59 protein-coding genes (2 of these 59 cut by a window edge) are annotated in these 57,671 nt (G+C 59.6%); 19 read left to right on the forward strand and 40 right to left on the reverse strand.

From position 1 onward, the window contains the following. The 3 genes in view from LRR79_RS13770 to LRR79_RS13780 are tightly spaced (at most 27 nt apart) and all read left to right on the forward strand, a layout consistent with a single transcriptional unit that may run on beyond the window. On the forward strand, nt 1-592 hold the 3' portion of the coding sequence (locus tag LRR79_RS13770; RefSeq protein ID WP_231757760.1) for a PA0069 family radical SAM protein. 497 nt of this gene lie to the left of the window's left edge; only the last 592 of its 1,089 coding nucleotides appear in the window; its start codon lies off the left edge, out of view; its stop codon occupies nt 590-592. A 27-nt stretch (nt 593-619) separates the two neighbouring features. Further along, a complete protein-coding gene (locus LRR79_RS13775; protein ID WP_231757761.1) occupies nt 620-919 on the forward strand; it encodes a GIY-YIG nuclease family protein in 300 nt (99 codons plus the stop codon). A gap of 24 nt (nt 920-943) precedes the next feature. After that, nucleotides 944-1,717, forward strand: coding sequence for a TSUP family transporter (locus LRR79_RS13780; RefSeq protein WP_231757762.1), 774 nt, complete (start codon nt 944-946; stop codon nt 1,715-1,717). 4 nt (nt 1,718-1,721) lie between these two features. Here LRR79_RS13780 and LRR79_RS13785 read toward each other — a convergent pair whose 3' ends face one another. Beyond that, complete coding sequence (locus LRR79_RS13785; RefSeq protein WP_231757763.1) at nt 1,722-2,417, reverse strand: SDR family oxidoreductase; 696 nt, start codon at nt 2,415-2,417, stop codon at nt 1,722-1,724. 55 nt (nt 2,418-2,472) lie between these two features. Here LRR79_RS13785 and LRR79_RS13790 point away from each other — a divergent pair, with 55 nt between their 5' ends. From LRR79_RS13790 to LRR79_RS13810, 5 genes are all read left to right on the forward strand, one after another. Continuing rightward, nucleotides 2,473-2,793: a DUF3301 domain-containing protein gene (locus tag LRR79_RS13790; RefSeq protein WP_231757764.1), complete on the forward strand. Its 321-nt coding sequence runs from the start codon at nt 2,473-2,475 to the stop codon at nt 2,791-2,793. Between the two features lie 14 nt (nt 2,794-2,807). Next, the gene (locus LRR79_RS13795; RefSeq protein ID WP_231757765.1) at nt 2,808-3,029 is read left to right on the forward strand and encodes a DUF1653 domain-containing protein; all 222 of its coding nucleotides are present in this window, start codon (nt 2,808-2,810) and stop codon (nt 3,027-3,029) included. A 40-nt stretch (nt 3,030-3,069) separates the two neighbouring features. Continuing rightward, entirely contained in the window at nt 3,070-4,149 is a 1,080-nt protein-coding gene (locus LRR79_RS13800; protein ID WP_231757766.1) for a saccharopine dehydrogenase family protein, read from the forward strand. Between the two features lie 140 nt (nt 4,150-4,289). Continuing rightward, the gene (locus LRR79_RS13805) at nt 4,290-4,817 is read left to right on the forward strand and encodes a phosphatase PAP2 family protein (RefSeq protein ID WP_231757767.1); all 528 of its coding nucleotides are present in this window, start codon (nt 4,290-4,292) and stop codon (nt 4,815-4,817) included. Between the two features lie 64 nt (nt 4,818-4,881). Beyond that, complete coding sequence (locus LRR79_RS13810; protein ID WP_231757768.1) at nt 4,882-5,997, forward strand: MJ1255/VC2487 family glycosyltransferase; 1,116 nt, start codon at nt 4,882-4,884, stop codon at nt 5,995-5,997. 55 nt (nt 5,998-6,052) lie between these two features. Here the strand turns inward: LRR79_RS13810 and LRR79_RS13815 are convergent, their stop codons facing one another. From LRR79_RS13815 to LRR79_RS13875, 13 genes are all read right to left on the reverse strand, one after another. Then, nucleotides 6,053-6,895 carry a polysaccharide deacetylase family protein gene (locus LRR79_RS13815; protein ID WP_231757769.1) on the reverse strand — a complete coding sequence of 281 codons (843 nt, stop codon included), beginning with the start codon at nt 6,893-6,895 and terminating at the stop codon, nt 6,053-6,055. 32 nt (nt 6,896-6,927) lie between these two features. Continuing rightward, nucleotides 6,928-8,355 carry an ATP-binding protein gene (locus LRR79_RS13820; protein WP_231757770.1) on the reverse strand — a complete coding sequence of 476 codons (1,428 nt, stop codon included), beginning with the start codon at nt 8,353-8,355 and terminating at the stop codon, nt 6,928-6,930. Further along, nucleotides 8,355-9,029: a response regulator transcription factor gene (locus LRR79_RS13825; protein WP_231757771.1), complete on the reverse strand. Its 675-nt coding sequence runs from the start codon at nt 9,027-9,029 to the stop codon at nt 8,355-8,357. The genes LRR79_RS13820 and LRR79_RS13825 overlap by 1 nt, the downstream gene beginning before the upstream one ends. 66 nt (nt 9,030-9,095) lie before the next feature. Further along, entirely contained in the window at nt 9,096-9,428 is a 333-nt protein-coding gene (locus LRR79_RS13830) for a PepSY domain-containing protein (RefSeq protein ID WP_231757772.1), read from the reverse strand. A 49-nt stretch (nt 9,429-9,477) separates the two neighbouring features. Further along, nucleotides 9,478-10,092: a glycine zipper 2TM domain-containing protein gene (locus tag LRR79_RS13835; protein WP_231757773.1), complete on the reverse strand. Its 615-nt coding sequence runs from the start codon at nt 10,090-10,092 to the stop codon at nt 9,478-9,480. Between the two features lie 161 nt (nt 10,093-10,253). Beyond that, nucleotides 10,254-10,775, reverse strand: a complete 522-nt coding sequence (locus tag LRR79_RS13840) for a DUF3106 domain-containing protein (protein ID WP_231757774.1) — start codon at nt 10,773-10,775, stop codon at nt 10,254-10,256. Continuing rightward, the gene (locus LRR79_RS13845) at nt 10,768-11,049 is read right to left on the reverse strand and encodes a hypothetical protein (protein WP_231757775.1); all 282 of its coding nucleotides are present in this window, start codon (nt 11,047-11,049) and stop codon (nt 10,768-10,770) included. Before LRR79_RS13845 ends, LRR79_RS13840 begins: the two co-directional genes overlap by 8 nt. Beyond that, nucleotides 11,033-11,431, reverse strand: coding sequence for a hypothetical protein (locus LRR79_RS13850; protein WP_231757776.1), 399 nt, complete (start codon nt 11,429-11,431; stop codon nt 11,033-11,035). The genes LRR79_RS13845 and LRR79_RS13850 overlap by 17 nt, the downstream gene beginning before the upstream one ends. Then, nucleotides 11,428-11,955, reverse strand: a complete 528-nt coding sequence (locus LRR79_RS13855; protein ID WP_231757777.1) for an RNA polymerase sigma factor — start codon at nt 11,953-11,955, stop codon at nt 11,428-11,430. Before LRR79_RS13855 ends, LRR79_RS13850 begins: the two co-directional genes overlap by 4 nt. 107 nt (nt 11,956-12,062) lie before the next feature. Further along, nucleotides 12,063-12,506 carry a hypothetical protein gene (locus LRR79_RS13860; RefSeq protein WP_231757778.1) on the reverse strand — a complete coding sequence of 148 codons (444 nt, stop codon included), beginning with the start codon at nt 12,504-12,506 and terminating at the stop codon, nt 12,063-12,065. Between the two features lie 108 nt (nt 12,507-12,614). Further along, a complete protein-coding gene (locus LRR79_RS13865; protein WP_231757779.1) occupies nt 12,615-13,994 on the reverse strand; it encodes an L-cystine transporter in 1,380 nt (459 codons plus the stop codon). A 96-nt stretch (nt 13,995-14,090) separates the two neighbouring features. Further along, nucleotides 14,091-14,582, reverse strand: a complete 492-nt coding sequence (locus LRR79_RS13870; RefSeq protein ID WP_231757780.1) for a TlpA family protein disulfide reductase — start codon at nt 14,580-14,582, stop codon at nt 14,091-14,093. Continuing rightward, the gene (locus LRR79_RS13875) at nt 14,539-15,933 is read right to left on the reverse strand and encodes a YihY family inner membrane protein (protein WP_231757781.1); all 1,395 of its coding nucleotides are present in this window, start codon (nt 15,931-15,933) and stop codon (nt 14,539-14,541) included. The genes LRR79_RS13870 and LRR79_RS13875 overlap by 44 nt, the downstream gene beginning before the upstream one ends. A 195-nt stretch (nt 15,934-16,128) precedes the next feature. On the opposite strand from LRR79_RS13875, the gene arsC reads away from it, so the two are divergent. The 7 genes from arsC (at nt 16,129) to LRR79_RS13910 (ending at nt 23,792) form a co-directional block, all read left to right on the forward strand. Then, nucleotides 16,129-16,473: an arsenate reductase (glutaredoxin) gene (gene arsC / locus LRR79_RS13880; protein ID WP_231757782.1), complete on the forward strand. Its 345-nt coding sequence runs from the start codon at nt 16,129-16,131 to the stop codon at nt 16,471-16,473. A 17-nt stretch (nt 16,474-16,490) separates the two neighbouring features. Next, the gene (gene wrbA / locus LRR79_RS13885) at nt 16,491-17,087 is read left to right on the forward strand and encodes an NAD(P)H:quinone oxidoreductase (RefSeq protein ID WP_231760035.1); all 597 of its coding nucleotides are present in this window, start codon (nt 16,491-16,493) and stop codon (nt 17,085-17,087) included. Further along, on the forward strand, nt 17,080-17,490 hold the full coding sequence (locus tag LRR79_RS13890; protein ID WP_231757783.1) for a DUF2069 domain-containing protein: 411 nt from the start codon (nt 17,080-17,082) through the stop codon (nt 17,488-17,490). Before wrbA ends, LRR79_RS13890 begins: the two co-directional genes overlap by 8 nt. Nucleotides 17,491-17,721: 231 nt before the next feature. Continuing rightward, a complete protein-coding gene (gene sppA / locus LRR79_RS13895) occupies nt 17,722-19,590 on the forward strand; it encodes a signal peptide peptidase SppA (protein ID WP_231757784.1) in 1,869 nt (622 codons plus the stop codon). A gap of 312 nt (nt 19,591-19,902) precedes the next feature. Further along, a complete protein-coding gene (locus tag LRR79_RS13900; RefSeq protein ID WP_231757785.1) occupies nt 19,903-20,751 on the forward strand; it encodes an HAD-IIB family hydrolase in 849 nt (282 codons plus the stop codon). 15 nt (nt 20,752-20,766) lie between these two features. Next, on the forward strand, nt 20,767-21,990 hold the full coding sequence (locus LRR79_RS13905; RefSeq protein WP_231757786.1) for a glycosyltransferase family protein: 1,224 nt from the start codon (nt 20,767-20,769) through the stop codon (nt 21,988-21,990). Between the two features lie 29 nt (nt 21,991-22,019). Next, nucleotides 22,020-23,792 (forward strand): alpha-amylase family glycosyl hydrolase, encoded by a 1,773-nt coding sequence (locus LRR79_RS13910; protein WP_407665210.1) that lies wholly within the window; start codon nt 22,020-22,022, stop codon nt 23,790-23,792. A gap of 45 nt (nt 23,793-23,837) precedes the next feature. Here LRR79_RS13910 and LRR79_RS13915 read toward each other — a convergent pair whose 3' ends face one another. From LRR79_RS13915 to leuC, 21 genes are all read right to left on the reverse strand, one after another. Further along, a complete protein-coding gene (locus LRR79_RS13915) occupies nt 23,838-24,824 on the reverse strand; it encodes an HPP family protein (protein ID WP_231757788.1) in 987 nt (328 codons plus the stop codon). A gap of 51 nt (nt 24,825-24,875) precedes the next feature. Continuing rightward, on the reverse strand, nt 24,876-26,120 hold the full coding sequence (locus tag LRR79_RS13920; RefSeq protein ID WP_231757789.1) for an MFS transporter: 1,245 nt from the start codon (nt 26,118-26,120) through the stop codon (nt 24,876-24,878). A gap of 138 nt (nt 26,121-26,258) precedes the next feature. Then, nucleotides 26,259-28,310, reverse strand: coding sequence for a transglutaminase TgpA family protein (locus tag LRR79_RS13925; RefSeq protein ID WP_231757790.1), 2,052 nt, complete (start codon nt 28,308-28,310; stop codon nt 26,259-26,261). Then, entirely contained in the window at nt 28,307-29,317 is a 1,011-nt protein-coding gene (locus tag LRR79_RS13930) for a DUF58 domain-containing protein (RefSeq protein WP_231757791.1), read from the reverse strand. Before LRR79_RS13930 ends, LRR79_RS13925 begins: the two co-directional genes overlap by 4 nt. Nucleotides 29,318-29,339: 22 nt before the next feature. Then, nucleotides 29,340-30,251 carry an AAA family ATPase gene (locus LRR79_RS13935; protein WP_231757792.1) on the reverse strand — a complete coding sequence of 304 codons (912 nt, stop codon included), beginning with the start codon at nt 30,249-30,251 and terminating at the stop codon, nt 29,340-29,342. A gap of 98 nt (nt 30,252-30,349) precedes the next feature. After that, entirely contained in the window at nt 30,350-31,534 is a 1,185-nt protein-coding gene (locus LRR79_RS13940) for an O-succinylhomoserine sulfhydrylase (protein WP_231757793.1), read from the reverse strand. A gap of 476 nt (nt 31,535-32,010) precedes the next feature. Further along, nucleotides 32,011-33,495 carry an amidophosphoribosyltransferase gene (gene purF / locus LRR79_RS13945; RefSeq protein ID WP_231757794.1) on the reverse strand — a complete coding sequence of 495 codons (1,485 nt, stop codon included), beginning with the start codon at nt 33,493-33,495 and terminating at the stop codon, nt 32,011-32,013. 68 nt (nt 33,496-33,563) lie between these two features. After that, nucleotides 33,564-34,061 (reverse strand): CvpA family protein, encoded by a 498-nt coding sequence (locus LRR79_RS13950; protein WP_231757795.1) that lies wholly within the window; start codon nt 34,059-34,061, stop codon nt 33,564-33,566. Nucleotides 34,062-34,204: 143 nt separating this feature from the next. After that, the gene (locus LRR79_RS13955) at nt 34,205-34,834 is read right to left on the reverse strand and encodes an SPOR domain-containing protein (protein ID WP_231757796.1); all 630 of its coding nucleotides are present in this window, start codon (nt 34,832-34,834) and stop codon (nt 34,205-34,207) included. Between the two features lie 102 nt (nt 34,835-34,936). Further along, nucleotides 34,937-36,199 (reverse strand): bifunctional tetrahydrofolate synthase/dihydrofolate synthase, encoded by a 1,263-nt coding sequence (gene folC, locus LRR79_RS13960; RefSeq protein WP_231757797.1) that lies wholly within the window; start codon nt 36,197-36,199, stop codon nt 34,937-34,939. 262 nt (nt 36,200-36,461) lie between these two features. Next, nucleotides 36,462-37,316: an acetyl-CoA carboxylase, carboxyltransferase subunit beta gene (gene accD / locus LRR79_RS13965; protein ID WP_231757798.1), complete on the reverse strand. Its 855-nt coding sequence runs from the start codon at nt 37,314-37,316 to the stop codon at nt 36,462-36,464. A 261-nt stretch (nt 37,317-37,577) separates the two neighbouring features. Then, complete coding sequence (gene trpA / locus LRR79_RS13970; protein ID WP_231757799.1) at nt 37,578-38,390, reverse strand: tryptophan synthase subunit alpha; 813 nt, start codon at nt 38,388-38,390, stop codon at nt 37,578-37,580. 11 nt (nt 38,391-38,401) lie between these two features. Then, a complete protein-coding gene (trpB, locus tag LRR79_RS13975) occupies nt 38,402-39,622 on the reverse strand; it encodes a tryptophan synthase subunit beta (RefSeq protein ID WP_231757800.1) in 1,221 nt (406 codons plus the stop codon). Between the two features lie 3 nt (nt 39,623-39,625). Continuing rightward, nucleotides 39,626-40,279, reverse strand: coding sequence for a phosphoribosylanthranilate isomerase (locus LRR79_RS13980; RefSeq protein ID WP_231757801.1), 654 nt, complete (start codon nt 40,277-40,279; stop codon nt 39,626-39,628). Between the two features lie 174 nt (nt 40,280-40,453). Next, on the reverse strand, nt 40,454-41,341 hold the full coding sequence (gene truA / locus LRR79_RS13985) for a tRNA pseudouridine(38-40) synthase TruA (protein ID WP_231757802.1): 888 nt from the start codon (nt 41,339-41,341) through the stop codon (nt 40,454-40,456). A gap of 153 nt (nt 41,342-41,494) precedes the next feature. Beyond that, nucleotides 41,495-44,668: a FimV/HubP family polar landmark protein gene (locus LRR79_RS13990; protein ID WP_231757803.1), complete on the reverse strand. Its 3,174-nt coding sequence runs from the start codon at nt 44,666-44,668 to the stop codon at nt 41,495-41,497. Nucleotides 44,669-44,997: 329 nt separating this feature from the next. Continuing rightward, nucleotides 44,998-46,002 (reverse strand): Asd/ArgC dimerization domain-containing protein, encoded by a 1,005-nt coding sequence (locus tag LRR79_RS13995; RefSeq protein ID WP_231757804.1) that lies wholly within the window; start codon nt 46,000-46,002, stop codon nt 44,998-45,000. Between the two features lie 315 nt (nt 46,003-46,317). Next, the gene (gene asd / locus LRR79_RS14000; protein WP_231757805.1) at nt 46,318-47,433 is read right to left on the reverse strand and encodes an aspartate-semialdehyde dehydrogenase; all 1,116 of its coding nucleotides are present in this window, start codon (nt 47,431-47,433) and stop codon (nt 46,318-46,320) included. A 92-nt stretch (nt 47,434-47,525) separates the two neighbouring features. Further along, nucleotides 47,526-48,599 (reverse strand): 3-isopropylmalate dehydrogenase, encoded by a 1,074-nt coding sequence (gene leuB, locus LRR79_RS14005; protein ID WP_231757806.1) that lies wholly within the window; start codon nt 48,597-48,599, stop codon nt 47,526-47,528. A 24-nt stretch (nt 48,600-48,623) separates the two neighbouring features. Next, nucleotides 48,624-49,271 (reverse strand): 3-isopropylmalate dehydratase small subunit, encoded by a 648-nt coding sequence (gene leuD, locus LRR79_RS14010; RefSeq protein ID WP_231757807.1) that lies wholly within the window; start codon nt 49,269-49,271, stop codon nt 48,624-48,626. Beyond that, on the reverse strand, nt 49,271-50,734 hold the full coding sequence (leuC, locus tag LRR79_RS14015; RefSeq protein WP_231757808.1) for a 3-isopropylmalate dehydratase large subunit: 1,464 nt from the start codon (nt 50,732-50,734) through the stop codon (nt 49,271-49,273). The genes leuD and leuC overlap by 1 nt, the downstream gene beginning before the upstream one ends. A gap of 125 nt (nt 50,735-50,859) precedes the next feature. Here leuC and LRR79_RS14020 point away from each other — a divergent pair, with 125 nt between their 5' ends. Both LRR79_RS14020 and LRR79_RS14025 read left to right on the forward strand, forming a co-directional pair. Beyond that, nucleotides 50,860-51,738: a LysR family transcriptional regulator gene (locus tag LRR79_RS14020; RefSeq protein ID WP_231757809.1), complete on the forward strand. Its 879-nt coding sequence runs from the start codon at nt 50,860-50,862 to the stop codon at nt 51,736-51,738. 146 nt (nt 51,739-51,884) lie between these two features. Then, nucleotides 51,885-52,667: a TIGR04219 family outer membrane beta-barrel protein gene (locus tag LRR79_RS14025; protein ID WP_231757810.1), complete on the forward strand. Its 783-nt coding sequence runs from the start codon at nt 51,885-51,887 to the stop codon at nt 52,665-52,667. Nucleotides 52,668-52,754: 87 nt separating this feature from the next. Here LRR79_RS14025 and aroC read toward each other — a convergent pair whose 3' ends face one another. Continuing rightward, nucleotides 52,755-53,855: a chorismate synthase gene (aroC, locus tag LRR79_RS14030; protein ID WP_231757811.1), complete on the reverse strand. Its 1,101-nt coding sequence runs from the start codon at nt 53,853-53,855 to the stop codon at nt 52,755-52,757. Nucleotides 53,856-53,934: 79 nt separating this feature from the next. Beyond that, nucleotides 53,935-54,861 carry a 50S ribosomal protein L3 N(5)-glutamine methyltransferase gene (prmB, locus tag LRR79_RS14035; protein ID WP_231757812.1) on the reverse strand — a complete coding sequence of 309 codons (927 nt, stop codon included), beginning with the start codon at nt 54,859-54,861 and terminating at the stop codon, nt 53,935-53,937. A gap of 169 nt (nt 54,862-55,030) precedes the next feature. Between prmB and folE the strand changes: the two genes are divergently transcribed. Both folE and LRR79_RS14045 read left to right on the forward strand, forming a co-directional pair. Further along, nucleotides 55,031-55,570, forward strand: coding sequence for a GTP cyclohydrolase I FolE (folE, locus tag LRR79_RS14040; RefSeq protein WP_231757813.1), 540 nt, complete (start codon nt 55,031-55,033; stop codon nt 55,568-55,570). Between the two features lie 65 nt (nt 55,571-55,635). Then, nucleotides 55,636-55,992 (forward strand): 5-carboxymethyl-2-hydroxymuconate Delta-isomerase, encoded by a 357-nt coding sequence (locus LRR79_RS14045; protein WP_231757814.1) that lies wholly within the window; start codon nt 55,636-55,638, stop codon nt 55,990-55,992. Nucleotides 55,993-55,996: 4 nt separating this feature from the next. Here LRR79_RS14045 and LRR79_RS14050 read toward each other — a convergent pair whose 3' ends face one another. The 3 genes from LRR79_RS14050 to LRR79_RS14060 form a co-directional block, all read right to left on the reverse strand. After that, nucleotides 55,997-56,839 (reverse strand): alpha/beta fold hydrolase, encoded by an 843-nt coding sequence (locus tag LRR79_RS14050; protein WP_231757815.1) that lies wholly within the window; start codon nt 56,837-56,839, stop codon nt 55,997-55,999. A 172-nt stretch (nt 56,840-57,011) separates the two neighbouring features. Continuing rightward, on the reverse strand, nt 57,012-57,470 hold the full coding sequence (gene sixA, locus LRR79_RS14055; protein WP_231757816.1) for a phosphohistidine phosphatase SixA: 459 nt from the start codon (nt 57,468-57,470) through the stop codon (nt 57,012-57,014). A gap of 32 nt (nt 57,471-57,502) precedes the next feature. Next, nucleotides 57,503-57,671, reverse strand: the final stretch of a protein-coding gene (locus LRR79_RS14060; RefSeq protein ID WP_231757817.1) for a DUF4389 domain-containing protein. The gene runs 449 nt beyond the window's last position; the window shows 169 of its 618 coding nt (coding positions 450-618); its start codon lies off the right edge, out of view; the stop codon is at nt 57,503-57,505.

A 57,671-nucleotide genomic window follows, 5' to 3' on the forward strand; every position in this document is an offset into this window, starting at 1 on the left:
CACCATCGTCACCAAGAGCCAGCTGATCCTGCGCGACCTGCCGATCCTTGCCGAATTGGCCCAGGATAATCTGGCCCATGTGGGCATCAGCGTGACCACACTGGACAATGCACTGAAGCGCAAGCTGGAGCCACGCACCGCCGGCCCGGGGGCACGCCTGCGCACCATTGAAGCGCTGGCCCATGCCGGCATTCCCACCGCAGTGATGGCCGCGCCGATGATTCCCGCCCTCAACGATTCGGAACTGGAACAGATACTCACCCGCGCCCATTCGGCAGGCGCCATCCACGCCGCCTATATTCTGCTGCGGCTGCCCTACGAGGTGGCGCCACTGTTCCGCCAGTGGCTGGCGGAGCACTATCCACAACGGGCCGAGCATGTCATGAGCCTGGTGCAGCAGAGCCGCGGCGGCAAAGACAATCAGACAGCGTTCGGCCAGCGCCAGCGCGGTACCGGCGTATTTGCCCAGTTACTGCAGCAGCGATTTCGGATAACCTGTCGCAAACTGGGCCTGAACGCACGCAAGCTGGACCTGGATTGCAGTGAGTTCACCCTGCCACCCCAGTCCGGTGAGCAGCAGAGCCTGTTTTGAACGACTTTCTCTTACGGCGGTAGTGTTTTGTCCGACTGGTTTATTTACCTGATTCGCACCAGTAAAGGCACGCTGTATACCGGTATCACCCGGGACGTAGAGCGGCGCTTTCAGGAGCACAGCAGTGGTGGCCCCAAAGCCGCCAAGGCGCTGCGCGGACGCGGCCCCCTGACCCTGGAATTCCAGCAGGGTGTCGACAGCCATTCCGAGGCGCTCAAACTGGAATTGCAGGTGAAAAAGTGGAGCAAAGCGCGCAAGGAAGCGTTGATCGCCGGTGCACTCAGCCTGCCGGAGAAAATATTGAACCCGGCTTCCGAAACCCCCTAATCCGACTTACCCAAGAAGTACCCGATGGAAATCACTCTCACGCTGCTGTTGATCCTGTTTGCCGTGGCCATGCTGGCGGGCTGGGTGGATACCCTCGCCGGTGGCGGCGGCCTGCTGACGGTACCTGCGCTTCTGCTTGCGGGCGTACCGCCGGTGGCCGCTCTGGCCACCAACAAGAGCCAGGCCATTCTGGGAACCTTTACCGCGACCGCCACCCTGTATTCCAAGGGGCACTTACGCGAGCGCTCATTGATCTTCCCCATCATTACCGCCGGGATTGGCGCGGGCGTGGGTGCCTGGCTGATTCAGCGGGTGGACACCAGCTGGCTCAACTGGGTAATCCCCCTGTTGCTGCTGAGCGTCGCGCTGTACGTGTGGTTCACTCCCAACATGGGCAATAGCGAGCGCGAAGGGAAAATGCGTGAAAAGCAGTGGGCGCTGACCTGCGTCCCCGCCGTGGGTGTGTACGACGGGGCCTTTGGTCCGGGAACCGGCACCTTCTTCGCCGCCTCCGGGGTCGCATTTCGCGGGCAGACCCTGCTCACCGCCACTATCCGCGCAAAGCTGTTCAACCTCACCACCAACGTGGTTTCCCTCGCGCTGTTTGCCGCCGGTGGCAAGGTGATCTGGACCATTGGCGGTGCCATGATGGTCGGGCAGATGCTGGGCGCCTTTATCGGCAGTCACACCATGCTCGCCGGCGGTACCCGCCTGATTCGCCCCCTGGTGATCACCATGTGCATATTGATGTCGCTGGGGCAGATCGCCCAGCATCTGGATCTGATTCCGCTGCCCTAGTGGTTTACCAGGGAATTTCCGCACCATCGTAGCTGTAGAAATACCCACTCTGGTCCGGGATCGCATTCAGCAATAAGCGTTTGAGCCCGCGCACACTTTCATCCGTCGAAATCAGGGCGTTGGGACCACCCATCTCCGTTTGCACCCAGCCGGGATGGAACGCAAGTACCGTGATACCCCGCTCAGCCAGGTCAATGGACAGGCTCTTCACCACTTGATTTACCGCGGTCTTGGAAGAGCGGTACAGGTAGCCGCCGCCGGATCCGTTGTCATCAATACTGCCGACCTTACTGCTCAGTACACCGACCACCTTGTGCTTACCAGCAGCGAGGTTGGGGGCAAAGGCCTCCACCAGCTTGTAGGGGGCAATGGTGTTGACCTCCAGTACCGTGCGCCACTCTTCGACGTCCACATTGCCAAAGGTGACCCCCTTGGGGCCGTAGTAACCGGCATTGCTCACCAGCACATCCAGAGCGCGGTCCTGCAGCGCACTGGCCAGCGCGGCCATCTGCGTATAATCGGTAACATCCAGGCCATGAATCTCGATATGGTCGTTCCCCTCCGCCAGTTCACTCAGCTCCCAGGCAGCGGAGGGATTCCGGCAGGTGGCGATAACCGTCCAGCCATCTGCGGCAAATTGACGGGTCATTTCCAGTCCAATGCCGCGGTTGCAGCCGGTGATGAGAATCGTGCCAGACATGTTTCCTCCTGTGGTGGTATTCTTGCGCGGTTTGATGATAGCAACTGCAACGCTTATGTATTACTCGCTCGGCGACCTCTTCTGGATTTCTCTCCTGGCACTGCCCGCCTGGTATTTCTGGGCCGGTATGGCGGCCAAGGATCGGGTGCGGCGCATCGTGAAAGACCACTGCGCGAAAACCGGTGTGCAGTTGCTGGACGATACGGTGATGCTGAACCGCACCCGCCTGAAGCGCGACCGGCGCGGTCATGTGCGACTACAGCGGCAATACGAATTTGAATTCACCTCTACCGGTGAACGCCGCTACAGTGGCATTGCCGTGCTGCACGGACAGCGTATTACCCAGATTCAGCTCTCTCCTTTTCATTTGGACTAAACCACGTGAGTTCTATGCAAGCCCCACAAAAAGGTATCTACCGACATTACAAAGGCAACCTGTATCACCTGATGGAAATTGCAACCCACAGTGAAAACGGGGAACCACTGGCGATTTATCGCGCGCTGTATGGTGAGTTCGGGGTGTGGGCACGCCCGCTTGCCATGTTTACGGAAACCGTCGAGAAAGACGGTGAGACGATCGCGCGCTTCGCGCTGGAACGCCCCCTCGACTGATACCGGGCTTCGCCCCAGAAAAAGACGATAAGGACACTCGGTGAACAACTCGGTTAACAAAAAGCAAATCCTGATCTACGGCGCCTACGGCTATACCGGCGAGCTGATTGCCCGCAAAGCGGTGGCCAAGGGGCTGAAGCCCATTCTGTCCGGGCGCAGTGCCGCCAAACTGCAGCCGCTGGCCAATGAGCTCGGTCTGCCTGCCATCGCCGTTTCTCTGGACGATGACGATGCGCTGGCACGTACCCTCAGGGATGTGGCCGCCGTCATCAATTGTGCGGGGCCATTTTCAGCCACTGCGGAACCGATGATCCGCGCGTGTATTGCCAGCGGCACCCACTATCAGGACATCACCGGGGAAATGGCGGTGTACCAGTTGGCCCACAGCCTGGATGCGGAAGCCCGCGCTGCCGGCGTGGTGCTGTGCCCGGGTACCGGATTTGATGTGATCCCCACGGACTGCCTGGCGGCAGCGCTGCACAGGGAGATGTACAGTGCCACACACCTCACTCTGGGGTTCGACTCCGATTCCGGCCTCAGCCCCGGTACCGCCAAAACCTCCATCGAAAGCCTCGGCGTTGGTGGCGCGGTACGTCGCAACGGCAAGATCGAAGTGACACCTCATGCGGAACTGACCCGCAAGATCAATTTCGGCCGCGGCGAAAAGTTCGCCGTCGCCATTCCCTGGGGTGACGTGGCCACCGCCTACTATTCCACCGAGATCCCCAATATCGAGGTGTACATCCCCATGAGCCCGCGCCGGGCGAAAAAAATGCAGAAGCTGAACGCCTTGCGCTGGCTGCTGCGTATGAAATGGGTACAGAACTGGCTTAAAGGCAAAGTGGACGACAAGGTCCGCGGCCCCAGTGAAAACCAGCGCGCGGAACAGCAGACCTGGGTGTGGGGCGAGGTACGCAACGATCGCCGGGGCGAGCGCCGGGTAGGCCGGGTGGTCACCGCCAACGGCTACGATGTGACCGTGCACGGCTCCCTGGCGGTGGTGGAATTTCTGCTGGACTATCAGGGGGAAGGAGGATACTTCACACCGTCAAAACTATGCGGTCACGAGCTGGTGGAAAAGCTGCCCGGCTCCGGGGTGATCAAAATCGGCATCGACTGAACAGATCACCGCGACGCCAGCGGCAATTCAGGTGGCTTCTCGCGCCGCCGGTTCCATAAACCCCGGAGAAAAAGGCAGATTTCACAGACCTGACATATTTTGTTCAAGTCTGCGCAACATAGGCTTCGTACTTTTACCGTATGCGAAGCTTACCTATCACACTGAAAACCGTCGATGTGTCGCTGGTGCTGCGAATGGCAGAACGGGCGGCACGGCCGGCATCCCGCAGAAACTACCTGCTGCTGTCCCGCTCGGCCGACGGCTGGCTCTACCTGCTGTCGCCACTGGTGGTGGCAGCCATGAGCCTGAGTACCGCCCTGCAGTTTTTTACGGTGTGCGGGGCGGCCTTCGCCATTGAGCGCTCCCTGTACTGGACCATTAAAAATACCACCCGCCGCAACCGACCTCCGGAATCCATTCCGGGGCTGCGCTCCATTGTCGTCGCCAACGACCGCTTCAGCCTGCCCTCGGGCCACACCTCCGGCGCCTTCCTGTTTGTCACCATGCTTGCCCAGTGTCTCAATCCGCTGTGGGCGCTTGGTTACTTCTGGGCAGCCGGTGTAGGCACCTCTCGTGTGGGCCTCGGCGTGCACTTCCCCACCGATGTCTTTGCCGGGGCACTGCTTGGCACCTGTGTGGGCTTCGCGGTCAGCGGCGTGCTGCTATAACTGTTGCGCAGCAACGACCTGCTCCAGAAATTGATAACCCTCGCATTCCTCCCGGAGAAGCAACTTGAAAATTTTGTACGGTGTTCAAGGTACCGGTAACGGACATATTTCCCGCGCCCGCGCCATGGCGGAAGCTTTTCAGCAATTTCCCGATCTGGAAGTGCAGTGGCTCTTCTCCGGTCGCCCACCGGAAAAGCTGTTTGCCATGGAGGCCTTTGGTGACTACTGGTGGCGCGAAGGCCTGACCTTCGTACACAAAGAAGGCAAGATCGACAAACTGGCGACCGCCCGACAACTGGATCTGGGCAAACTGCTGAACGATATTCGTGAACTGCCGGTAAATGATTTTGACCTGGTCATCAGCGACTTCGAGCCGGTGACAGCGTGGGCAGCGAAAAAGCGCAAATGCGCAAGCCTCGGGCTGGGTCACCAGTACGCGTTCAACTTCAGTATTCCCACCCCGGCGTTTGGCTGGGTGGCGCGCAGTATCATGAAAGCCTTTGCGCCGGTTCCGGTAAGCCTGGGGATGCACTGGTACCATTTTGGTCACCCGATCCTGCCACCTATCGCCCACGCCCACGAAGAGCCGACGCCGACCGAGCAGGAACATATTCTGGTGTACCTGCCGTTTGAGCACCCTACTCCTCTGCTGCGGCATCTGGCGCAGCTGCCGCAGCAGTTTATTGTGTACGGCCTGCCCACCGATCTGCCCAAGGCAGAAAATATCACCCTGAAAGCCCCGTCCGTAGAGGGGTTCCGCCACGATGTGGCGACCGCCCGTGCGGTTATCTGCAACAGTGGTTTCGAGTTGATCGCCGAGACCCTGACGCTGGGAAAACCCATCCTGACCCGCCCGCTCAAGGGCCAGTTCGAACAGGAGGCCAACGGCATGGCCCTGAAAGAATTGCAGCTGGCCAAGGTGGTCGAGCACATCGATGCGCTGACCATCGGCCGCTGGTTGGAAGAGCACCCGAAGGGGGTGCGTATTGCGTGGCCCAATGTGGCACATGCTATTGTGCAGTGGATTGCCGACGGCCGCAGCGAGTCGCCCCAGGCACTGGCAGACAAATTATGGCAGGGCGTGGTCCCGGGTCAGCGTCGCGCGCAGAGCGCCGATGCGAGCACCACTCTGGAAACAACCGAAGAAATCGAAGGTGCCAAGGGCAGCGAGAGTTCCTGAACTCACTCGCTATCGCTCGAACCGGTGTGCGCCACCCGGGCGCACACCGCCTTTATCACAGATTCAGTCGCTGCTGCTCCTTCTTCAGGTGTGCCACCGCCTCGCGCATGGTGGCCACCCAGTAGCGATCCGGGTGTGCCGCCAGGTGCGCCAGCAGTGCCTGGTGATCGTCTTCGGATACGGTGATGTAATCCCCCCCTACCCCGTGAAACATAAAGCCGACCAGGCTGTTATTTTCCCGCGCTGCTTCTACCACGGCGATCAACTCATCGGCACTTTTTTCCGCGCCATCGAACGAGGCGACCCGGTAAAAGTCCTTGTCGTCCAGTCGATGCTGACCATCGGCGGAATACAGCCGCGCGGCGGGGACCAGTTTTTTCAGTTCCGGGATCACATCCTGTCCGCCGGCCAGCATATCGCCGCAGGGATAGGCGAACGTTCGTTGCTGCTCGCCATCGATCGCTTCGAGCATACTGTTGGTAGCCTGCACTTCATCGATAAACTGCTCCAGAGTGTACTTGTCCAGATCCTGCCAGGGCTTTACCCAGCTGCGGTTGGCGACAGATTTGCGGCAGGGGTGGTACAGCATGTGGTTACCGAGCTCGTGGCCAGACTGTGCGGCACGGCGCCACTCGTGCAGGCGCATACGGATTGACGGCCGCGCACCACTCAGATAGAAGGTACCGGGCAGCCGGTACTCATTCAGCTGGGGAATGGCGACATCCAGATGGGAGTCCAGTGCATCGTCATAGGTCAGCACCACCGCGACTTCCGCACCACCGGGCCAGGGCGACGGGGCCGCTACCGATACTGGTGATGCAGCCATGGCACTGGCCATCATCCCCAACAGCGCGGATTTCAGTCCGCGAGACACCCCCGAGAAGGATTGAAAAAACATAACAACTCCCTTTGCTTTCTGTTTGTATTGTTTTACAGCTGGACGCGCAGGGTAAGTCCCCCGAGATCCGCGTCTCCGCATAAGGCATCATCGCGCTGGGCCTCTGGCACTACCCCAATGGACCCGTGATAACTCTCCACAATATCCACCACCACCGCAAGTCCGATGCCCTGTCCCTGCTGTTGCTGATCGGCGCGCACACCGCGCTGAATTACCTGCTGCCATTGATCTTCGGAAAGACCGGGACCGTTATCCGCCACGACAATTTCCAGCCCCCGGCGATCTTCCGTATTGCAGATACTCACCAGTAACCTGCCGCCGCCATACTTGTAACCGTTGTCCAGAAGGTTGCCGAGCAGCTCCATCAGATCCCCTTCATCGCCATAAAAGAGTACCGATTCGTCGCACAGTAATTCCGCGTCGATACTTTTGTGACGGTAGGCCTTGTCCAGGGCCGTGAGAATTTTTTCCACCAGCGGTTGCACGGGCACGCCGCGTAGAATCGATTTGGGTGACGAGGTTACCGCCCGCTTTAGCTGATAACTGATGATGCTATCCATCCGCTCCACTTGCTCGGCCAGCGCCTTGTGCGCAGCCAGGGGATCCGCGGCCACATCCATGCCCTTCAATACCGCCAGAGGTGTCTTCAGACTGTGGGCAAGATCGCCCAGAGTATGCCGTGTTTTTTCCCGCTGGCGACGCTCATTTTCAATCAGCAGATTCAGGTTGTCGGTCAGGGGAACCAGCTCCTGGGGGAATCGGCCCTGCAGGGAATCCGCACCGCCGTGCTGCATGTTTTTGAGGGCACGGGTCAGGCCCCGCAACGGCGCCAGCCCCCACTGCAGTACCAGCAACTGCACCGCGATCAGTGCCAGTGAACCAACCCCGAGCCAACGCCACAGGGTGGTATTGAACTGCCTGACCTGAGCGTAGAGCGGGGCAGCGTCCTCCAGTACTACAAAGGTAAACTGGAGCTCATTGTCCAGCCCCCAGGCGATACCCTGGCGAAAGCTGGTATAGGGCTGATTCAGATCCGGCATCTGCACTTCCGCAAACACCTGCTGCCCCTGGCGCAGGGGCAGCGGGAGAGGAAGGGCAGAAAAGTTGGGCAGGCTGAGTGCTGAGGGAGAGCGCCAGATGACCCGGCCGCGCGCATCCATGACCGCGCCGATGAGGCCGGAGTCCGGCTGATTGAACCGGGGTTCCGGCAGGCTCAGGGGTAGTTGCAGGGTATCGCCGTCGGGTTCCGCCACGGCCAGCAGCGTGTACACGTGCAACTGCAGTTCCCGCGCTTTGGCTTCATCCAGCGAGGTGCGGAAAGCCCGCTCCAGCACCCCGGAGAAAACCGCGAGGAATACCAGTAACACCAGTGTGGCCATCAGAGAAAGACGGCCTGAAAGGGAGTGTACCCAGCGGAACAGCACCTGCCTCAGGCGGTGCAGCCGCGTCCACCATGCCATCAGTCCGCCGGACTAAATCGGTAGCCCCGCCCGCGCAGGGTTTCGATCGGTTTGACCCCGCCGGCGGCATCCAGTTTTTTACGCAGGCGACCGATAAACACTTCGATCACGTTGCTGTCGCGATCGCAATCCTGCTCGTAAATGTGCTCGGTGAGCGTGGTTTTCGACACCACTTCGTCCGGGTGCAACATCAGATATTCCAGCACCTTGTATTCGAACGAAGTCAGCTCCAACTCACTACCGGACACCTTTACCCGCTGGGCACTGGTATCCAGTTCGATGGGGCCCGCATTGATGGTGGGTGAGGAAAATCCCGCAGAGCGACGCACCAGCGCATTGAGCCGGGCCAGCAGCTCTTCGGTATGGAAGGGCTTGGTGAGATAGTCGTCACCACCGGCTTCGAGCCCGCGCACCCGCTCCTGCCAATGGCCGCGGGCGGTGAGGATCAGAATGGGAAAATGCCGGGATTCCTTGCGCAGGGTCTCGATCACCTGAATGCCATCCACCTTGGGTAGGCCCAGATCCATCACCGCTACGTCGTAGGGAAACTCTCGCCCGAGATACAGGGCTTCTTCGCCGTCCGGGGCTTCGTCCACGGTGTATCCCCCCTTGCGCAGGGAGGCCGCCAACTGTTCACGCAGGGCGTGCTCATCTTCCACCAGCAGTGCGCGCATGATCTTTCCTCAATCCGTTCTGTTCAGCCGTTGTCCGACGGTGCTCAGCAGTCCGTTAACGCTCTGTTAACGAAAGATGCGTCCACTCTGTTTATCGACGAACACCACATAAACCTGACTCTGATCAGACAGCCCCTTCACCCGGTAGGCGGCCCTGCCTTTGCGCTGGACTTCGCTGATCGCCAGAATCTTGCCACCAAACTGTCGCTTTACGATTGCGGCGGCTTCGTTTTTGGAGATGCCTTTATTCTGCACCCGGAAACTGGCCAGGGGCTGCATAGGCAGTGTGTGCACGCTGGCAATCCTCGGGGCAGGCGCATCCGCCTGATACCGCGCGGATGCGGAAACCGGTGCGGCAACCAGAATGGCTACCCACAGACAAACCAATGCGACTTTCACTGCTCTGCTCCTGTCAATTCCACTGCGCCGCTGCGACAACACTAATTGTTCACAATACCGGCGTGACGTCTACGCGAACCCGAATTCTATCGCCAGGATGGTGGTCAGTGCGAATCAGATATTCCTGGCCGTTGTACCGGTAGTTCACGTCATAGCCAATCAGCTCCCGCCGGGTGCTCACCTCTTCCACCACCTGACAGCGCTGCTCGGTACCGTAGTGTACCGGCGCCTGGCTGCGACTGATGGCGTTGCCAATCAAGGCACCCACCGCAGCCCCCGCGACCATACCCGCGCCCTTGTTGGCACGGTGGTGACGGCGGTGGTGGTGACGCCCATAATGGCGATAGCCCCGGTGTTTATGTCCCTTGACCGCATTGCGGCCCACCGCTGCACCGACCAGACCGCCAATAATGGCGCCGGCGGGTGAAGGCTGCTGATAGGTGACGGTCTGATCCCAGCATTGCGTTCGGGGTTCTACCACGCGGATGTCATTGTAGATGGGGGTTACCGCGGTGACGGTGGCGTAGTGGTAGCCGTCCGGACCAGCATGCTGGCCCTCATAGTAGCCACTCTCACCGGCGCTGGCAGAGACGCTCACACCCACCAGCACGGCGGTGAGGCCGGCAAAAGCCAGTTGTTGAAACCAATTGTTTGCTGTCGCCATGTTCAGTACTCCCTGAGACCCGGACGCCGACACCCTCCCGTGACCCTATTCGGTGTTTGGTCACTACCGGATGCCCTGTTGAGGCCACAAACTGGCCGATGGGAGCACTTTACGGGGCACTGGCTGAATCAAAACTGAACTCTGGCGAGAAACAACCGAGGCTACTGCGACGACTCCAGGCGCTGGCGGCGACGCTCCCGAAAGCGCTGGCGCTCTTCCGGGGTCAGGTTCTGCCAGCGTTCCCGCAAACGTCGCTGGCGCTCCGGGGACAGCTGTCGAAAGCGCTGTCGGGCCTCGCGGATTCTTTGGCGCTGCTCCGGCGGCAGGGCCTGGAAACGCTGGTAGGCTTTACGCAGTCTGTCGCGCTGCTCCGGGGTTAGCCGCTGCCACTTGCCAAACTCCCGGCGCGCCCGCTGACGCTGCTCCGGGGTCATGGAAGACCAGCGCTCCACCCCTCGGCGCAGGCGCGCCTGCTGCTCTGGGGTAAAGCCATCCCAACGGTCTTCAAATCGCTGTAGCAACGTTCGCTCGCGCTCACTCAATTGCTGCCAGGCAACCGGCTCCGCCCAGACCAGGCTTCCGGCCAACACCAGTATCAACGCGAACACCAACCGCCCCCCAAAGCCGCGCCCGCCTTTCTGGTGTGCGGCCGGTACTGTATTTCCCATTGTGGCGTTACTCATCTGGCTCACCTTGATCACTCTGCGCTTGCAGCTCCTTATCCGCTTCTGGCTGGGGTTGCGTCTCTGTAGAAATAGCCCCATCGGCCCAGTCTTCCTCCAGATCACTGGGAGGTATGAATTCACCGGTGTCATCGGTCCAGTCCGAGAGGAACAGTAGAAAATCTTCATCCAGCGACTCACTGGCAAACGCCGCGGGAAACGCCAGCAGTGCCCCCGCCAGCAGCAGGCGGGTCAGCGGACACCGGGCAAGACAGGTGTCAGGAGGAATGCCCATCCAGCGCCTCCTCAGCCAGCCACTGGTAAAACTCAACGTCCTCGATCATTTCCAGCTCCGCGTCTTCTTCCAGAAGCCATGCATCTGCCAGCAGCGCCACTTCCGCACTCTGCGAAACCTCACCCCGCCCCACCAGCAGTGCCACCACAACCGTGGCAGCCACACCGGCCACACCGACGGGTAACCAGCGACCGGCCGCGCTACCAGCGTTGGCGGCCTCTTCCAGTGCCGCGGAGCGCGCGCGACGCAGACGTGATCGAGTCTCGCCATCGAGGGCTTCGTCGCGCTGTGCCATCGCTTTCCGGGCGCCGGCAACAATCTTCTGCTGCTCGCGCAGGCGCCGGTCTTTCGGATCTTCTGTCTGACCTCGCGGGAATTTCATCGCACCTCCTCCAGCTGCGTACGCAGGGCGACCAGCGCCCGGGAAAGATGGGTTTTCACACTACCGGCACTGCAGGACATGGCGCTGGCGGTCTCGGCGATATCGAAACCTTCCACACAGCGCAGCAGAAACGCCTGTTGCTGACGGGGCGGCAAGCGGCAGACCGCCGCTTCAATCGCGTCCAGAGTGTACCGGGAAATAACCCCCTGCTCCGGTTGGGGCCCGGTGGTGTCTTCCAGACTACCCGGATCAAAATCATCGTCTTCGTCGCCACCGCCGGCAAATTTTTCCCGCAGCAGCTGCCAGCGGGATACCGTTTTATGGCGGCGATGCCAGTCGGTAATACGGTTATTGAGAATGGTAAAAAACAGCGGACGCCACTGCGCCCGGGGCTTGTGCCGGTATCGACGCACCAGCGCAAACATGGCGTCCTGCACGATATCCAACGCATCTTCGCGGTTCCCCACTGCCATCGCGGCCATGGAATAAGCGCGCTTTTCTACTGACGCAAGAAATTGTTCCATGCTGTGAGGGAGCCCTTTTCAGGGAGGGTTCTTGTTATCAATGGCGCGAGCGGTAAGCGCGACGCAGCGCCGGTTTCACCACGCCGCCCTGACTGAAGCGGTTACTTTTATACGCGCTGGCCGCGGCGGTCCAACCGCCGGTCAATATTCTGCCCCTTCCGATCCAGGCGACGATCAACCCGGTCGCCTTTGCGATCCAGGCGCCTGTCGACCTGATCTCCTTTGCGATCGAGGTGGCGATCAATCCGGTCGCCCTTGTTATCGAGGTGGGTAGCCCGCCTGTCGTTACCGTTGGCTTCGGCACGCTGTGCCGCCCGATCGAGACGGCTATCGATGCGGTCGCCCTTTTTATCGAGCCGGTTGTCGATCCGATTGCCCTTTTTATCCAGGCGATTGTCGACACGATCCCCCTGTCGATCCAGGCGGTTCTCAATGCGATCGCCCTTGTTATCCAGGTGTTTTGACCGCTCCTCGCCACTATCGGCAAGGGCGGTAACGGAAAGCAGCATGGCGGCCGTAAAAAGAAACGTCGATTTCTTGAGCATTTTCATAGGTGGTTTCCCTGTTATTTTCCCCGTGACGGGGGTGAGAACGACTCTGTTCTCCTATCAAAACGTCCGGGTACCTGAATGGTTGACACACCGATGAAAAAATTTGGATTACACCGCTTCCCTGCCTTCACCACCCTCGGCGCCATCACCGCTACCATCCCCCAACCAGCGCTGGGTCAGCGTACCGGCGGTCATGGCCCCGTTCACATTCAGCGCGGTGCGCGCCATATCAATCAGCGGCTCCACAGAGATCAGCAACGCGGCAATCTGCACCGGCAATCCCATGGTGGGCAGCACCACGAGGGCGGCAAAAGTCGCTCCACCGCCGACACCGGCGATTCCGAAAGAGCTGATCACGATCACGGCGATCAGAGACGTCAGCCACACAGGATCAAACACGTCGATTCCCAGCGGCACCGCCACCATGACCGCGAGCATGGCCGGGTAAATTCCCGCACATCCATTCTGACCAATGGTCGCACCGAAGGACGCGGAAAAGTTGGCAATGGCCGGGGAGTTTTTCAGCTCGTCAATCTGGGTTTCCACATTCAGGGGGATGGTGGCGGCACTGGAGCGTGAGCTGAATGCAAACACCAGTACCGGCCACACCTTGGCAAAGTAAAACAGTGGACTGATACCGTTCACCAGTAACAGCAGCGCGTGCACCACAAACATCAGCGCGATGGCCACAAACGACGCCAGTACAAAATTGAACAGGTTGAAGATATCCGTCCAGCTGGACTTGGCCACCAGAACCGTCACCAGCGCCATTACCCCGTATGGGGTAAATGCCATAATCAAACGCACCAGCTTCATGACCCAGGCCTGCGCCACGGAAACAAAATGCTCGATGGCCGCGCCCTGCTCACGGTTCTCTCTGCGCACCGCCAGTGCCGCCAGCCCCAACAGCACCGAAAAAATCACCACGGCAATGACCGAGGTATCTCGCTGGCCCGCGAGATCGGCAAAAATATTACGCGGAATGAACGACGTGAGAATCTGCGGAATACTGAGGTCGCTGACACGGCCCATGCGCTCATTGAGCACTTCCACTCGCGCCGCTTCGCGCGCGCCCTCTACCAGACCCTCTGCGGACAGACCAAACAGGTGCGCGATCACCACCCCGATCAAGGCGGCGACCGCCGTGGTGCCCAGCAACACCGCCAGCACCGATACGCTGATCTTGCCCAGTGAGCGGGTATTACTGACTTTGACCACTGCCGCCAGAATGGAGATCAACACCAGTGGCATCACCAGCAGGTGCAGCAGATTGACATAGCCATCGCCGAGCAGACCGACCCAGTCCAGTACCCAGGGCACATTCACACCCCAGCCTTCCGCCAGGTGCATCAGGCCACCCAGTAACACCCCCAGCAGCAGGCCGGCGAACACCGCCGGTGCCAACGAATGTCGGCTGCGGTGCCAGCGCGCCAATGGCCAAACAAGGAACAGATAAAACGCCAGCAGTAGAAATGCACTCAATTGCATCGAATTTGAGTCCCGGTTTGCGTGATTAAGGTTAAAAAATTGCGCTCATCCTAACAGCTGGCGCAGTTTTCCCTTAAAGACACTTTGGTTATAGCACTAGAGCGCTAAATAAGGACGGATGGCTTCCTGCAGTGAGGCGGCGGTTTGGGGCCCGACCAGGGTGCGCTGCCACTGACCATTGCGATCGATAATAAACGTGGATGGCAGTACCTGTGGCACCGCCTGACCCCAGCGGCCTTCGGGGGCGGCACCAAGCAGAGGGAAGGCAATGCCAAACCGGTCCGCCTGGCGCTGCACCTCCGCGGCGGGCGGCTGATCGAAGTTGATTCCCAGCACAAGCACCTGCTCCCCATGCTCGCGATAAAAGTCGTTGAGCTCGGGGATTTCTTCCCGGCAGGGCGCGCACCACTCCGCCCAGTAATTCACCAACACCACTTTGCCGCGGGTCTCCAACCGCTCACCATTCAACGCGGTAAGTCCGCGATCCCCGGCTCCGCAGCCGCTGATCGCCAGGGCAATCAGCATCAGTAGTGGTGCTAACGGATCAAGATTTCGCGGTCTTGCCAGAGGACTTGCTGCTGCGCGCATTGCGGTTGCCTCCCTTGCTTACGGATTTACTGCCTGTGGACGTGCTGTCCGCCACCGGTTCACCGGAGGCTTGTCCACTCCCCGGCAGTCGGGCCGGCTCCAGACTGCCGGTGTCCACGGTTTTTTCCAGCATTTCTTTGGACATGGATTCGCGGAACAGGTCGCCGAGGCTTTGTGACAAATGTTCACGGGAGAACTCCCGCGCCTCGCGGAAACGGGCTTCCACTTCGCGGTACCAGGGGCGCATCTGCAGTTCGCGGTGGCCGCTTTCTGGCACCGGTGCCGGGTGCAACCAGTCCAGCATCTGCTGCAGGGTAACCGCGTCGAGATCCCTCACCAGTACGTAATCGTTGCGATCCGTCTGCCCGATGACCTTGTTGCTCTGCAGGATTTCCCGGATACGTCGCCACTGGGCCGGGCGAATCCCCGCGCGGGAAATATCCTGATCACTGATGGTCTGTCCTTTCTGGTACTTACTGAAAAAACCCCATAGGATAGAGAGTGTCGCCACCAGGTCGGAATAATTGCGTCCCTGTGCGGCAGCGTGATACGCGGACAGCGTCCGCACCAGCACGCACCCGGCCAGCACGATCATCCACATCAGGTATACCCAGAGGAGAAACACCGGCACAAAAGCAAAGGCCCCGTAAATCGCGCGCACCGAGCTACCGGCGACGTATGCACCAAACAGATACTTGGCGGCCTCGAACGCAAGGGCGGTAATCACTCCACCGGTAAACCCGTGTTTCAGGGGAACCCGACAATTGGGGACCGCCACAAACAACAAGGTGAATGCGATTGCGGTAAAAATAAACGGCAGTACACGCAACACCACCGGCAACAATCCGAGGCTATCGTTCTGGGCCAGAACTTTTTGCGAGAAAAGGTAGGTGGTTGCCGCCATACCGGCACCGAGCAGAATGGGACCAAGACTCAGGATCGCCCAGTACAGCAGAAAACTGGAAACACCCTTGCGCCCCCGGGGAATATCCCAGATAGAGTTAAAGGTATTCTCGATGTTTTTCAGCATGAAGCCCGCGGTCAATAGCAGAATCGCGATACCCAGGCCGGTCAGGCGCTGCGCCTGAGTCGAAAAGCTATTGATGTATTCCTGTACCTCGCGCCCACTCTCCGGCACGAAATGCGAAAAAATCTGATGCTGAATTTTGCTCTCAAGCCCGGCAAAATCCGGAAACAGTGACAGCATGGCGTAGCTCACCGTCACCAGCGGCACCAGCGCGAAGAGCGTCATATAGGTGAGAGCCGCGGCATTCTGCCGGCAGTTCTTCTCGTTGAATACCGTCCACAGGGAAGTAAAAAAGCGACGCCAGCGATGCACCATTTCAGTCATGGGTCTTCTCAGTTTGTTATAGATCTTGCGATATAGAGGCCAGGACGCCATTTTCCGGTGAATCTGGCAGATAAATCCGTATATTTTGTCTAAAAAGTACGCCATACCTCAGCGTAGTCCAGGATTCAGACAGGCTCATGGACGACCAACAGTCACCTGTTAGAATACGCCAAACCTTAACAGGATACGCTTTCGATGTGGACGATCTACCATAACCCCCGCTGCTCAAAATCTCGCCAGACCCTGCAACTGCTGCAGGAAAACAATATCGAACCGGAAATTGTGCTCTACCTGGAAACCCCGCCGGATGCCAAAGCCCTGAAAGAGATCCTTGGCAAGCTCGGTGTTTCCCCGCGGGATCTGCTGCGCAAAGGGGAAGACGCCTACAAGGAGCTCAACCTCAAGGACACGGCCCACAGCGACGCTGCACTGATCGACGCCATGGTAAACCACCCCAAACTGATCGAACGCCCCATCGTCATCAATGGTGATAAAGCCGTACTCGGCCGCCCGCCGGAAAATGTGCTGGAGCTGATCTAGTGGCCTCTGTAACTACCGTGCCCTATATTCTTGTGCTTTATTACAGCCGCAACGGCGCCACTGCCAGAATGGCCGCCGAACTCGCCCGCGGTGTAGAAGAAACCGGGATCGAGGCGCGCCTGCGCACCGTACCCGCGGTTTCCCCCAACACCGAAGCCAGCGAACCACCGGTACCCGACAGCGGCGCCCCCTTCTGCACCCCCGAGGATCTGCGCAACTGCGCCGGTCTCCTGCTGGGCAGCCCCACCCGCTTCGGCAACATGGCCTCCCCCCTGCGCTACTTCCTGGATCAGACCAGTGACATGTGGCTCGACGGCAGCCTCAGTGGCAAGCCCGCCGGCGTATTTACCTCCACCGGCAGCCTCCACGGCGGCCAGGAAACCACCCTGCTCTCCATGATGCTGCCGCTGATACACCACGGCATGATCATCGCCGGCATCCCGTACTCCGAAGGCGCCCTCATGCATACCACCACCGGCGGCACCCCCTACGGCGCCTCCCACTGGGCCGGTGGCAACGAAGGCGAACTCAGCCAGGACGAAACCACCCTGTGCCGCGCCCTCGGCAACCGCATCGCCACCCTCGCCCAAAAACTGGAAGACGACCGTGGCTAGACAGAAAAAACAACGCAAACCTATCGACCCCACCAGCCTCACCCGCAAACTGGACGTCGCACGAAAACTCAACTGGATCTGCTACGGCGGCCTGCTGCTACTGTTCGTCGTATGGAATCTGTTCCTCGACGGCTCCCTCAAGTGGTGGATACTGCAAACCGTTCCCCTGCTGCTGGTATTGCCGGGCCTGCTCAAACAGCACCAACGGGCCTACTTGTGGCTATGTTTTATCCTGCTGCTCTACATCACCGCCGGTATCGTCGACGTAATGATGCCTACACGCGGCTGGCAGCATGGCGCGCTAACCGCTTTGAGCCTTATTCTGTTTGTTTCTGCAATGATGACCAGCCGCTGGCAGGTGCAGTTACAAAATGCAAAAGCCAGCGAAAGCACCAACGCTTAGTTACTTATTTAATCGCACTCAAAGTCAGGGCGAAGGCGCTGATACCGGGTACATCCTTGTGAGACCTTCCGCGAGAGGGACCTCGTGGAAGAGCCCCCATGGATGGGTTCACGGCGTGTCTCACAAGGATGTACCCGGTAGCAGTGCCGCCCCGAAATTACTTAAGTACTCTATTTAAATGGGCCTAGCGAGAAAGAAGCCCAAAAGACCGATCAACAAGGAGTTTCAGGTTTGACCGAATCAACACGACGTCGCGGCCCTATCCGTCGCTTTTTTGGCGCCATTGGTGGAGCCATTACCTGGCTGCGCCGGGTGTTTACCAACATCCTCTTCCTGCTCATCCTCCTGTTTATCGGAGCCGCCATCTTCGGCGGTGAAGAACGTATCACCGTACCCCAGGGCGGCGCCCTCAAAGTCGCCCCCGGTGGCTTCCTCGTCGACGAAGTCAGCCAACCCAGCGGCGTCCCCAGCTTTCTCGGCGGCCCCGCCACACCACCGGAAACCCGCGTCAAAGATCTCGTCGACGCCATCGACCACGCCGCCAGCGACAACCGCATCAGCGCCCTCGTGCTCGAACTCGACCACCTCGCCGGCGCCAGCCTCAGCAAGCTCGAAGAAGTCGGCGAAGCCGTGCAGCGCTTCAAAGCCAGCGAAAAACCGGTCTATGCCATCGGCGACAACTACACCCAGGGCCAGTACTTCCTCGCCAGCCACGCCGACAAGGTCTACATGAACCCCATGGGCTCCCTGCTGCTCACCGGCTTTGGCAGCTACCGCAATTACTACAAAAGCGCCCTGGATAAACTGAAAATCAACTTCCACGTCTTCCGCGTCGGGGATTACAAAGACTTTATCGAACCCTACACCCGCGACGACATGTCCCCCGCCTCCCGGGAAAACAACGCCCGCTGGCTACACCAGCTGTGGAGCGAATACACCGAACAGGTCACCGGCCTGCGCAACCTGCCGCCCAATGCCATCGACAACTACATTGCCAACCTGCCCCAGAACCTGCGCGCCGAAGGCGGCAGCTGGGCCCAGGCCGCACTGGCGAATAAATTCGTCGACAAACTGCTCACGCGCCGCGCCGCCATCGAAGAGCTCCAGGAAATTGTCGGCGTCGCCGAGGGAGATAAATTCCAGTACAGCGCCATCCACGCACAGGATTATCTACGCCAGATGAAACTGGCCAACCTCCCGGACCCGCGCCTGCAAAAAGACAAAATCGGCCTGATCAGTGCCGCCGGCGCCATCATTGACGGCGAAGCACCAGCCGGACAGATTGGCAGCGCCACGCTGACCAAACTGATTGCCGAGGCGCGAGAGAAAAACGTAAAGGCGCTGGTGCTGCGAATCGACAGCCCCGGCGGTTCCGCCTTCGCTTCCGAAGCCATCCGCCAGGAACTCCTCGCCACCCGCGAGGCCGGTATTCCCGTGGTGATTTCCATGGGCAGTGTCGCCGCCTCCGGTGGTTACTGGATCTCCGCCGGTGGCGATCGCATCTGGGCCTCCCCCTCCACCATTACCGGCTCTATCGGTGTATTCGGCGCCTTTCCCACCTTCGAGGACTCCCTGGAGCACCTCGGCATCTACAACGATGGCGTAGGCACCACCGAACTCGCCGGTACCATGCGCCTCGACCGCGCCCTGCCGGAAGCCGCCGCGGACATCCTGCAACAGGGCGTGGAACACACCTACGCGCAGTTCCTGCAGCTGGTGGCGGAAGCCCGCAACAGCACTCCCGAGGAAATCCACCAAATCGCCCAGGGTCAGGTCTGGACCGGCCGTGCCGCCCACGAGCTGGGCCTGGTGGACGAACTCGGCAACCTCAACGACGCCATTGCCGACGCCGCACAGCTGGCCGAACTGGAAAAATACGAAGTGCTGGAAATCCAGCGCGAGCTGACACCAGGTGAGAAAGTGATGCGCGCCCTGGCAGAAAATGTGGATGCACAGATTTCCGCCGGTGTGGAGCGCAACCTGCCTCTGGGCGCCTGGCTGAACAGTATTCAGCCAGCCGTTCAGCCGCTGGCGGAACTGAAAACCTTCAAAGACCCTCGCGCACTCTACGCACGCTGCCTCGCCTGCACCGCTCCCTGACTACCGTCTCAGGCCTCACCGAGCAATTGGTGAGGCCTTTCCCTCTCGTTAAACGACTCTATCCTCATCACGATTCAGCCCCATAGCCCCATATTGGGGCAAACAGAAAATTTGCTTACCGGGTGCTCACCAATTCGATGCAGATATCGCGCCGCGGTAGCTCTGTGAACCGGAACTAGAAGTTTTTCCCGCCAATACACTGCGCTGAAGCGGTGCAACACCTCAAATTTCTGTGACTGGCACTATTTTTGGATTACCTGAATAGAGCGCGCGTTTTTACGTGCCGACAATAAGCCAGAAAAATGGAATCGAATGACCACAATAGCGAGCCTGAAAACCCAGTGGCTGATTGCCAGCGATCTTGACGGCACCCTGCTGGACCACTTCAGCTACTCCCATCAACCTGCCGACGCCACATTGCAGCAACTGGAAGCCGTCGGTATTCCGGTCATCCTCAATAGCAGCAAAACCCGCGACGAAATGTTGACTCTGCGGGATACCCTGCAAAATCGCCACCCGTTCATCGCGGAAAACGGCTCGGCCATTTTTATTCCACAAGATTATTTCCCCCAAAAGCCCGAACTTGCCCATGAAGAAGACGGGTACTGGGTCCTCGAACCCGGTGCCTCGCGCCGGCGCATTGTGGCGTTTCTACAGCAGGATGGGGAGAGCCACGGTGCGCCCTATCTGAATTTTTCCGCCGCCAGCAACGGGGAGATTGTCGCCGCCACGGGGCTCAGTGCCAGCCAGGCCGAGCAGGCCAACCAGCGCCGCTACTCTGAGCCCCTGTTGTGGCGCGGCACGGAACAGGAGAAGGCAGCGTTTACCGCACGGGCAAATGCCGCTGGATTTGCCACGCTCCAGGGTGGCCGCTTCCTGCATGTGCTGGGGCAGACCGATAAGGGCGAAGCCACGCGACTGTTGAAGAAGATCTACCAGCAGCACAGCGACCAGCCCTGCAAACTGATCGCCAGCGGCGATGGTCCCAACGACCTGGACATGCTAAAGATCGCGGACGTCGCCATTATTGTGCGCTCGCCCACTCATGCGCCCCCCGAACTCCCCCACCACCCGCAACAGATTACTACCGGAGAAACGGGGCCCCAGGGCTGGGCATCGGCAATCCAGGAAATTCTCAATCGCGAATTACACACATCGTAAAACAGGAAGCAAACCGTGACCGATTTTTTTCAGAATGGTGACATCACGACCCTGCACAACCTTTCCAACCGCAGCCTGGAAGACATGGAAGCGGACCTGATTCGTTTTTCCAAGCACCGCCCCATGTCCCTGCTCCTTCCGTCCCTGTATTCAGAGCTGGAGGGCGAGGCACTGCCGAAGATTCTCGAAATCCTGGCGGAAGTACCCTACCTCTCAGAAATCGTGATCGGCCTGGACCGCGCCAATGAGGATCAATACCGGGACGCGCTGAAGCAGTTCAAGGTTCTGCCGCAGCATGTCCGGGTTCTATGGAACGATGGCCCACGCCTGCGGGAGCTGGATGCACAGCTGCAGCGGGATGGTCTGGCACCAAAAGATGCCGGCAAAGGCCGCAATGTGTGGTACTGCCTGGGTTATATCCTTGCTTCCCGCCGCGGTGAAGCCATCGCCCTGCACGACTGCGATATCGTGACCTATGACCGTATGATGCTGGCGCGCCTGTTTTACCCGGTAGCAAACCCTCAGTTCAACTACGAGTTTTGCAAAGGCTATTACTCGCGGGTAGCCAATGGAAAAATCAACGGCCGTGTGTGTCGCCTTCTGGTCACACCACTGATCCGCACCCTGAAAAAAATCTACGGCCACACCAAATACCTGGAGTATATGGACAGCTTCCGCTACTCCCTCGCCGGAGAATTCTCCTTCCGCCGCGACGTGGTAAACGATCTGCGCATCCCCAGCGACTGGGGCCTGGAGATCGGCGTACTGTCGGAAATGTACCGCAACTATTCCACCAACCGGCTGTGTCAGGTGGATATTGCACACTGTTACGACCACAAGCACCAGGACGTCTCGTTTGACGACGAGCATTGCGGACTGTCGAAAATGTCTATCGATATCGCCAAATCGTTTTTCCGCAAGCTGGCAACCCAGGGCACGGTGTTTTCCTCCGAAACCTTCCGCAGTATCAAGGCCACCTACTTCCGCATCGCACTGGACTTTGTGGAAACCTACCGCAACGATGCCCTGATCAATGGCCTCAATTTCGATATTCACAAAGAGGAACAGACGGTTGAGCTATTTGCCAGCAATCTGGTAAAAGCCGGCCAGGCCTTTCTGGACAATCCCATGGAGACACCGTTTATTCCGAGCTGGAACCGTATCACCAGTGCCGAGCCGGGATTTCTGAAGCAGCTGAAGCAGGCCGTGGAAGCGGACTACGAAGAATACAACGCATAACTACAATGACTTGAACGACCAGAATTGCTATGCAACGGGGGGACACAGTGAATCAACCAACCGCAAACTTGCCCATTCAGGAAGTTTTATATCAGAAGGTGGTAGATCACCTGGCATTCATCTATCCGGAACTGGAAATCGAGCCCATCGCTCAGGACCTGATTCGCACCATGCGTCTGGACGAAGACTGCCAGAGTCCTCTCGCCCATAAAAATCTATGGGACCAGACCGATATCGCCGTCATCACTTACGGTAACAGTATCCTCAGTGACGATCAGCCGCCACTGAAGACGCTGCATCACTTCCTGCAGACGCATTTCCCGATGCTGATCAATACCGTGCATATACTGCCGTTCTTTCCCTACTCCAGCGACGATGGGTTTGCGGTTTCCGCCTATAAGCAGGTGGACCCAACCCTGGGGGACTGGAGTGATATTCTACGCATCAGCACCGACTTCCACCTGATGGCCGACCTGGTGATCAACCACTGCTCGGCACAGCACGAGTGGTTCCTGAACTATCAACAGGGCGAGGACCCGGGCAGCGATTTCTTTGTCGAGGCTGATCCCAAAGAAGATCTGAGTAAAGTGGTGCGGCCGCGGGTCACGCCGCTATTGCGTGCCACCAGTACACCTCGGGGCACCCGTCACGTGTGGTGTACTTTCGGCCACGACCAGGTTGACCTGAACTTTGCCAACCCCAAAGTCCTGGCAAAGATCGTAGACATTATTCGCATGTACCTGGATATGGGTGTGCGCGTGTTCCGCCTGGATGCGGTCGCGTTTATCTGGAAAAAGCTCGGCACCAACTGTCTGAACCTCGCCGAAACCCACGAAATCGTTCGCTTGTTGCGTACCCTGATCGAACACGCGAATCCCAACGCGGTGATCATTACCGAAACCAATATCCCCAATCAGGAAAATCTTTCGTACTTCGGCAATGCCAACGAAGCCCACTGCATCTACAACTTCTCCCTGCCGCCACTACTGGTCAACACTCTGGTGACCGGCAACTGCCGCTACCTGAAAAACTGGCTCATGAGTATGCCGCCGGCTCAAAACGGCACCACCTACTTCAACTTTATCGCGTCCCACGACGGGATCGGCCTGCGGCCTGTGGAGGGGTTACTCGATGACAGTGAGCAGGAAGCGCTGATTCAGACCATGGAGAATTTCGGGGGGCAGATTTCCTGGCGCGCACTGGATGACGGAAGTAACAAGCCCTATGAAATCAACATCTCCCTGTTTGATGCGCTGAAAGGAACCACCGCGGGGGAGGACCAGTGGCAGCTTGAACGCTTTATCTGCGCCCACGCCATCATGCTGGCACTGGAGGGCATTCCGGCGTTTTACCTGCACAGCCTGGTGGGTACCACCAACGACTACGAACGCATGAAAAAGCACGGCCACAACCGCGCCATCAACCGTCGGCAGTGGCAGGAGCAGGCGTTGAACGAGCATCTGGCAAACCCCGATACTCACCATCACAGGGTGTTTCACAACCTGCGCCGACTGATCAAATTACGCCGTGAGCAACCGGCATTCCACCCCAACGCCACCCAGTTTACCCTGCACCTCGGGGATCAGGTATTCGCGTTCTGGCGGCAGAGTCTGGATCGCCGGCAGAGTATTTTCTGTCTGAACAATATTTCCGATCAGCCCCATACCATTCACCTGAATGCCATCAATCTGATCGGCACCGATCAGTGGAAAGATCTGATCAGTGATGCAATCTTCGACGATATGCTGGCAACAGTGACGCTGGATCCGTATCAGACCCTGTGGATCAGCAACCGCTGGTAGCGCCGCTCCCAGAGCGGGAAGCCACAGTACAGACATGGGCACCGGTCAGTTCGGGTGCTCGTCGTCGACACTTTCCCGGGACTTTACCCAGTGTCCACCCTGCAGCTGGACCTCGAAGCGCGCCCACTGGCGGAACTCTTCGCGCAGGCAGATTCCCGTATCGTAGGCGCCGTCCCCGGCCAGCACTTTGTAGATGATGCGATCTTTGGTGGGCGGCGGTTCCCGCGATTCGTCCACCACCTGCCGAATACTCCAGAGCTTGCCCAGTTTACCGTTGCTGTAGCAACGCCCCGCCACGATTTCATCGGGGTGTACCACATTGCGCTCAGCATGCTGTTTGGCCAGTTCCAGCAGCTCGGTGAGTCCTTCTGCGGTGATATCCACAAAAGAGTCCTGCTCCTGAATCGCCGCGGCAAAGTCTTCCTGGGTAATTTCCGTTTCCCGGGTTTCCGGCTCCGCACTCGCGACCATCTTGCGACGGCGCCCGAGGTGTACCGGGTAGCGTCGCCAGTGAAACAGGCTGTTAAAGGCGATCGCTACAGCGAGAATCACCAGGACATTGGTCAAAATAGGTACCAGCAGAAAATCAAATCCCAGCTGATACACTGCCTCCCCACCGGTCACCGCTGTCAGCGCGGTGGCGCCGCCAGGCGGGTGAATACAGCGCAGGTAATACATCGCGGCCACTGCAATACCCACCGCCGTGGCCGCCGCGAGCAGTTCGGGGCCAATCCAACGCTGGCAGAGCACCCCGACCAGTGCCGATACCAGGTGCCCTCCCAGGAGAGCCCAGGGCTGAGACAGGGCACCGTGCGGCACGGCAAACAGCAGCACCGCACTGGCCCCCATGGACGCGATAATAAAATAACTGGTGGAGATATCGATTACACCGGCAGACAGCGCCTGTTGTGTCGCCCACAAAACACCGAGAATCGCCAGCGCAGCCCCCAGAGCAGAAATGAGTTTTTCGCGGTGGCTGGTATTGTTTTTCTCAATACCCAGATAGGCACGCAGCTCGCTGATCAAACGCAAAGTAACCCCCCGTTGGTAAAATGGCGCGATGAAATCTGTCGACGATTGGCGTTATGAGTTTTCCTGTGTCCGCACATTCAGCTGACGCAGTGCGCCACTCGCCCAGACCAATAGAAAGGCAAGCAGACTGAAGATCCCGGCCCACCACAAAGTGGTCAGGGGCGCGGTAAATTCACTGATGACACCGGCGGCTAGCGCACCGATGGCGGCGGAGCCGAACAGGGAAAACTGATAGATGGAAATAATGCGGCTGCGCACCTGTTCCGGTGCGAGTATTTGAACGATGGATTTTCCTAGCGCCGCGGACGCCGCGGCAACCGCTCCCCAGCAGGCGCACAACAGCATCAGGCCGAATGCGGTGGGGCCAAAACTGATCGCAATCAATAACGCCGCGCTGTATAGCAGACACATGAGCACACCGCGCCCCGGCTGATCCCCCTGCCCCCGGCGCAACATCACAATCGTGGCCACCACGGTTCCCACCACAAATGCGATCTGTAACGACGCGTAGTAGCTGGCACCGCGACCATAGCTTTCCGCCATGAGTGGCAGTACCACCAGAAACACCCCGATATGTACCAGTCCGTTGAACCCCACCAGTAATATCAGCTCGAAGATCGCACGGCTTCTCGCCACTTCCACAAATCCCTCCAGAAGCGCAGAGGGTAATTTGTTTGCCCGTATTTCACTGGGTGAGGTATGCCGGCGCAGACGAAAAAAGAAAAGCGCTGCGCAGCAGAGCACCGCCACCTGAATCAGCAGCAGGGGTTCAGCGCCCCAGTGATCGAAACGACTGGCCAACAGCATCCCCATTGCCTGACCACCGTATTGAGCGAGCATCATCCAGGTCACCAGATGTTGCACGTGACTCTCCTGCACCCGTGCACCACTGGCCGGTGTGCGGGCCCCACGCTGCACCAGGTTTTCCCGGGCCGGCTGCAGAAACGCGGTAAAAAAGCCGAGGCTCACCCCGTAGGCCAGTAACAGCGCCAGGCTGGGGATGGCATCCATCAGGTAGTACGCCAGAGCCCCATGGCACAGGGCCAGCCCCAGACATGACAGTGCCGCGACCCGCGCGGCATCAAAGCGGTCCGCCAGTGCGCCACCAAACAGAAGGAACACCAGATTGGGCAGTAGCACCGATGCCTGCACCCAGCTCAACTGGAGCGCCGGCAGTTCCACCAGTGACACCGCAATCCACGGCAACAGCACTACCTGCAGGCCGGTAGCCAGAGAGGTGCCGCTGAAGCCGAGCAGGAATGTGCGCAGTCGAGCCGCCAGTGCGGGAAAAGCCATTACAGAATCCGGAAAATCAGTCACTCACCGCAGTGGTCACTGGGCGTTACCAGTGGCGGCGAACATCGGGGCGCTATTGTCCCACATTTTTCCCTGACATTTTTACGCTAAACCTTCACGCCAAAGGCCCAGCACACCTTAGCGTAGGGATACCGGCGTGGGGGACGTGGTGCCCGGGCGCGGGGAAAGCCGCAACGGCCAGAAAGTACGCAGCAGACGGCGCAGCTGCTTTAACGCCTGTGCGTCATCGGCAAAAGCCGCTTTTTCATAGGCCAGCGTGATACGCAGAGCCATGGGTGCCAGGGGCGGCCACTCCCGCTCTATACGCCGCGCATAATCGACGGCTGCCTCACCGGGATTGCGTGGCAGGCCCGCACGTGCCATACGCCGACAGAAGCGAAGATACAGACGATCTGCCGGCGCCAATGCGGGGCCGCGTCCGGAAAAATTCAGCCACAACAGCAATACCGCCAGTGCCATGATCACCGGAGTTCCCAGAAAAATCGCTAACCGCAGTGGCGAGATTTCCCCCAGCAGCCGCCGCAACAGACCTTCCTGACGCTCGGCATCGAAACTCACCACGGTGCGATACCAGCGGTAATTGATCATGTCCCACTGCAAACGCAGACGTGTGACAAAAGCAATTTTGTGCAGGGGTAAAAGTGCATCCTGCATAAACTCGTCTGCGGCAGCACTCTGCAGGCCGTCGCGAATGCGCTGGGGCGCCACCGAGGTGGTTGGATCCACACGAACCCAACCCCGCTCCGGCAGCCAGATCTCCGCCCAGGCGTGGGCATCGTACTGACGCACCAGCAGGTATTCCTGCTGCTCCACCCATTCCCCGCCCTGATACCCGGCCACGACCCTCGCGGGTACGCCCGCGGCGCGCATGGTGAAAACATAACTGTTGGCAAAGTGCTCACAGAATCCCTGCTGTGTTTCAAACAGGAACTCATCCACAGTATCCGCACCCAGGGCCGGCGGTTGCAGCGTGTAAGTAAAGCTACGCGAGTACATGGCGAGCAATGCCTGGGAAATGGCTTCCGCATCCATCCCCTCGTTCCGTCGTGCCGTGGCCCAGGCCCGCGCCTCGGGGTTTCCGGACTTGGGCAGCTGCAGATGGCGACGCTGCTCAGCGGCACTCAACCCCGACTGCACCGGAACACTCTCCCGCGGCCAGGAGCGCACATCGTATGCGAGGCGACTGCCCACCGGGTTGCGGTAAATCAGGGTGTCTTCTGCGGTGGTGCGCACACCCGAGGTATCGGAATGGGGGGTTGCCAAGGCAAACAGCCAGGGATTGTGGCTGGCTTCCTGAATAACCTGATAGCGATAGCGTGGCCCTACCGCAGGCAGACTCTGCTCATCCTCGCGATGCAACCGGGAACGGCGACCGGCCCAGCGGTTGCCGGTGATCCCCGGCTCGCTCCAGCGGCGGCCGTCAAAGTGGGTATACACCAACCCCCGCCAGTAGCGCTGCTCCGGTGGCGGCACCGGGCCATCGAAGGAAATACGCAACGCGGGTTTGTCGGACTTGGATAGGCGACTGAAATCACCGGGACTCATGGAATCGCTGATTCCGGTGGAAGCCGCAGAGGTATTCTGCGGAACTGCCCATAGAGGCCCGAGTCGCGGCATCACCACAAACAGTACCAGCATCACTGGCACCGCCTGCGCGAGCAGCTTCGCTGACAGGCCAAAGGCCCGCCCGGCCCGCGCACTGCCACTACCCTGCTGGGCCACCAGCGCGGCGGTAACGACCAGCAGGCTGAACACGCCGTAGAGGGCATAGGGAATCGTCTGGTCAAATACGAACAGTGTGGCGACAAGGAAATAGGCCAGAGTGAGACTGAGCAGGGCATCCCGCCTGCTCAATAACTCGATGTTTTTCAGGGTAAATGACACCGCCAGCAATGCCACCATGGGCTCCAGGGCAAACCAGCGCCGATAGGTCATCGCCAGCCCCGCAACCGCCAGGCTGACCGCCACCAGCTTCACCACGCGCCCGGGTATTTCCCGCCGCCCGCGAAACACCTCAAGGCGCCAGTAAACCGCGATACCCCAGGCAAATACCAGCCAGATGGGCAGGTGCGTAAAGTGTGGCAACAGAACCACGAATTGGGCGGCGAACACCCACAACAGGCTCTCTCGGGGCAACAGGGTCTGCATCTGCCCGCTGTGAACGCTCACCCCATCACTCCTTTTACCGGAAAGAGTGCCAGTGCACTCAACACCTTGTGCCGGTGAGCACTCCCCAGTGCCGGTGCAAGTACCTGACCGGGAAGGCGTAATCCATAGGCAACCTGACTACGCTCTGCTTCCAGCACCCAGGCACACAGATTACTCAAACGGGTTTCGGGGTCGCGACCGGCGAGCAGATCCCAATCCAGCCACAGACGGGCATCGCTGCCGGAAGCGTATTCCTTGCTGTACAGGTCACGCCCACCGGCAAACTGCTTCCAGGCGACATGTCGCAAGGAATCCCCCGCCTGATAATTTTTCAGCCCGGCGAAATCATCACCGCTGACAGAAAAGCTTTTTTCCTGTTCTCCCTCGCCCACACTGGCGCCCCAGGGCAAAGGGCCCGGGGCTTTCGGTTGCGGATAGACGAGGAACTCCACATCCAGGTCTACCCAGCTCCAGCACTTGAACAGTCCCAGGGGAAAGCGACTCTCTACCCGAATGCGCGGTGCGCGAACCCTGCCCCGCCGTACCAGGGGCAGATCGAGCCGGACGTCGACAGGTTCCCCCGTGGTGATATCTACCAGCACCCCCTCTTCCGGCGGCCAGCTCAGGCGCACCCGTTCGTGGGTGCGCTTGCCAGTTCTTTCCAGAACGATTTTCGCCGTACCGAAATCCCCGGCAAACGCCGGGTCCACCTCCAGCAGGCGCAACCTGAGACCGGAGAGATTGGCAAAGGTGTGCACCGGTAGAATCACCACCAGCCCCACCAGCAGAAATGCTAGGGCGAGGACCAGGTTATTTTCGTAATTGGTGCCAAGCAGCCACAGCAGGAAAATCAGCAGCAGAAATCCCATGCCTGCGGCAGTGGGAAGCACAAACAGCTTGCGGTGATTGAGGGTGACACTGGCCGCCGCAGGCAGACGACGGTCCAGCCAGCGCAGCCAGCGTCGGTTCAGCGGGCTGGTGGTATCAGCGTGAAGGCCGCCGGTATCGGAGGAAACTTTTTCGAGCACGTGTGCACAAACCCCGTTCGCCTCAGGCGGCGATGATATCGACCTGGTGCATCATCCGCTCCACCAGCTGCGTACCGTCGCTGCCGTCGCTCTGCAGGCGGTGACCGGCCACAGACGGCAAGACCGCCTGCAGGTCTTCCGGCAGCAGGTGGCCGCGGTTGTGAATCAGCGCCCAGGCACGGGCGGCGTGTAGCAGAGCCAGCGCGCCGCGCGGAGAAAGCCCAACGCCACATTCGGCGCTCTGGCGGGTGTGCTGCACCAGGCGTTCCAGATAATCCAGCAGCGAATCGGAGGCCTTGACCTGACTGACCAGCCCCTGCAACTTCCGTAGACCGTCACTGTTGATACGCGGCTTGATCTGCGCCAGCTGGGCACGGGGATCTACCCCTTTGAACAGGGCCCGCTCCGCTTCCCGGGTAGGATAGCCAAGACTGATACGCATCAGGAACCGATCGAGCTGCGACTCCGGCAGTACAAAGGTGCCGGACTGTTGCAGGGGGTTCTGGGTGGCGATCACGAAGAAGGGCTCGGGGAGCGGACGGGTTTCGCCGTCCACACTGACCTGGCGCTCTTCCATCGCCTCCAGCAGTGCGCTCTGGGTTTTGGGAGAGCTGCGGTTGATCTCGTCGGCAAGCAGTAGCTGACTGAATACCGGCCCTTCGTGGAAACGGAACTGGCCGGACTCCCGCTCGAAGATGCTCACGCCGATAATATCCGCGGGGAGCATATCGCTGGTGAACTGGACCCGCTTGTAGCTGAGCCCCAGTACCTGGGCCAGTGCGTGGGCCAGAGTGGTTTTGCCCATCCCGGGCAGATCTTCGATCAATAGATGACCACGGGCCAGCAAGCAGGCCAGCGCCAGTTTCACCTGATGCTCTTTCCCTAACAGAACCTTGCCGATGTCATCGACAATAGCGGAGATGATTTTTTGCACGGCAAATCCATTACAGCTCGGTTTTTCTTCACTCAATGATAGGCCCCGGGGTAACCGGGGCCATTCATCATGTCACATTCCGCGCCATTGTGACCATTTTACGTGATCGCCGACAAGCCTCGCGCCAGATCCGCCTTCAGATCATCCGCGCTTTCCAGGCCAACGGAGATACGGATCAGGTTTTCGGTGATGCCGGCTTTCTCCTTGTCTTCATCGCTCAGGCGGCCATGGGTGGTGGTTGCCGGGTGCACGATGGTGCTTTTGGCGTCGCCGAGGTTGGCCGTCACCGAGAAGATCCGGCAGGCATCAATCACCTTCCAGGCCGCCTCGCGTCCACCGGCGACGGTAAAGCTGAATACAGCGCCGAAACCACTCTGCTGGGCAGCGGCCAGCTGGTGATTGGGATGGCTGGGCAAGCCCACATAATTAACCTTCTCCACTTGCGCCTGCTCTTTCAGCCACCAGGCGATATCCAACGCACTGGTACAGTGCGCGCGCATACGCAGATTCAGTGTCTCCAGCCCTTTCAGGAATACCCAGGCATTGAACGGGCTCAGGCTGGGGCCACAGGTGCGCAGGAAGATGACGACTTCGTCCATGACTTCTTTCCTGCCCACCACCACGCCTCCCAGACAGCGACCCTGGCCATCGAGGAATTTGGTGGCGGAGTGCACAACAATGTCGGCCCCCAGCGCCAGCGGGCGTTGCAGTGCCGGGGTACAGAAGCAGTTATCGACCACTAACTGTGCACCGGCGCTGTGGGCGAGGTCGGCCATGGCGCGGATGTCCGCGACTTCGCACAGGGGATTGGACGGTGTTTCCATAAACAGCAGTTTGGTGTCGCCATCCAGCGCGTCTTTCCAGGCCTGGAAGTCGGTGAGTTCGACGAAGCTGACTTTAACCCCGAACTTGATCATGTAACGGGTAAACAGTGCGGTGGTGGTGCCGAATACGCTGCGGGAGCAGATGACTTTGTCACCGCTGTTCAGGGTGGCCATGCACAGGCTGAGAATGGCGGCCATGCCGCTCGAGGTGGCAACGGCGGCCTCGCCCCCTTCCATCGCGGCGATACGCTCTTCGAACATACGCACGGTGGGGTTGGTGTAGCGGGAGTAGACGTTACCGGGAGAATCCCCGGAGAAACGCGCGGCGGCTTCGGCCGCGGAGGGAAAGACGTAACTGGATGTGGTGTAAATAGGCTCGGCGTGCTCGCCTTCCGCCGACCGGCTCTGGCCTGCCCGTACCGCCAGTGTTTCCAGTGCGTAGCCGTCGTCTTCAAACATGGATTAACCGTCCCGGGTTAGAAATTGCTGAGCTGGTAATCTTAACCCATGAAGGCGGCTTGGGCAGAGCGAATCATAAAAGCTACGAAGTAAATAGATTTAATGCGAAGACAGAGTAGCGGGGATCCGTTTTCAAAAGCGTCGGCGACAGGGACGTCGCCGACGCAGCGTACATGGACGTATTCACAGCGGTTTTGAAAACGGATACCCGCTGCTCTGTCGCCAATACTGGCAAAATCGGAGCTCATTTTACCACCGCGGTACGGGGTGCTACGTAGGTAGGGCACTGGCGGCACTGCTGCCGGAAGTTGTTTGCGAGACACGCCGTAAACCCATCCATGGGGGCTCTTCCGCGAGGTCCCTCTCGCGGAAGGTCTCGCAAACAACTTCCGGCATCAGCGCCTTAACGATTGGCAAATACACTTCGACCCACCGATGGGTGGGCCGAATAAAATAAGAGGGAGCCTTACTAGAGCTTACAACGAGCTCTCGTTGCCCTTCCCTTTCGCATTGTCATTGCGCGCCGCATGCAGGCTGTCCAGGTATTCCTGGGTAACATCACCGGTGATGTACTTGCCATCAAAGACCGCGCAATCAAACTCCTTGATCTCGGTATTGCCATCCCCAGAGGACACCACCAGCTCATCGAGATCCTGATAGATCAGCCAGTCCGCGCCGATCTCCTCACACACCTCTTCAGTGGTGCGGTTGTGGGCGACCAGCTCGGTGGCAGAAGGCATATCAATGCCGTACACGTTCGGGTATTTCACCGCCGGCGCAGCCGAGGCAAAATAAACCTTGTTGGCACCCGCATCGCGCGCCATCTGGATGATCTGCTTACAGGTAGTACCGCGCACGATGGAATCGTCCACCAGCAGTACATTCTTGCCGCGAAACTCCAGCTCGATCGGGTTCAGTTTCTGGCGAACCGATTTTTTACGCTGTTTCTGACCCGGCATGATAAAAGTACGGCCGATATAGCGGTTCTTCACCATACCTTCCCGGAATTTTACACCCAGACGATGTGCCACCATCTGGCCCGCGGAACGGGAAGAATCCGGAATCGGGATGACCACGTCGATATCGTGGTCCGGGCGCTCGCGCAGGATTTTTTCAGCCAGGTGCTCGCCCTGACGCAGACGCGCCTTGTGCACGGAAACACCATCCATAATGGAATCCGGGCGGGCGAAGTACACGTGTTCGAAAATGCATGGGCGCAGCTGCGGGTTTTCTGCGCACTGTTCGGAGTGCACGGTGCCGTCCAGCTCGATGTAGATACATTCACCCGGTGCCACATCGCGCACAAGGGTGTAACCGAGAACGTCCAGCGCCACGGATTCCGAGGCCACCATATATTCCGTGCCCTGATCGGTCTCGCGCTTACCGTACACCAGCGGACGGATGCCGTTGGGGTCGCGGAAGGCGACCACGCCGTAACCGACAATCATCGCCACACAGGCGTAACCACCGCGCACCCGCTTGTGTACCGCGCGCATGGCCGTGAAGATATCTTCGGCTTTGGGCTGGAGTTTGTGCTGCTTGTGCAGCTCGTGGGCAAAGACGTTGAGCAGGACTTCCGAGTCGGAGTCGGTATTGATGTGGCGCAGGTCCTGCTGGAAGATCTGTTCCTTCACCTCATTGACGTTGGTGAGGTTGCCATTGTGGGCCATGGCGATGCCGTAAGGGGAGTTGACGTAGAAGGGTTGGGCCAGCGCGGGGCCGGAGCTGCCGGCGGTGGGGTAGCGCACATGACCGATACCGAAGTTGCCGGTCAGGCGCTGCATATGGCGCGCCCGGAAAACGTCGCGCACCAGGCCATTGGCCTTTTGCTGATTCAGGCGGTCCCCATCACAGGTGACGATGCCGGCGGCGTCCTGGCCACGGTGCTGCAACAGAGTGAGCGCGTCATATAACTGCAGATTGACGTCACTCTTACCGACGATTCCAACGATGCCACACATACTTCAGATAACCCCAGTCATTTCGAAATGGTCATGGTGATCCCGCGCCGCCTCCTGCAGCCCATCGATCAGTCAATTTGCCCTGCGAAGAAGTCCTTGATCGCGCCTGCCGCTTCGCGCGCGCGATCCTCAAATTCGAGAAAATGCGGTATCAACGTCGATTGCTGCCACCAGCCGTCCTGGTCCACCGGCGCCAGTGCCGGGGCAAAGATCAGCAACGCCATCACAATGATGCAGCCGCGGAACAGACCGAACACCATACCCAATACCCGATCGGTGCCCGACAGGCCGGTGGCCTCCACGAACGCAGACAGGGTCATATTCAGGCCGGCTCCTGCCAGCAGGGTAAAGATGAACAGTATGGAAAAGGCGGCTATGGCCTGTAGTGAAGGCGTATCGACGAGGTTGGAGAGCAGTGGCGCCAGCTGGTCGCGGAACATCATCGCCACTACGAACGCCGCCACCCAGGTGAGTAGCGACAGTACTTCGCGCACGAAGCCTCGGCTCAAGCCGATCAGCGTGGAGATGGCGACGATTGCCAGAATGGTCCAGTCAGCCCAGTTCATTCAACCCTACCTGCTACGCGGCGGCTGCCGCGAAGAGCGCGCATTCTAACTTACCGACCGGAGCCAGTGAAGCAGTTCACCAAATCCAATGACAAGCTATTCGAAAAGGAGTGCATGGTAAGGTCAGCCCGCGCCCGCCGGTATCAGGCCCGGTAGCGCAGGATGAGGGTCTCGGTCTTGAGGAGTTTATCCAGCTTCTGCTTTTCTGACTGCGCATCCACCCGGCTCAGTTTGGGCCCCACAAATACCCGTACAAAGCGGCCCTTGGGGGTATCCACGGCGCGGGTATAGGCACGGAAACCGGCATCCATCAGTTTATTGCGCATGCGGTCAGCGCTGGCCGCCTCTTTGTAGGCCGCCACCTGAACCACCCAACCCTCGGGTAATCCCTGGTCATCCAGCTGAGTCTGCTCCGCTGGCAGCTGCAATTGCGCTGCTGATTCGGTCGGCTTGGAGGGCTCAGGCTCCGCTTCACCCTGAGCCACCACTTCCGGCTCCGCGGGTGACTCCGACGCAAGGGATACCGCTTCCGGGTCCGGCGCGGGGCTCGAGGGCTCCACGTAATCCGGCTGGAACACGTCGTTTACCGGCGGCGCGGGCGCGATATTCTCGATGGGTTGTGGCTCGGCAATGGAAATTGGCTTGATATCCGGCGCCGCGGGAATCTGACTGGTAACGTCGATATAACGCGCCCCTTCCCGGTCAAACAGCGAAGGCAGGAAAATGACGGCGAGCGCCGCCAGCACCAGGGCCCCCACAATACGCTGCTTCACCCCATCGTTCAGCCGGCGAGGCGAGCCCTTGGGGCGTTGTTGAGAATTGGATTCGGAGTCGCTGTCCCCACCGGCCATGTGTCTGTGCTCTCTAGGTCTGGGCTATTCGGCTCCACCGAGCCGCTCTATTTCGGACAATACTTCCGCAACGGTAAAGAAAGACCCGAAAACAAGCAACCTGTCTTCCCTGCCCAGCACGCCCATGGCCACCGGTAACTGCTCCACCACCGGCGCGCAACGGTCCGCAACCTGCTCCCCGGCAACCCCCGCCGCCGCAAGCCCCGCCAGAATCTGCTCGGCGTTCGCCGCGCGCGGATTATCCGGCAACAGCGCCGGAAACCAGTAGTCCACCGTCGCTTTCAGTGGCTCGACCAGACCGTCCAGATCCTTGTCCGCCATCACCGCCACCAGCGCCACCGTACGACCCGTCACCGGATGAGCCGCCAGCCAATCCGCCAGATAGTTCGCCGCCGCCGGATTGTGCCCCACATCCAGCAACAGGTTGCGCTCCTGCCAACGCACCGCCTGACAACGACCGGGCATCTGCAGCGCTTCCAATACCTCACAAACCTGCTCCGCCCCCGGCAACTCCCCCGCAACCGCCAAAGCCGTCAACGCCGCCGCCACACTGGCCGGCGGCAACCGCAGCGCCGGCACACCCAATGACAGAGCCGGCTCCGCCTGCAGGGAATACTCCCCATCGGCAAGGGAAAACGCATGCCCGATAAAAAAGCTCTCACAGCCAAGCTCGCCGGAAACATCAATCACCGAAGCCGGCGGCTGTGGATCCGCGCAAATAAAAGTCTTCCCCGCACGCAGAATTCCCGCCTTCTCCCGGCCAATCACCTCCCGGTCATTCCCCAACCAGGCCTCGTGATCCACCGCCACACTGGTAATGATCGCAATATCCGGATCGACGATATTGACCGCATCCAGGCGACCACCCAGGCCCACCTCCAGCAACGCAAACTCCACCTCCGCCTGCTTGAACAGCCACAAAGCCGCCAGCGTCGTGAATTCAAAATAGGTCAGACTAATCTCACCCCGCGCCTGCTCCACCACCTCAAAGGCCGCGATCAACTGCCCGTCGTCCACCTCCCGCCCGTCAATCCGAATGCGCTCATTAAAGCGCAGCAGGTGCGGCGAACTGTAAGCCCCCACGGAATGGTCCCCGGCGCGCAACAGCGCCTCCATGGTGCGCACACAACTGCCCTTACCGTTGGTCCCCGCCACGGTAATTACCCGTGGGGCTGGCGTCAGCACATCGAGATCGCTCGCCACGGCAGCAACGCGATCCAGGCCGAGTTCGATTTCTGTAGGGTGGAGTTGTTCCAGGCGGGAGAGCCAGGATTGGAGGTCGCGCATGAGGTCACCGGTACTTATTCAGATGGAAGAATTTTAGCCGGTATACAGGGGGCAAGAAACTGCAGGGAAAATTAGCTTGAGAAAAACGCAAAGGCTGATGAGAAGGCGGTGATACCGGGGGCGGTCTTGCGAGACCTTCCGCGAGAGGGACCTCGCGGAAGAGTCCCCATGGATGGGTTCACGACGTGTCTCGCAAGACCGCACCCGGTAGCATCGCCGCCACAAGGCCAGCTACCGGGACCCCGAGACCCAAACCAAGGGATCAATTATTGGAAAGCTTACCCAGAATCCGGCTAACCGTATTCCGCATATCTTTGCGCGGAATAATCATATCGATCGCACCGTGCTCCAGCAGGAACTCCGCACGCTGGAAACCTTTCGGCAGCTTCTGACGGATCGTCTGCTCAATGATATTCGGCCCGGCGAAACCCGCGCGCGCACCCGGCTCCGCCGCATTGATATCCCCCAGCAACGCCAGAGAAGCAGAAACACCACCGTACACCGGATCCGTCATGATCGAAATGTAAGGCACACCCGCCATCCGCATCTTTTCCAGCACCGCCGACGTCTTCGCCATCTGCATCAGCGAGATCAGCGCCTCCTGCATCCGCGCACCACCGGTGGCCGAAAAACAGACCAACGGAATATTCTCTTCCAGGGCACGCCGGGCCGCACGGGTGAACTTCTCACCCACCACATAACCCATGGAACCACCGTGGAAAGCAAACTCAAACGCCACCGCAACCACCGGCTTGCCTTCCAGCAAACCCTGCATCGCCACCAGCGCATCTTTCTCACCAGTCGCCTTCTGCGCCTGGGTCAGACGGTCTTTATACTTCTTGACGTCCTTGAACTTCAGGCGATCCACCGGCTCCACATCCGTCGCCAGCTCCTCGCGGTGCTCCGCATCCAGGAACATATCCAGGCGACGACGGGCACCGATACGGAAGTGGTGCTCACATTTCGGGCACACATCCAGATTGCGCTCCAGCTCCGGCAGGTACAGGGTGGAATCGCACTTGACGCACTTCTTCCACACCCCCTCCGGCACCTTGCTCGCGCCAGCGCGGCGCTCGGTACGAATCACAGACGGAACAATTTTTTCTAACCAGCTCATTCTGTTACCAAATCCAATACTTGCCATTTAGCACCACGGTCAACCCGAAGCACTCTGAATTCGTTTCCTGCCGGACAATACCCTGCTTGCTGAAGGGCCCAGCCTATATGACCGGCAATTCTAAAACCGCGAATTAAACCACTTTCAAAAAAATTGCACTTGGCCAGATAAGCCGCAAAATCGGGCTTTCTGGCCAAACGGTATTACAGGCTAGTCGGCGCCTGATTTATCAATGAACCTGCGCCAACCCCACACACCCATTCACGCGTCGAGCGCTGCACGCATTTCCGCCACAATGCCGCCAATACGGTCTTTGGCTGCAGCGCCGTCCGCCGCCTCGCCCACCGCCGATACCAGCACACTGCCCACTACTGCACCGTCGCCATCGGCGCTGACCGCTTTCGCGGAAGCGCCGTCCTTGATACCAAAGCCGACACACAGGGGCAGATCCGTATGGCGACGAATCCGCGCCAGGTTATCGCGCACCGAATCCAGATCCAGGTGGCCGGCACCGGTCACGCCTTTCAGGGATACATAGTAGACAAAGCCACTGGCCAGCCTGGTGATTTCGGCAATACGCGCATCGCTGGTGGTGGGAGTCAACAGGAAGATATTGCGCAGGTCACGCGCCTGCAGCAGATTGTTCAGAGGGCCCGCTTCTTCCGCCGGCAGGTCCACCGTCAGGGCACCATCACCACCGGCCTCCTTCAGCGCATCGGCAAAGGCTTCCGCACCCATTTTCTCGATGGGGTTGGCGTAACCCATCAGGATGACCGGCGTCTCGTCATCCTGAGAGCGAAACTCCTTGAGCAACTCCATGCACTTGCGCAGCGAGGCCTTCTGCTCCAGCGCACGCTCGTGCCCTTTCTGGATCACAGGCCCTTCCGCCATCGGGTCGGAAAACGGCACACCCAGCTCGATCAGGTCGGAGCCACTGGCTACCAGCTGATGCATCAGGTCCACGGTATTTTCCAGGCCACCATCGCCGGCCACGATATACGTCACCAGCGCCTTGCGCCCTTCGCTGCGCAACTTGGCAAAACAGCGATCAATTCTGTTATTCAACTCACTCACCACTGTGCTCCTTACACCTCAATACCGTCGATGGCCGCGACGGTGAAAATATCCTTGTCACCGCGACCAGACAGATTCACCACAATATTCTGATCCGGCTTCATGGTGGCGGCGAGCTTGACCCCATAGGCCACGGCGTGACTGGACTCCAGCGCCGGAATAATGCCTTCGGTGCGGGTGAGCTTACGGAACGCGTTCAGCGCTTCGTCGTCATTGATCGCGACATAATCCACGCGACCAATATCCCGTAACCACGCGTGTTCCGGCCCCACACCGGGGTAATCGAGGCCCGCGGACACGGAGTGTGTCTCGATGATCTGTCCGTCGTCATCTTCCATCAGGTAGGTGCGGTTGCCGTGCAGAACACCGGGGACACCGTCGTTCAGTGGCGCCGCATGGCGACCGGTTTCCACCCCGTCACCGCCCGCTTCCACGCCGTACATTTTTACCGATTCATCACCGAGGAACGGGTGGAACAGACCAATGGCATTGGAGCCGCCGCCCACACAGGCCACCAGCGCATCGGGCAACTGGCCGAACTGCTCCAGGCTCTGGCGACGGGCTTCGCGGCCGATAATCGAGTTGAAGTCACGCACCAGCTGCGGGTACGGGTGCGGGCCGGCCACAGTGCCGATAATGTAGAAGGTATCGTCCACATTGGTGACCCAGTCGCGCATGGCTTCGTTCATGGCGTCCTTCAGGGTCTTGGAGCCAGACTCCACCGGGATCACTTCCGCCCCCAGCAGTTTCATGCGGTACACATTGGGGGACTGGCGCTTGACGTCTTCCGCCCCCATGTACACTGCGCATTTCAGTCCCAGGCGAGCGGCGACGGTAGCCGTGGCCACACCGTGCTGACCGGCGCCGGTTTCCGCAATCACCCGCTTTTTCCCACTGTGCTTGGCCAGCAATGCCTGACCCACGGTGTTGTTCACCTTGTGCGCGCCGGTATGATTGAGATCTTCACGCTTGAGCCAGATTTTTGCGCCGCCGGCGGATTCTGTCAGCCGCTCCGCCAGATACAGAGGCGAGGGGCGCCCCACATAGTGGGCCAGGTCATAGTCGAAGGCTGCCTGGAAATCCGCGTCGTCTTTCAGGCGCTGGTACATTTCCTGCAGTTCATCGAGGGCGCTGATCAGGGTTTCGGAGACGAAGCGTCCACCGAACTCGCCGAAGTGCCCACGGGCATCCGGATAGGCCCCGAAATCGATGGGCGAACTGGGTTTACTCACTGCTCAAACTCCTTGGGTCAATGCGTTACTGCGCGCGTCGCTTGTTGCGGCGCTACGGGCGGCATCGATAAATGCACGCACTTTTTGCGGGTCTTTACGGCCAGGGGCGGCTTCTACGCCACCGCTGACATCCACGCCATGCGGATGGGCAGCGGCAATCGCTTCTGCAACGTTCTCGGGATTGAGGCCACCGGCCAGAATAATGTGGCGGTCACCGCCCTGGGGCACCCGCTGCCAATCGAAGGTGTCTCCGGTACCCCCGGGCACCCCCTTGCGATAGGCGTCCAGTAGCACCCCCCGGGCGTCGGGGTAAGCCGCCATGGCTTCCACCGGATCCAGATCCGGCTTCATGCGCAGGGCTTTCATATACGGGCGATGGAATTGACGGCAATAGGGCGCATTTTCATCGCCGTGGAACTGGAGCAGATTCAGGGGCACCAGCTTGAGAATATCTTCCACTTCCTGTGGGTGCGCATTGACGAAAAGCCCGGTCAGTACCGCAAACGGCGATACGGCACTGGCAATTTCTGTTGCCAGCTCGACCGTCACATGCCGGGGGCTGGGAGGGTAAAACACCAGGCCCAACGCATCCGCGCCGGCATCTACCGCCAGGCGAGCGTCTTCGACACTGGTAATCCCGCAGATCTTTACGCGCATAATCCATTAATCGTTTGTGTGGAATTTCACACTTGCACCTACACCACCAGCCCGACGCGCTACGCCGTACATCCCGGAAGCTGGCAGCAGAAGAATTCGGAGAGCAGGCGATACTAGCAGATCACCGGGCGCGACGAAACGCGCAGGCCAGCGCGTTCCATCCATGGCGCAGCCTTACGGATCCCTGCCGATGGTACCCAGCGGTTGCGAGACCAACAGAGGGCCAGGTGCCACGGCCGGCAGTGCAAACTCCGGCGGGTACTGAACATCCACCAGATACAGACCATGTGGCGCGGCGGTAACCCCGGCAGCGGTGCGGTCCCGCGCGGCAAGCACCTCCCCCACCCACGCAGGCGGGCGATCACCGCGCCCTACCGCCATCAATACACCGGCGATATTGCGCACCATATGGTGCAGAAACGCCGTGGCACTCACCTCCAGCACAATCAACCGCCCTACCCGGCCGATATCCAACCGTGTGAGCCGCCGTACCGGCGATTTCGCCTGGCACTGGGCCGCGCGAAAGCTGCTGAAGTCGTGCTCTCCGATCAGGTACCGGGCACCTGCGCGCATGGCCTGTATATCCAGTGTGCGTTCGGTCCAGGTCACTTCGCGCGCTGCCTGTGCTGCGCGGGTCGGCGCACTGTGGATCAGGTAGCGATAGGTGCGGTTGCGCGCGGAAAAGCGCGCGTGGAACTGCGCCGGCATCTCCTTCGCCCAGTGCACCCGTACATCGAACGGCATCTGGGTATTCACCCCCTGTATCCACGCCTTGGTGGGGCGTACGGCGGTGGTATCGAAGTGGATCACCTGACCGGTGGCGTGTACCCCCGCATCGGTGCGCCCGGCACACACCAGCGCGACCGGCTCTGCAGCAACCTTCGACAGCGCCTTTTCCAGGGTTTCCTGCACCGTCTGCGGATCGTGTTTCTGCTTCTGAAAGCCCCGCAGGCGCGTGCCACAGTATTCCACACCCAGTGCAATGCGGTGCACCCCCTCAGGCAGAGATTCGCCCGCCGGCACCTCGCCGTTGGGTTTGTAGTGGTAAATCTTGTTCATCATGGGCGCATTTTACACTGACCCGGACTATTGACCCGGAATACCGCTCCAGAACACTGGCCCGGAAAAAAGAAGACCCCGCAAAAGCGGGGTCAAAGTGTTGTTGCTGTAGACAGCGTGAAAATCGAATCAATCGGCGTTAGCGCTCCCGAGCAATCAGCTCATGCGCTCCAGCATCTCCTTGGCCCGCTGCTGGTGTTCCCCGGCCGCTTCCTCAACGACTTCGCCGAGGATTTCCCGGGCCCCATCTTTGTCGCCCATGTCCAGGTAGGCCTGCGCCAGTTCCAGCTTGGTGCTGACTTCGTCGCTGCCTTCCAGCAGGTTCAGCTCGGAATCCAGATCACCTTCCAGATCAAAGCTCAGATCACCCAGTTCAGCAGACGACTCCTTTGCGGGCGGCGTACTGGCAGCGGGGCTCGGTGCTGCGGGCTCCTCGACCACAGCCAGGTCCAGATCCTGCTCGCTGGCGGCTTCCGACTGGGCGGGGCTCGCGGCGGCAGGCGCTTCAGCCTCTCCTTCCAGCTCAAAGTCACCGAGGTCGATACTATCGAGATCCAGACCCTCGAGGTCATCACCGAAGCTTTCTTCCAGATCACCACTCAGTTCGCTCTCGAGGGCACCGAACGCCAGCTCGTCCTGGGAGGACTCCGCTTCCGGCGCGGCCACCGCGTCATCTTCCGCAGACGTTTCGTCGGCGTCGTCCATCGGCGTCAGGTCCAGGTCGAATTCCAGACCGCCGTCATTCGCGTCCGCCTCGGGGGAAGCAGAGACCGGAGCCTCTTCCGCCACCGGCACCTCGTCGCTGGCGGCCATGTCGAAATCGCCATCCAGATCCAGACTTTCCAGGCTCTCCAGGTCGAGCTCACCGTCGGCCATCAGATCATCGAGATTGAAATCATCGGCTTCCTGACTGGTCTCTGTGGTGCTGCTTTCTGCGGACTTGTCCGCTTCCGACCCCAGGTCATCTCCCAGGTCCAGGGAGAACTCTTCTTCCGCCGGCTGCGCGTCCTGCACTTCTGCCGTATCCGCCCGTCCGTCCAAAGACAGGTCGTCACCCAGATCCAGGTCGAGCGCAAACTCATCTTCCGAGGCCGTCGCCGCGGACTCTTCGCCGCCCAGATCCAGAGAGAGATCGTCCAGAGACTCCAGATCGCTCTCGCTGTTCTGGATAACCGTGTCACCGCTGTTACCGGCGGTCGAAAACTCATCCAGATCATCAAAGCTCACTTCGCTAGTGTCGAAGTCAGCACCCATATCGTCGAGCTGTGCGGCTTCCAGCGACTCACTGGAAAAATCATTTTCCGGTGCAACAAAAGCACCGATACCGGCAATGGTTTCCCGCAGGCGCGCGGCGCGGTCCGCTGCCGGGCCATCGCTGTAGCTCAGCAACTGACGGTAGTGCTCATCAAACTGGTTCCCGTCCTGCTGGTGTGCGTACACTTCCAGCAGCATCAGCCGCGCATCCACATTTTCCGGTGCAGATTTGAGGCCTGCCAGCAATTTCGCTTCCGCTTCCTGATACTGATCCAGCGACAGGTGGATTTCCGCTTCCGCCACCGGATCGTCGGTTTCCACTTCACTCAGCTGGTCGATATCAAAATTGTCGTTGGCTTCGAACTCTTCAACGGCAACCAGAGTGTCGTCTTCAAAGGCTTCCTCAGGCGCTTCTTCCTGTGCGCGCTCCGCCGCCATCTCCGCCTCGACCTGACGAATGGCCTCCTCTTCTTCCTTGCGGCGACGCCAGCTCATAAATCCGAACAGGCCGGCCAGCAGCGCACCTGCGCCAATACCGATCGGCACAATGTTGTCCATGATCCGCTCAACCAGAGTGGGCTCAGGGCGCGTCTGCACGACGACACGATTGCGGCTCGGCTCCTGCTCGGGTGCCGGCGCCACTTCCGGTGCAGCTTCCACGGTCTCGGTCACTTCCGGTTCGCCGGTGTCTACACCCGCATCACCGGCCATGGCAGCATCATCGATGGCGGAACCGTCTTCGACCACGCTCTCACCAGAGGCGTCCGCTTCCAGCCCGGCCTCGATCTCGGCTTCGAGTCCATCAACACCCGCCTCTGTCTCCAGCGCGTCGTTGGTCTGCTCTGCCGCCGCCTGTACCGCCTGCAGCTCTTCGTTAGAGACTTCAACCAGCTGCTCCATGGTATCGATCTGCTCATTGAGCTCGCCAATACGCTCCTGCAGCTCGGCACTTTCGAGGCGGGATTTATCCAGTTCTTCCTCGGTCACCGCCAGCTCACCTTCCAGCGCGTCACTTTCGCTGGAACCACTGCCGGAGCCGGACAGTACCGATTCATTATCACCAGGCGCCGCCAGCGACACCCGACCTTCCAACGCATCGCTTTCGACGGTTTCTTCGACGGAGGCACGGGCATCCAGCGGTGCACCGGTCACATCGGTATCCGCCACGCGCTCGCGCCAGGCATCGTTCTGGGTGGCGACCTGGGTAACCGCTTCGGTGAGCGTGAGGTTGCGCACCTCATCTGCAGTGGGCAGACGCAGTACTGCGCCCTTCTTCAGCAGATTGATATTGTTGTTGATAAAGGCCTCGGGATTGAGGCGCTGGATCGCCAGCATGGTCTGCTGCACGGAGAGATCGCGGGACTCGCGACTGTCGCGGGCAATCTCCCACAGGGTTTTATTGGCTTCCACCGGGCCGTATACCCGGCTGCCAGAATCACTGGCCGTCTGCGGTTCGCTATAGCTTTCCGCCGGCTCCTCGTACACAGGCTGTTGCGGCTCTTGCGCAACGGTCTCCTGAGGGGCGGTGTATTCTGCGGCCGGCGGCTCAGCGGGAGCCTGAACCGGCTCTGGCGTGCGCTGCACGGTGGGCTGGATCGGTTTCTGCACCGGCGCATTGCGCTGCACCTGCTGGCGCTCGCGCTCCGCGGCGCGTACAGGCTGCGACGCGGTATTGGTGGAGAAGGCCGGCAGGTCCATCAGCAGGGTGTATTCCCGCAACAGACGGCCGCTGGGCCAGCGGGTTTCCACCAGGAAGTTCAGGAAGGGCTCGCGAATCGGCGTACGGCTGGTAATACGCACCACGGGCTGGCCACTGGAGTAATCCACGTCGAAGCGGATCCCGTCGAGGGCATAGCCCCGATCGACGCCAGCGCGCTCAAAATCTTCGGTGCTCGCCAGGCGAACCTTGATTTCATTTTCGCCCAGGCCACGGGTCTGCAGCAGTTTGATCTCTGCATCGAGTGGCTGATTGAGTGTTGAATTCAGCTTGATCTCACCCAGACCAAGCGCCAGAGCCCCATTGCCACCCAGTGCGCTGACTAGACCCACCGCAAGTGCCAGCTTTTGCACACGCATATCCGATTCCCTTTATTGTTAGAATCACGCCGGCAAACTGCTCAAAAATCACCCAGCTTATTCCAAGCAACCAACAGTTTCCGACTTGTGCCACTTTTAATGCACAAAAATTACTCAAAAAGAACCGGCGCTGAGACACCAGGCTCTACTCTCCGGCGAAACTTTCTTCGATTAACCAGCAAGCGCTGGCGAAAGAGTCACCCCCCGAAAAAGACGTGGCCTATCCGAAGTGCCGCTTAACACTACTGGCCACACCCCCAAGCGCCGCCATGCCCCGAAAGGGTCAAAGTTAAGAAGAAACCTTCAGAAAGGCCGCTAAGTATTAAATATCAATGGGTTTTTAGCAACAAGTGGACAATCTGTACACAGTTAATTGCGACGTCTTTACGCAAATTGTCGGATGCCGCACAAAAAACGACCTGACGCGGATTGATCAACCCGCTGCGCAGACGTCCCAGCAGCGTACTCTCACTACCGACGGCATCCTGTGCCGACGGGCGCTCACGTACTTCCAGGCGCGCGCCATTGGTCAATAAACCGCGTACTGTTTCGAGCGCCAGCTGCTCTTTCAACTGCACGCTGATATTCGCCAGCTGACCGTGAAACACCGAGGCTGTGTTGATGCTTGCATCCAGTGCCACGTCTTCACCCAGCAGGCGACGCAACTCCAGCACCAGTGCCAGTTCGCTGAAATTATGCCCACTTTCCAGCAGTGCCTCAGCGGAGCTGAGATGGTTGAACGCGAGACGCTGGCCGGTTGCTTCGTCCACGTCCGGGTCCTGACCATTAAACAGACGCGCGGTCTGTGCGGCGGCTGCATCCACGCTGCTTTTGCCCAGCGCGGACACCGGCTGGTTCAGCACGACTTCCACCGACTGCAGCTGCGACTTCAGCGGAAACAACGCCTCGGCCAGCATGGCGGCACCGGCACCGGGCACGGCGATCACTTTGCGATCGCTTTCATCCCGCTGATTGAGTTCCGCGCTGTTCAGCAGCGGGTGAATCAAGGCAACACTTTCGTCACCCCGGGTAATACCCGCCGCATCCACTATCCAGGCACCGGCCTCCTCGGCCTTGGCAAGGGCCGCCGTGGCGGTTTCACCGGCGGTCAGAAGCAGCACAACCTGCTCCGGTGCAAAAGTGAAGTCTTTGATGGCGGTGACCGCGACGCTGCGATTTGCGAATACCTGCGGATCGACTTCGGCTTCGTCGTCAATCACCAGCTTGAGCTGGCCCGGGGTGACGGTCTTGCGCTCTTCCAGGATCTCCAGCAGCGCGTCAAAGGGCGCGCTGCCAACACCAACGATCACCAGTTCCCGGGTGGATTCGGTCATATTTGTACTCACGTGTATTTTCGAATGCTTTTCAGCCAGGTCGACCACTAAAGCAGCAGTCTGAAATTGCGGGGGATTATACTCGTGGAGAGTCAGGGGGGAAGCTGTCAGGGGGGATATATGACACTGGGACACGCAATTGCGAAGTTCAGTGGCGGTGCCGCTGCCGGGTAACACCTTGTGAGACACGGGCTAGGCGCCCCCCCTCAACCCATCCCTGGGGGCTCTTCCGCGAGGTCCCTCTCGCGGAAGGTCTCACAAGGTGTTACCCGATATCGGCACCTTCGCTCAGGCAGCTAAGCTCTGGCTAGCAAATCAAAGCTTACCAAGCAAAATTAGCAGCACGCGGCGCAGCGGCTCGGCGGCCCCCCAAAGCAGCTGGTCACCAACGGTGAAGGCGTTCAGGTATTCGCCACCCATGCTCAGTTTGCGCAGACGGCCCACCGGGATATCCAGCTTGCCGGTAACCGCAGTCGGGGTCAGCTCTTTGAGGGTCACTTCGCGGTCGTTAGGCACCACTTTTACCCAGTCGTTGGCAGAGCCGATGATTTTCTCGATCTCTTCCAGCGGCAGGTCTTTTTTCAGCTTCACGGTGAATGCCTGGCTGTGGCAGCGCATGGCGCCGATGCGTACACAGGTACCATCCACGGGCACGGTGCTGTCGGTGCGCAGAATCTTGTTCGCCTCCACCTGGGCCTTCCACTCTTCGCGGCTCTGGCCGGACTCCAGCTGGGTGTCGATCCACGGCAACAGGCTACCGGCCAGCGGCTCGCCGAACTGCGCGGTGGGGAAGTCGCTGCTGCGCATGTTTTCCGCCACTTTGCGGTCGATTTCCAGAATGGCACTGGCGGGGTCCGCCAGTTCAGAGGCGACGCCATCGCGAATGCTGCCCATCTGGGAGATCAGCTCACGCATATGCTTGGCGCCGGAGCCACTGGCTGCCTGGTAGGTCTGAGCGGTTACCCACTCCACCAGGCCCTCTTTGAACAGGCCGCCGAGGCCCATCAGCATCAGGCTCACGGTGCAGTTACCACCGATATAGTTCTTCACACCGGACTCGATACCGTTGTCGATCACATCGCGGTTCACCGGATCCAGCACAATGATGGCGTCGTCGTTCATCCGCAGACTGGAGGCAGCGTCGATCCAGTAACCGTCCCAGCCTTTTTCGCGCAGCTTGCCAAACACTTCTTTGGTGTAATCACCGCCCTGACAGCTGACAACAGCGTCCAGCTCGGCCAAAGCGTCCAGGTCGTAGGCGTCTTTGAGGGGCGCGACTTCTTTGCCAATTTCCGGCGCTTTACCACCGGCATTGGATGTGGAGAAAAATACCGGCTCGGCAATATGCGCGAAGTCGTTTTCATCCAGCATGCGGCCCATCAAAACGGAGCCGACCATACCGCGCCAGCCTACGAATCCTACCTTGTTCATTTCATTACCCTGTTGGTTAATCTGTTTACTGGATCCCGGCCTTCGCCGGGATGACGGCTGGCCGGGATGACATTGACTGGTGGCTTGCCGTATTAGAAAGCGGCCACCACTGCTGCGCCCATTTCCGCAGTGGAGACTTTTTTACAGCCGTCCGTGTAAATGTCCGCGGTGCGCAGTCCCTGATCCAGAACCTTGCTCACTGCCGCCTCGATGGCGTCGGCCGCGTCGCCCATATTCAGGGAGTAACGCAGCATCATGGCGGCGGAAAGAATGGTGGCCAGCGGGTTGGCGATACCCTGCCCTGCGATATCCGGCGCACTGCCGTGGCAGGGCTCGTACAGGCCAAAGCCGGATTCGTTCATGGAGGCCGACGGCAGCATACCGATGGAGCCGGTGAGCATGGCGGCGGCGTCGGACAGGATGTCACCGAACATATTGCCGGTCACCATCACATCAAATTGCTTGGGTGCACGCACCAGCTGCATGGCCGCGTTGTCCACGTACATGTGGGACAGCTCGACGTCCGGGTATTCCGGGGCCAGGCGGTCCAGCACTTCGCGCCACAGTACGGTCACTTCCAGCACATTGGCCTTGTCCACGGAACACAGCTTGCCGCCGCGTTTCCGGGCCGCCTCGAACGCGGTGCGACCGATACGCTCGATCTCGGACTCTTTGTACACGTAAGTATTGAAGCCCTGCTTTTCGCCGTTTTCCAGCGTCTTGATGCCGCGGGGCTCACCGAAATAGATACCACCGGTGAGCTCGCGCACGATCAGAATATCCAGGCCGGAGACCACTTCCGGCTTGAGGGAGGAAGCGTCGGCCAGCTGCGGATACAGAATGGCCGGACGCAGGTTGGCGTACAGACCCAGGCCGCTGCGAATTTTCAGCAGGCCTTTTTCCGGGCGAATGGCGCGGTCCAGGGTGTCCCACTGGGGACCGCCGACGGCGCCCAGCAATACCGCATCGCAGTCACCGGCGTTTTTCAGTTCCGCATCGGTCAGCGGTTCGCCGTGGGCATCGATGGAGGCACCGCCGATCAGGCCTTCGGTAAATTCCAGGTTCAGGCCGAACTTTTCATCGGCGGTTTTCAGTACCGCCACCGCCTGCTCGACAATTTCCGGGCCGATTCCATCGCCCGGCAGGATCATGATTTTTTTGCTCATGGGTCTTCCAGTTATTCTGTCTTGTTACTTCACGGCATCAAACAGCCAGGGCGCCTGTTCGCGGCGCTTGGCTTCGTAGGCGCGAATCGCATCGGCGTCTTCCAGAGTCAGGCCGATATCATCCAAGCCATTCAGCAGGCAGTGCTTGCGGAAGGCGTCCACCTCAAAGTCGATGGTGTCGCCGCTGGGTTTGATGACCTGTTGTTTTTCCAGGTCGATGGTCAGCTGGTAGCCCTCTTCCGCGTACATCTCCTGGAATAACTGTTCCACAACATCTTCTTCCAGAACAATCGGCAGGAGACCGTTCTTGAAACAGTTATTAAAGAAAATATCCGCGAAACTCGGTGCAATCACCGCGCGAAAACCGTAATCATCCAGCGCCCAGGGCGCGTGCTCACGACTGGAACCACAGCCAAAATTCTTGCGCGCCAGCAACACGGAAGCACCCTGGTAGCGCGGGTGGTTGAGCGGAAAATCCGGATTCACCGGACGCTGACTGCAATCCTGGCCCGGCTGTCCCTCGTCCAGGTAACGCAGTTCATCAAACAGGTTCGGGCCGAAGCCGGAACGCTTGATGGATTTGAGGAACTGCTTGGGAATAATCAGATCCGTGTCCACGTTGGCGCGGTCCATGGGCGCGGCCACGCCCGTATGTTTGGTAAATGCTTTCATCAGTGCGCCTCCTTCTTCTGCATATCACGCACATCCACAAAGTGGCCGGCAATCGCCGCCGCGGCGGCCATGCTCGGACTCACCAGGTGCGTGCGCCCTCCGTAACCCTGGCGACCTTCAAAGTTGCGGTTGGACGTGGACGCACAGTGTTCACCGGCACCCAGCTTGTCCGCATTCATCGCCAGACACATGGAGCAGGAAGGCTCGCGCCACTCGAAGCCCGCTTCAACAAACACCTTGTCCAGCCCTTCTTTTTCCGCCTGCGCCTTCACCGACTGGGAACCCGGAACCACAAGTACCTGCTTCACACTGTCGGCCTTTTTGTGGCCCTTGGCCACTTCGGCGGCGGCGCGCAGGTCTTCGATACGGGAGTTGGTGCAGGAGCCGATAAATACACGGTCCAGCTTGATGTCGGTAATCTTCTGACCGGCTTCCAGCCCCATATATTCCAGCGCGCGTTCGATACCGGTTTTTTTGGTGGCATCACTTTCGTCCGCCGGGCTCGGGACTACCGCGCTGACCGGTACCACCATTTCCGGTGACGTTCCCCAGCTCACTTGCGGCTCGATATCTTCCGCCTTCAGTTCGACGATTTCATCGAAGTGCGCGCCGTCATCGGAGTGCAGACGACGCCAGTTTTCCACCGCCTTGTCCCACTGTTCGCCCTTGGGCGCGTAGGGTTTGCCCTTCACGTATTCCAGAGTGATATCGTCCACCGCCACCATACCCGCGCGGGCACCGGCCTCGATGGCCATATTGCAGATGGTCATGCGCCCCTCCATGGACATGGCGCGAATGGCGGAACCACCAAACTCGATGGCATAGCCGGTACCACCGGCGGTGCCGATTTTGCCGATGATGGCCAGTACTACGTCTTTTGCGGCTACACCCGGGCCGAGCTCACCGTCCACGCGTACCAGCATGTTCTTCATCTTTTTCTGAATCAGACACTGGGTGGCCATGACGTGCTCCACCTCGGAGGTGCCGATACCGTGGGCCAGGGCGCCCAGTGCGCCGTGGGTGGACGTATGGGAGTCACCACACACCACCGTCATACCCGGCAGGGTCGCGCCGGTTTCCGGCCCGATCACATGCACAATCCCCTGACCCGGATCGTTGATGCCGAACTCGACGATGCCGAAGTCCTTACAGTTCTCATCCAGGGTCTGCACCTGGATACGGGACACCTCGTCCTGGATCCCGGCGATACCGCCGGCGCGCTCGGCGGCGTCGGACGGCACATTGTGGTCCGGGGTAGCCACCACGGAATCGGTGCGCCAGGGCTTGCGGCCAGCCAGGCGTAGCCCTTCAAAGGCCTGAGGAGAGGTCACTTCGTGAATCAGGTGACGGTCGATGTAAATCAGTGCGGTGCCGTCGTCGCGGCTTTTAACCAGGTGGTCTTGCCACAGCTTGTCGTAGAGCGTCTGTTTTTTATTCGCTTCTTGCTTCTCAGGATGGCCCATAGCCCCATCTCCTCTATGGATAACATGCGGGAGTCTAGGGGGAGCCTTGAATAACATCAATTTATATTTATTATATGGCGCATTCGTTTTTGGAATACCCGAAAACAGCCATTCAGAGAAGCATCATGGAAATCCAGTGGCTCAGGGCCTTTCTTGCCATTTCAGAACAGGGCTCCGTTTCGGAGGCCGCGGAACAGCTGCACCTGACGCAACCGGCGGTCAGCAAACGCCTGGCCTCCCTGGAGCAGCAGCTGGGCACCCCCCTGTTTGACCGAATCGGCCGCAAACTACAGTTGACCAACGCCGGGCGCGCCCTGTTACCCCGCGCGCGCCATATCCTGAACGAGGTCAGCGACGCAGAGCACGAGCTGCGCAGCCTCGGCGAGACCATTGGCGGCAGCCTGCGTATTGCCACCAGCCACCACGTGGGCCTGCACCACCTGCCACCGGTGCTGCGCGAGTTCAGCAACCTCTACCCGGATGTGGCGCTGGATATCGACTTTCTCGACTCGGAACAGGCCTATGAAGCACTGATGGCCGGTGAATACGAGCTGGCGGTGGTCACCCTGGCCCTGAAGGATTACCCCAATCTCAACGCACAGATTATCTGGCCGGACCCCTGCGTGGTGGTGGCCGCCCCGGACCACCCGCTGGCACAGATGCCCGAACTGGACCTGCCGGCCCTGGCACAGTACCCGGCCATCCTGCCGGATATGAACACCTACACCGGCCGCCTGATCAAACGGGAATTCGACGCCCACGGGCTCAAGCTGACCGCCAAACTGGCCACCAACTTCCTGGAAACCATCAAGATGATGGCGGGCGTCGGCCTCGGCTGGAGCGTGCTGCCGAAAACCCTGATCGACGATACCCTCGCCGAACTGCCCATGCCGCAACTGAGCATTGTGCGCAACCTGGGCATCATCTATCACCGCAACCGCACCCTGAGCAATGCGGCCAATGCCCTGCAGCAGCTGCTGTTCAAGGAAGCCCGCGGCCTCTGACTGACCCGGCCGCAAGGTCCGGTTCAACGGGAACGCCAAGCAGTACGCAAAATTGCGTCGAAATATCGCTGAATGGCCGCCGGTTCAGGGAAACTTCATCAAAAGGCGGTAGAATCCGCCGCAGAATTCAACGGGAGAGACTCCACATGAAAAAAATAACCCTGGCCATCTGCGCAGCACTGGCCTCCGCTTCTGCCAGTGCCGACACCATCCTCGGCTTCGACGCAACACTGGGTGCCTGGAAGCCCGCCTATAGCGGCACCATTGGCGTCGACAATTTCAATGTCGATGAATTTGCCCTCGCCGAAGACAACGTGACCTTTATTCAGGCAGCCCTGGAACACCCGATCCCCCTGATCCCGAATATTCTGGTGGCGCACAGCAAGATCGAAACCAATGGTGCAACCACCCTGGACGAAAACGTAACCTTCGGCGATGAAACCTTTGTGGCGGGCTCCGAGCTCAGCGCGAATATGACGCTGAGCCATACCGACGCCACACTGTATTACGAGATCCTCGATAACTGGGTCAACCTGGATCTCGGCCTCACCGCCCGTATGTACGACGGTGACTTCCAGGGCGACGGCGTTATCGGCTTGGCTTGCATCCCGGAATCTGCCCCCTGCCCATCGGTACAGCAAACGGAAACGATCGAACTCTCCGGGGTTCTGCCCATGGTTTACGGCGTAGCCCGTTTCGACCTGCCCTTCACCGGCTGGTCCATCATCGCCCAGGGCAACGGCACCAGCTATAACGGCGACCGTCACACCGATCTGACCGCCAAGATCCGCTGGGACTTCGTACCCGCACTGGATTTCGCCATCGAAGCCGGTTACCGCTCCATGACCCTGGACGTCAAAGAGCTGGACGCCCTGCAGAGCGACCTGGAAATCAAGGGCCCCTACCTCGGTCTGAACCTGCACCTGTAATCGCGATTACCGATCGACAGGCACAAAAAAGGCGGAGCGTTTCAGGCGCTCCGCCTTTTTTAACAGGGATACCTGGCCAAACCCAAATCAGGCGGAGTCGCCCGCCGGAATCGTCAAGCCAAACTCCACATCCCCGTTCTGCGCCCGCTGACGCATGATGTGGTCGATCAGCACCAGCGCCATCATCGCCTCTGCAATCGGCGTCGCACGAATACCCACGCAGGGATCGTGGCGCCCCTTGGTCACTACCTCGATCGGGTTGCCGTTGGTGTCGAGGCTTTTGCCCGGGATACGCAGGCTGGAAGTGGGTTTCAGGGCAATATGTGCAATCAGTTCCTGACCACTGGAAATACCGCCCAGCACACCGCCGGCATTGTTTGACTGAAAACCTTCCGGGGTAATCTCATCACGGTGCTCGGTCCCTTTCTGCTCCACGGAAGCAAACCCAGCTCCGATTTCCACGCCTTTGACCGCATTGATACTCATCAATGCGTGAGCCAGATCCGCATCCAGGCGATCAAAGATCGGTTCACCGAGCCCCGCCGGCACGCCGCTCGCATGTACGGAAATACGCGCACCGATGGAGTTGCCCTCTTTGATCAGCGCCTGCATGTACGCCTCCATCTCCGGCACCTTGTCCGCGTCCGGGCAGAAGAACGGGTTTTCGCTGACCTGAGACCAGTCCAGCTTGTCGGTTTTGATCGGGCCTAACTGGGACAGATAGCCCCGCACCTCGATCCCAAACTGCTGCTTGAGCCACTTCTTGGCAATCGCGCCCGCGGCTACACGCATCGCGGTTTCCCGCGCGGAAGAACGGCCGCCACCGCGATAGTCCCGCAGGCCGTACTTGGCCCAGTAGGTGTAATCCGCATGGGCCGGCCGAATCTGCTCGGCGATATTGGCGTAATCTTTGGAGCGCTGATCGGTGTTTTCAATCAGCAGACCGATCGGGGTTCCGGTGGTTTGTCCTTCGAACACACCGGAAAGAATCTTCACCGCATCCGCTTCGCGGCGCTGGGTGGTATAGCGGGAGGTACCGGGTTTGCGCCGATCCAGTTCCAGCTGGATTTCTTCGGCGGAGATTTCCAGTCCCGGAGGGCAGCCATCCACAATACAGCCCAACGCAGGACCGTGGCTTTCGCCAAACGTGGTGACACAGAACAGTTTGCCAAATGTGTTGCCCGACATACCCGGTTTTCCCTACCCCAGTGAATTATTCGTTAAAGGCCGCGCATTATAGAGGATTCTCCAACGAGGCGCTGGAGATTCAAACCGCCTCCGCAAACATGGCGCGGCAGGCCAGCAGCTCTTCCCGGGTCAGCACGAAAACCCCGTGCCCCCCATCTTCCAGCTCTGGCCAGAAAAACGGTACCCGCGGATAGGCTTCTTCCAGCGCGACCCAGCTATTGCCGACTTCACACACCAGCACTCCCTCCGGCTGCAGATAGTCCGGCGCTTCCAGTAACAGGCGACGGGTGAAATCCAGACCGTCGTCACCGGAACCCAGCGCCAGCCCCGGCTCCGCCTGGTACTCCGCGGGCATTTCCGCCAGATCCCGGGCGTCCACATACGGCGGGTTGCTGACGATCAGGTCATAACTACAACCCTTGAGGCCAGCAAACAGGTCCGACTGTACCGCGCGCACCTCTTCATTGAGATGATGCCGATTGATATTGATCTGGGCGACCTCGAGGGCATCGGAAGAAATATCACTGAGATCCACCCGCGCCTCCGGAAATGCCTCGGCACAGGCAATGCCGATGCAGCCACTGCCGCAACAGAGATCAAGAATGGCGAGAGGCTCCTGCGGCAACCAGGGTTCAAAGCGGTTGCGGATCAGCTCTCCAATCGGGGAGCGCGGCACCAGTACCCGCGCGTCCACATAAAACGGCAGGTCACAGAACCAGGCTTCGTTGGTGAGATAAGGCGCGGGCAAGCGCTCATTGACCCGCTTGCGCAGCACTTCCATAACCGCTTCCCGCTCCGGCATGGTCAGCCGCGCGGACAGGATTTCCGGCTTGCTGTCCACGGGCAGGTGCAACGCGTGGGTGACCAGCAGGACAGCTTCATCCCACGCATTGTCGGTGCCGTGGCCGAACCACAGCTGCGCTTCATTGAAATGGCTGGCGCCCCAGCGGATATAGTCCAGCACGGTACACAATTCGTGCAGATCGGACTCCCGTTTCTCTATCATTGGCGATATTCCTCAAAGTTTGGCGCTTTACTACCGTGTGACAAAGGCTTAGGGTAGCGCACCCTCTGGTCGCGAGACCGTCCCCACCGGTTCACCGGTGATCGAACGCCCGTTCATTTGCGTATTGATGGCAGAACAACCCCGCGGGCGAGACGTTGGAAGCATACTGATGAAAGAACACTACGCACACATTATCGAAGCCATTGGTGAAGACCTGGAGCGCCCGGGACTGAAAGACACCCCTCAGCGCGCGGCCAAGGCCATGCAGTACCTGACCCGCGGCTACCATCAGACGGTGGAAGAGATTGTCAACGACGCTCTGTTCCCCTCCGACTGCAGCGAAATGGTATTGGTGAAAGATATCGAGCTCTACTCCATGTGCGAACATCATATGCTGCCGTTTATTGGCAAGGCGCACGTTGCTTACATCCCCGATGGCAAAGTACTGGGTCTGTCCAAAGTGGCGCGCATTGTAGACATGTTTGCGCGACGTTTGCAGATTCAGGAACAATTAACCGTACAGGTGGCCGAGACGATCCAACGGGTAACCGGGGCCGCGGGTGTGGGCGTCATTATCGAAGCCAAACACATGTGCATGATGATGCGCGGGGTGGAAAAGCAAAACTCGGTAATGAAAACGTCGGCGATGCTGGGCTCATTCCGCAGCCAGCAGGCCACCCGCAACGAGTTCCTGTCCCTGATCCGCTAGTCCCAGATCATCTGGCGCGATTTAATCGGCGACCTGACTGGCAGAGTTAACTGGAGAGCCCGGCAATGCCCCATCTGGTGATTGAGTATTCGCAAAAACTGGAAGAGTGTATTTCCATTCCCGCTCTGGTCAGCAATGGCCAGCAGGCGATGAGTGAGACCGGGCTATTCAATGCCAGCGCGATCAAAACCCGCGCCCTGCCCTACCGGGACTTCGTGCTCGGCAAAAGCCATGAGGGCTCGAGCAACCTGTTTATTCACGCGGAAGTACGCATTCTGGAAGGGCGCACGGCAGAGCAGAAAGAAGCGTTGAGCGCAGCGATTTTTAACTACCTGTGCGAGGCAGCGCCGGATGTTCCGGAAATCTCCGTGGAAGTGCGGGATATGCAAAAGGCCAGCTATTCCAAGCGAATCCCCTTCTAACGGATTAACCGGCCCGCCCTTCCCCGCCACAGAGAAAGGGTAAAAACCACTCCGCAATGTCCTCTGCACTGTCCTCCATATGCAGGTGGTGGCCGCCGGCAAACTCCCTCAACGCTAAATTCGGCATCTGCTCAGCCAGGGGCCGAATGCGCTCAATCATCCCCTGAATACCCTCTTTGCCCAGGGCCAGCCGAATCGGCATGGTGGCCCGGGAGAGAAAAGCGCGCACCTGAGGTTCATTCATTTTGGCCAGTGAGCTCGCCATCAGCTGGGGATCATTGCTCCAGGTATACCCCCCCTCACAGGAGCGCACACCCCGCTCCACCAGCGCACGGGCCGCGTCGTCGCTCAATTTGAACAGGCCGTGTTTGCGCGCGGTCACCGCCACCTCGAGCGATTCAAACACCCGGCTGCGGCGCCCGCGGTAGCGTGCGCGTTGCTCGATCCCTTTGCGCAGGGTTTCCGGCGCCTCCGCATCGGTGGTCGGTGGCGGCACCAGCCCATCGATCAGCGCAAGCCGCTGAACCCGCTCGGGAAAAGTGGCCGCAGCAATTGTGGCAATGACCGCCCCACGGGAATGCGCCAGCATGGCAAACCGGGCCCAGCCAAGCGCGTCGGCAATGGCCAGCACGTCCTCTATTTCGGTCCAGATGGTGTAATTCGCGTCCCGGTGACGGTGATAACTCTGCCCGTGGCCGGCGAGGTCCACCGCAACCAGGTTGAGGCCTTTGAGCATCGGCGCCATTTTGTCGAAACTGGCACAGTTATCCAGCCAGCCGTGCAACGCCAGTACCGGAACGCCCGCGGGATCTCCCCATTGCCGGGCAGCGATTTGATTGCCCTGCACATCGAGCGTAATTTCGCGCGGGGGAAGCGGGGAATGGGACGGGGAGGAACTAGGCATAAATTAGAAATGGAATCGCTGCCGAAACCCACATGCTGACAGCCCTGCAGCGGTGTCGCAATGGCCACAGAACTCAGCGGCTTTAACCGATCGCACAGTCCGGGCAGGTTTTCACTCAGGGCCTGTGCTGCAACCACTCCAGTTCGGCACAATCGCGCGCCCAGACTTCACTGGAAATACAGGCGAGACTGGCGGTGCCCATCGGGTGCTCATCACCGCTGCCACAGAGCCCGTTTACCAGGGTACCCACCAATGGCTGATGGCTGACCAGCATCAAGGGAAAGCGCTGTGCATCTGCTGCCATCAGTGCGTCCAGCACTACATCCACCGGGGTTTCGCTGGTCAGAAACTCCTGAATCTCCACCGGCAGATCAAAGGTTTCGGCCACAATTTTGGCGGTCTGCCGCGTGCGCACAAAGGGGCTTGCCCAGATGGTCTTCACCTGTGCCAGCTCCGAGGCGCGCTGCCGACACACGGCGGCGACTTCCGCGCGCCCTTCGTCGGTCAGGGCGCGGGTTTCATCGCTTTTCCGCAGGGGTTCGGCATGGCCGTGACGCATTACAAACAACAGCACTGGGCTCTCCAATTACAGCGGACCGCCGGTGATTACTTCTTCTCGTCGGAAGCCTTGCCTTCACTGTCCGATGCGGCCGCCTCCGCGGAGTCAGCACCCAATTCGATGACGGTCTCTTCCTCATCGCTGGCTTTACTGGTTTTTGCCGGCTTCTTGCGCTTGGCGGGCTTCTCTGCGGCCTGCCCCTCGGCGGAGGCGCTT

Origin of the sequence: Microbulbifer elongatus (genome assembly GCF_021165935.1) — a bacterium.
Classification (GTDB): domain Bacteria; phylum Pseudomonadota; class Gammaproteobacteria; order Pseudomonadales; family Cellvibrionaceae; genus Microbulbifer; species Microbulbifer elongatus.

Bases quoted from the DNA above. Each gene is read 5' to 3' on its own strand.
- LRR79_RS13780 (WP_231757762.1), top strand. From the start codon at position 944: ATGGAAATCACTCTCACGCTGCTGTTGATCCTGTTTGCCGTGGCCATG.
- LRR79_RS13785 (WP_231757763.1), bottom strand. From the start codon at position 2,417: ATGTCTGGCACGATTCTCATCACCGGCTGCAACCGCGGCATTGGACTG.
- LRR79_RS13790 (WP_231757764.1), top strand. From the start codon at position 2,473: ATGTATTACTCGCTCGGCGACCTCTTCTGGATTTCTCTCCTGGCACTG.
- LRR79_RS13795 (WP_231757765.1), top strand. From the start codon at position 2,808: ATGCAAGCCCCACAAAAAGGTATCTACCGACATTACAAAGGCAACCTG.
- LRR79_RS13805 (WP_231757767.1), top strand. From the start codon at position 4,290: ATGCGAAGCTTACCTATCACACTGAAAACCGTCGATGTGTCGCTGGTG.
- LRR79_RS13815 (WP_231757769.1), bottom strand. From the start codon at position 6,895: ATGTTTTTTCAATCCTTCTCGGGGGTGTCTCGCGGACTGAAATCCGCG.
- LRR79_RS13820 (WP_231757770.1), bottom strand. From the start codon at position 8,355: ATGGCATGGTGGACGCGGCTGCACCGCCTGAGGCAGGTGCTGTTCCGC.
- LRR79_RS13825 (WP_231757771.1), bottom strand. From the start codon at position 9,029: ATGCGCGCACTGCTGGTGGAAGATGAGCACGCCCTGCGTGAACAGTTG.
- LRR79_RS13835 (WP_231757773.1), bottom strand. From the start codon at position 10,092: ATGGCGACAGCAAACAATTGGTTTCAACAACTGGCTTTTGCCGGCCTC.
- LRR79_RS13840 (WP_231757774.1), bottom strand. From the start codon at position 10,775: ATGAGTAACGCCACAATGGGAAATACAGTACCGGCCGCACACCAGAAA.
- LRR79_RS13845 (WP_231757775.1), bottom strand. From the start codon at position 11,049: ATGGGCATTCCTCCTGACACCTGTCTTGCCCGGTGTCCGCTGACCCGC.
- LRR79_RS13850 (WP_231757776.1), bottom strand. From the start codon at position 11,431: ATGAAATTCCCGCGAGGTCAGACAGAAGATCCGAAAGACCGGCGCCTG.
- LRR79_RS13855 (WP_231757777.1), bottom strand. From the start codon at position 11,955: ATGGAACAATTTCTTGCGTCAGTAGAAAAGCGCGCTTATTCCATGGCC.
- LRR79_RS13860 (WP_231757778.1), bottom strand. From the start codon at position 12,506: ATGAAAATGCTCAAGAAATCGACGTTTCTTTTTACGGCCGCCATGCTG.
- LRR79_RS13865 (WP_231757779.1), bottom strand. From the start codon at position 13,994: ATGCAATTGAGTGCATTTCTACTGCTGGCGTTTTATCTGTTCCTTGTT.
- LRR79_RS13870 (WP_231757780.1), bottom strand. From the start codon at position 14,582: ATGCGCGCAGCAGCAAGTCCTCTGGCAAGACCGCGAAATCTTGATCCG.
- LRR79_RS13875 (WP_231757781.1), bottom strand. From the start codon at position 15,933: ATGACTGAAATGGTGCATCGCTGGCGTCGCTTTTTTACTTCCCTGTGG.
- arsC (WP_231757782.1), top strand. From the start codon at position 16,129: ATGTGGACGATCTACCATAACCCCCGCTGCTCAAAATCTCGCCAGACC.
- LRR79_RS13900 (WP_231757785.1), top strand. From the start codon at position 19,903: ATGACCACAATAGCGAGCCTGAAAACCCAGTGGCTGATTGCCAGCGAT.
- LRR79_RS13910 (WP_407665210.1), top strand. From the start codon at position 22,020: ATGCAACGGGGGGACACAGTGAATCAACCAACCGCAAACTTGCCCATT.
- LRR79_RS13920 (WP_231757789.1), bottom strand. From the start codon at position 26,120: ATGGCTTTTCCCGCACTGGCGGCTCGACTGCGCACATTCCTGCTCGGC.
- LRR79_RS13940 (WP_231757793.1), bottom strand. From the start codon at position 31,534: ATGTTTGAAGACGACGGCTACGCACTGGAAACACTGGCGGTACGGGCA.
- purF (WP_231757794.1), bottom strand. From the start codon at position 33,495: ATGTGTGGCATCGTTGGAATCGTCGGTAAGAGTGACGTCAATCTGCAG.
- LRR79_RS13950 (WP_231757795.1), bottom strand. From the start codon at position 34,061: ATGAACTGGGCTGACTGGACCATTCTGGCAATCGTCGCCATCTCCACG.
- folC (WP_231757797.1), bottom strand. From the start codon at position 36,199: ATGCGCGACCTCCAATCCTGGCTCTCCCGCCTGGAACAACTCCACCCT.
- accD (WP_231757798.1), bottom strand. From the start codon at position 37,316: ATGAGCTGGTTAGAAAAAATTGTTCCGTCTGTGATTCGTACCGAGCGC.
- LRR79_RS13980 (WP_231757801.1), bottom strand. From the start codon at position 40,279: ATGCGCGTAAAGATCTGCGGGATTACCAGTGTCGAAGACGCTCGCCTG.
- truA (WP_231757802.1), bottom strand. From the start codon at position 41,341: ATGATGAACAAGATTTACCACTACAAACCCAACGGCGAGGTGCCGGCG.
- LRR79_RS13990 (WP_231757803.1), bottom strand. From the start codon at position 44,668: ATGCGTGTGCAAAAGCTGGCACTTGCGGTGGGTCTAGTCAGCGCACTG.
- LRR79_RS13995 (WP_231757804.1), bottom strand. From the start codon at position 46,002: ATGACCGAATCCACCCGGGAACTGGTGATCGTTGGTGTTGGCAGCGCG.
- asd (WP_231757805.1), bottom strand. From the start codon at position 47,433: ATGAACAAGGTAGGATTCGTAGGCTGGCGCGGTATGGTCGGCTCCGTT.
- leuB (WP_231757806.1), bottom strand. From the start codon at position 48,599: ATGAGCAAAAAAATCATGATCCTGCCGGGCGATGGAATCGGCCCGGAA.
- leuD (WP_231757807.1), bottom strand. From the start codon at position 49,271: ATGAAAGCATTTACCAAACATACGGGCGTGGCCGCGCCCATGGACCGC.
- leuC (WP_231757808.1), bottom strand. From the start codon at position 50,734: ATGGGCCATCCTGAGAAGCAAGAAGCGAATAAAAAACAGACGCTCTAC.
- LRR79_RS14020 (WP_231757809.1), top strand. From the start codon at position 50,860: ATGGAAATCCAGTGGCTCAGGGCCTTTCTTGCCATTTCAGAACAGGGC.
- LRR79_RS14025 (WP_231757810.1), top strand. From the start codon at position 51,885: ATGAAAAAAATAACCCTGGCCATCTGCGCAGCACTGGCCTCCGCTTCT.
- aroC (WP_231757811.1), bottom strand. From the start codon at position 53,855: ATGTCGGGCAACACATTTGGCAAACTGTTCTGTGTCACCACGTTTGGC.
- prmB (WP_231757812.1), bottom strand. From the start codon at position 54,861: ATGATAGAGAAACGGGAGTCCGATCTGCACGAATTGTGTACCGTGCTG.
- folE (WP_231757813.1), top strand. From the start codon at position 55,031: ATGAAAGAACACTACGCACACATTATCGAAGCCATTGGTGAAGACCTG.
- LRR79_RS14045 (WP_231757814.1), top strand. From the start codon at position 55,636: ATGCCCCATCTGGTGATTGAGTATTCGCAAAAACTGGAAGAGTGTATT.